Raw genomic sequence first — 55,641 nt, forward strand, 5'->3', positions numbered from 1 at the left:
ACGGCAAGGAGATCTACAACCAGAAGACCCAGCCCACGGTCAAGAACACCCACCCGTAGGCGTCACCTCAGGCATCCGGTGGCGGGGCGGGGACGGCAGCCATCCCGGCGGCAGCGCCGCTCAACGTGTCGCTCGGCTGCCTGACATCCCTTAATTCGGTTGCAGTCGGCCCGCGGGCTGCGCCGATACTTCGCCATGAGCAGAATCGCACAGGTGATCGTGCTGGCGCAGTTCGCGGAGGAGGTGATGGAGCCGCTGACCAGGCAGGACGACTCGCGCAGCTGGGACGGCCACTTCGAGCAGCTCGCCATGTTCGCTGACGGGTGGATGATCGAGTTCAACCGGGTGCGTCCTCGTTCGGGGCTGCTTCGGCACCTGGAGTCCCTGGAGTGGCCGCATCCGGAGAGCGTGCAGGTGCTGATCCATGACGAGGAGGACGACTGCTTCGGGCTGTGGATGATGCGGGACGGGGCGCTGGTCGAGGTACGGATTCCCGGCCACCGGCGTCTGCATCCTCCGGCACCGGCAACGGACGAGTTCCCTCCCGACCCGGGCCTGTTGTGGCGGACGGAAACGGCCGTGCCAACCGGATTCTCGACGGAACGTCAGGACCAGCGCCCTGCCTGGTAGCGCTCGCTCCAGCCGCTGAAGAGGCTGCGATCGAGGTCCGCCCCCGGTCGGGGGCAGCCTGACATCACGTCCCCGAGTTCGGTAGCGCTCAAGTGCGGTAACGGCGGCGTAGGCGGGCGATCGGTACGACTCGATGGCGCGGAAGTGGGACTCCGGCGCGTCCCGTTGGTGAAGTCGGCCCGGGGCGCGGTTCCGGTCTTTCGACCGGCCCGTTTCCCCTGCCTGGTCTCGCCGGAGCCTGCCCGTCAGTGGGGGGTGTCGGTCGCCCGCAGCTCCCGGACCAGGGCGCGCACGGAGGCGGAGGCGAGGAGTTCCGGGGTGGTCACGTAGCCGACGCGGCGTGTCGGGCGCTCCGGACCGAGATCGGTGATCTCGATCGAGTCTGGTGCTCCGACCAGGGAGAGCGCGGGCATGATCGCCATTCCGTGCCCCCCGCTCACGAGTGAGAGCACTGCTCCGTCGTCCTCGGCCTCGATCGTGGCGCTCGGGATCCAGTCCTGTGCGTCCCACCAGGCGCGGGTGTACGAGCCGCAGTTCTCGTCCCAGTCGATCAGCGGCAGTGAGCGCGGAGCGGGGTGTCCCGCCGGATGCACCAGGGAGTAGTTCTCTTCGAAGAGTTCGTTCGCCACCAGCCCCGCCGGGAACCGTGCTCCGTCCAGGGTGGCGATGGCGAGGTCCGACCGTCCGTCGGCCACCTCGCCCGCCGTGCCGCGCCCGAGCTCGCGGACGATCCGTACCTGCGGCTCGATCCCGGGATGCCGTGCGCGCAGCCGCTGCAGGACCGGCGGCAGCAGGTGCAGCGCGGTGCTGCGGAAGGCGGCGATCCGCAGCGGGCCCGTTGGCTCCTGTGTCGCCCCGGAGCGGGCGGCTTCTCGCGCTTCGGCGGTCAGCAGGTCCAGCAGCCGCAGGATGCGGCGGGCATGCGCCACGGCCTTGTCTCCCGCCGGAGTGGGCCTGGCACCGCTGCGGCCGCGTTCGAAGAGAACGGTGCCGACCTTGCGCTCGCTGCCGCGTACGGAGTGGGAGACCGCGGACTGTGTCAGGCCGAGCTTCTCGGCCCCGGCCGAGAAGCCACCGGCGTCCGCGACCGCCACCAGGACGCGCAGTTCGTGCGGAGCGAGATCGGAGTCGGTCGTGCGGGCCACGGGGCGTTCACCTCAGGTATGAGAACTGCTCATGGAACGGAGCATCGCATGAGCCTAACCAGCTGCCCGAGGGGCCCGTGCCGTTCTACGGTCCCGTCATGACCGAGAACGCGATCACCGTCCAGCAGACCGCCCGCCCCCGCGGTTTCCCCACCACCGGGGATTTCGCCTTCGTCGAGTCCCGGATACCGGATCCTGCGGTCGGCACCGCGCTCGTGCAGAACCTCTACTGGTCCGTCGACCCCTACCACCGCGAGATGATGGACGACGTGCCCGGCGGCTTCGTGCTCCACGCACCGCTCGAGGGCCGCACGCTCGGGCGCGTCGTCGCCTCACGGACGCCGGAGTTGACCGAAGGGGAGGTCGTGTTCCACCGGCAGGGCTGGCGCACGCACTCCGTCGTCCGGCCCGAAGAGATCCGCAAGCTCCCCCGCTTCGAAGGGGTCCCACTGTCGGCCTACCTGAGCGTTCTCGGCGGTACCGGACTGACCGCCTACGTGGGCCTCACCCGCATCGCCCGGCTCCGCGAGGGCGATGACCTCTTCGTCTCCGCCGCGGGCGGCGGCGTCGGCACGGCCACCGGCCGGTTCGCCCGGCTGCTGGGCGCAGGCCGGCTCGTGGGCAGCGCGGGCTCGGCGGCCAAGGTCGACCACCTGACCCGGGAGGTGGGCTACGACGCCGCGTTCGACTATCACGACGGCCCCACCGCCGAACTGCTCGCCCAGGCCGCACCGGACGGCATCGATGTCTTCGTCGACAACGTCGGCGGCGAGCAACTGGCCGCCGCGGTCGGCGCACTGCGCGAGTTCGGGCGCATCGTTCGGATCGGCACCATCAGCCGCTACAACAACCCGGACGCGCCGCCGCCGAACGTCAACTACTCGGACATCGTGGAGAAGAGCCTTCGCATGGAGGGCTTCCTGGTCAGCAACTACCGCGACCTGCAGGACGAGCTGTACGCCTTCGCGGTCCCCCATCTGCAGAGCGGCCGGCTCGCGCTGGACCAGACGGTGGTGGACGGATTCGAGAACATCGTGGACGCATTCCTGGGCATGCTGCACGGCAAGAACACCGGAAAGATCATCGTGCAGGGCCGCGCGTAGGCATGGTCAGGCCGTGTCGCGCGTGCCATCAGGACCGGCCGGTCGACGTTCCGTGAACCCGTCGGACTCCGTGAGACAGGACACCCGCCATGATGCATTTCGGGAGCTTCACGTCGGAGATACGGCCTGCGTGGACGACGGAGTCGTCAGGGGCGGTGATTCCCCGGGCGACCGCATGCTGGTCCTCGCGCAAGGCGGTGGCCATACCGGCGAGGGGCTACGCCACCGACGTCGCTGCCCGGCTCTCGGGGGCCAGCCGCAGGTCGAGGACGCGACGGTCGACTGGGCCTGCCTAACACCCCTGGATCGCGTCGCCGCCCGTTCGCCCGGTGGGGCGCTGCGAACGCGCCGCACCGGGCGAACTCCGGTCCTCCGCCGGCCGGTCAGGAGGCGCGTTGGGCGCGGGCCAGGCTGGTTGCCTCGGTGCGGCGGCCCGGGGACAGGACGTCGACCGGTGTGCCCGCGCCCTCGCCGGGGCGGGCGCCCCAGGCGCGTAGCCGGTCGGCGAGGCGGTTCACCCGGCGGTCGTCGGGGCCGAGGGCGATGTAGAACAGCGACTCGTCCACCTCGTCGTCGTCGCCGCCCCAGCGCACGACTCCCCGGCAGTCGGCGAGGATGTCCCGCAGTACCAGTTCCTGGTAGGCGAAGAGCCCGCCCTTCGCCGAGGCGCCGGGGCGGATGCGCACCGCGGTTCCGGAGGCGAGGTTCGACTCCGGCGACTTCGCGCGCAGGCCGTCGATCTCCTGCCAGCCGAGCAGGTCACCGCTCGGGAGTTCCTCCACCTCGTAGTGGAAGCGCCGGATCAGGTGGACGAGGATCTCCTCGACGTCGCCGATCCGGACGTCCACCGACAGCCCGGTGCCGGCCACCTGGCGGGTCCAGACGGTGGAGACGTGGTTCGCCTCCTTCTCGATCGTCCAGCCGTTGGCGCTGGTGGGGAGCTTCAGCTCGGGGAGTTCGGCCGTCTTCGGGGAGGGGTTCGGAGCCGCCGAGGCGATGCCCGGGAGCAGCGCGGCCGCGGCCACCGCCGTGCCGATGGCGGCGGCGCTCCTGACCGCGGTCCGCCGGGTGATTCCGGTCTGCACGTCTTCCATCTCTTCTTCTCCTACAGGACGATGATCAGCACGAACGTGGGCACCAGGGTCAGCAGGACGCTGGCCGGCCAGTACACAGCGCGGCGGCCGTGCGGGGCGGTGCGCCGCCGGACGGCCCGGTTGGCGAGGCACCAGAGGATCGTGGCGCCGAGCACGAGCGGGCCGGGCAGCATCAGCCACGGCACGATGCCGTCGTTCTCCGTCGGCTCGCGACTGGTCCAACCGAGCGCGGCGAGCGGCCAGTTGGTGGCGAAGTGGTAGAGCAGCCAGACGGGTACGACGCCGGGCACCCCCAGCAGGAGGTTCACGGCGGCGGCGGTGGGCGAGTAGCTCCGGGTCCGTGCGGCGCCCGCCGGCGTACGGGTGCTCACTTGGTGCGGGACAGCAGGTTGTAGCTCTCCAGCACGTTGTACAGGCCGATCAGCTCGCGGCCGTACTTCTGGGCGTCCTCGCCGAGGCCGTTGTACCGGGCCAGCAGGGCCTGGGTGTCGGCCTGGCTGGTGGTCAGGCTCGGCGGGGCGATCTTGAGCTGGTGGGAGTTGTAGACCGTCAGGTAGGCGACCGAGCGGATGTTGTAGGCCGGGTCCTGCAGCTTGTCCCAGACCTCCCGCAGGTTGGGTTCGGCCAGAGGGGAGCCGTTGATCAGGCCTTCCTTGAGGCAGTAGTTGCGGGCGGCGATGGCGACCCGGGCGAAGATCTGGCCCCAGCCGGTGCTGCAGTCCTCCGTGACGCCGTTGCGGACGGCGGCGTCGGCGAGCGGGTCGAGCGGGTTGAGCTTGCGCAGCTCCCACAGGACGGGGGCCTGGATCAGGGCCTTGCGCAGCTTCAACTCCCGCGCCAGCGCGGTGAACAGCCAGTCCGCGCTGAGCACCAGGTCGAAGGCCTTGGTGGTGGAGATCCCGCCGATGGTGACCCAGTCGTCGTCGGTCCAGCCGGAGCCGCCGGTCTCCGGGACACCGATCGAGGTGAGGTAGTTCTGCACGTCGCGGAGCATCGGGTCGCGGTAGGCGGTCTTGTCCAGGTCGACGTCGAGCCCGGCGACGCTGGGGACGCCCGGGTCGAAGTCGCCCTGGCCGGTGTCCCGGCCGGAGGCGATGTTGTTGTCGATCTCGATGGCGCCCGCGCCCGAGCCGACGGTGATGGTGGCGATCTGGTCGAACGCCCAGTTGCTCGGCATCGGGTAGCCGAGGTTGCCGGAGAAGCCGCTGGACATGTCGGAGACGAAGCTGGTCTCCGCGAAGCCGGCGTCGGCGACCCGCTGGCAGACGTTGCGCGGCCCGTAGATGCCCACCCGGTAGGGGGAGTTCTCGCTGATCGTGTGGTGGACGCCCCGGAAGTGCGGGATGACGAACTCGGTCACCTCGCCGTCCATGGCGTCGTAGTCGACGGCGAAGTAGATGGTCGTGCCGGGCTTGAAGCCGTGGAAGCGGGCCCACTCGACCGCCCGGAAGGCGTCGCTGTTGCCCTGGGGGTAGCTGAAGTAGTTCGCCGACCGGCTCCAGGTCTGGTAGATCGGGAAGCAGCGCAGGCCGTACTGCTTGATGGTGGCCAGCTCGCCCGGCTGGATCTGCTTCTCCGGCAGGCTGGTGGTCGAGGCATTGGAGAGGTAGCGCCCGATGTACTGGTAGCCGGCGTCCTTGAGCGCCTGCGCGCGGGCCGGAGTGATCTTCGTGACGCCGTCGCAGGCCGCGCCCCAACGGCTCTGGTCGCCGTAGGAGACCAGCAGCGAGGCCCAGGTCTGGAAGTCGCCCGCGCCGGTGACCGGCAGCTTCACGAAGGACTGGAACGCCTCGACGCCGCTCCTCACCGCGGCGGTGAAGTCACCGAAGGGGACGTCCCGCTTGTTGAGGACCATCGCCGCCGTGAACAGCGCCGGCCAGGTGCCGGTGGCGCCGAGCGAGACGGTGTGGGTCTTCAGCCCCGCCTGGGTGCCGGGGCCGAAGGCGCCGTTCGCGGTGCCGTCGGCCATGCCCAGCTCGTACTGGATCGCCAGCAGCATGGACCTCGCGACGTCCCGGGAGTGGTTCCCGTCGCAGGGGATGACGAAGAAGTCCTTGCGGTTGACGTACCGGCCGTTCAGCCACCGCTGGATGGCCCGGATGCCGTCCGTACCGCCGCTGACGGTGACGTACGCGTCCATGGTGAGCAGGCCCTTGACGACCTTCGGTTCGAGGGAAGTGCCCGGGAACACCGCGTCCAGGCCCATGTGGGTCTTCAGCCTGGCGACGGCTGCCTTGACCCGGTCGTTGTACTTGCCGTCGATCTCGCCGCCGTCGTAGCCCTTGCAGTAGAGGGCGGACTGGATGATCCGGCAGAAGTTCGCGGACGGGACGCTCGATTCGTCCAGCTTCGGGTACTTGGCCTGGAGGGTCGAGAGGGTGGTCGGGCCGAAGGAGTTCGAGAGCGCGGTGATGCCCATCTCGTACTGGAGCGCGCGGGTCAGCGCGTACATCGTCGGCCAGCCGGTCCGGCCGGTCTCCTCCAGCTTCGATATGCCGAGCAGGGCGCCGCTGTCGTAGGTGGTGTTGATGAACTTCTGAGCCAGACGAACCATCTCGTCAGCCATGGACTGTCTCCTGTTTCCGGTGGAACGCCTTTTGCCGGTGGGATGCCTGCCCCCGGTGGAGCGCCGTCACCTCTCCGCGGTGGAACGGGCGGACGCCGCCGCCTGACCGGGCGCGAGAAGAGCGGCACCCGCCACGGTGGCGATTCTGCGGAATGGGGCGGCGGTGGTACCCCCTGGTGACGGCCACGGTCTCCCAGCCGCGGCGCGGGCACGAACTTTACCAGTGCTTTTGGATTCTTTTATCTTTTGTGTGTGTTGAATGCGCGGGGCCGTGGGGTGTGCGCGAGCGCCGGTCCGCCCTGAAGCGGGCGAGCCCCGCCGATCGGAGGGGCGGGGTGTCCCCACCGTCTCCGCTCGGCAGGACTCGGGCCTGCGTCGCCCGCACCGACCAGCATGGAGCCGGTGGCGGCGTTGCTCTGAGCCGCTGATGCTCTGCGAAGTCAGCTCCGGCCGCAGCCCCGGGGAGGGGCCTGGAGGGGTTCGGTCTCGTCATGTGGGCGAGCGAAAGATCCGGGCGCTCACACCTCCGCGCGGCTACCCTGCCGCAGGGTGGATCGTCCGACCGCCGAGGGGATTGAACCGTGCTGACCGATGCGCACCCGCCGTAGGAGCCTCCGGAGAGCCCGGCGGGCCTTACGGAGGCTCTTGATGTCCCGAACCGTCCGCACGACCCCCTTACGACTTCACGCCCGAGACGGCGCATCGGAGTCCATGTCCCTGTACGACCTGCGCTACCCGCACGCCGAACTGGCCCGGGCCGTGCGCGAAGGCCGCCGCCCCGTCCCCAAGAAGACGCGGCGTCGGATCACCTCCTGCAGTGGATGGTGCTCCACTGCAGGAAGGGCTCGTTCTCCGTCGAGATCGCCACGGCTGAGGGCAGGGCCCGGCTCCAGGGCCGACTCGGCGCCCAGCGGATCCGTGGACCGCACCACGCCGGCCACGACGTCGACGGCGCAGTCCTCCCTCCGGTCCACCACCGGCACGGTGGGCTCTGGAACGCCTGGTAGACACGAAGCATCCAGGAGGTGAGGTGTCGTCCCCTCGTCGGCTGGTGGGGGTCCTCGGCGGTTGGCACGGCGTCAGTATGCCCGCCCGTTCGCGGCGCAGCCGCCTGTGCCGCCCGGCAGCACGGAGCGGTGTCAGTGACGGCTGGCAGCATCGGGCCCATGACGAATGCGACACCGTTCGACTGGCGGCCGTTCCTGCTCGGGTGGAGCGGGGAGTGGTCAGACGCCCTGCCGTCCGATGACGGGACGCGACGTGAGGAGGACGAGGCGGCCCGGCGGGCGCGGTGGCTGGGGTTCCCGCCGGCGTCCGAGGAGCGGATCGCGGCCATGGAGGAGCGCCTCGGTCGGCGGATGCCCCCGTCGTACCGGGAGTTCCTCAAGGTCACCGACGGGTGGCGGCACGCCGGCGAGTTCATCGGGCTGCTGGCGGGCACGGCGGACGCGCGCTGGCACGGCAACGAGTCCGGGCTCGCGGACCTGTTCGAGGAGTACCTGGACGACGACGCCGACGAGGCCGAGTGGCGGGAGGCGGGTATCTGGCGGCGCGGGCTCCAGCTCGACGTCGAGTCCGACATCACCCACGTCCTGCTGGATCCCGAGGACGTGGACGAGGACGGCGAGTGGGCCGTGTACACGTGGGCGAGCTGGCGGGCCGCGCCGCCCGAGCGGTACGCGAACTTCGTCGAGTTCATGCGGGACATGCACCGGGAGTTCCACAGCCTGCGGGCCCACCGTACCGACGGGGAGCCGGAGTTCGCCAACGACCTGACGCGGGAGCTGGACGCCCGGGTGGAGCGGGCCCGGCTGGAGGCGCTGCGCGGCGACTGGGAACGGGCCGGGCAGGCGCTCGACGAGGCGAAGGAGTACGGCAGGCCGCGTGCCGCCGGGCTGGGGGACCAGATACGCCGTCTGCTCGGACGGACGTACATGGTGTACTTCGAGGGCGTGGTGACCGACCCGCGGTACGCGCCCGAGCTGCTTCCGGCGCTTGTCGCCGAGCACGCGGCGCACTCGTACCGGGACGACGCCACGCTGATGTTCCACCTGCGGGGAGCCGGGGACGACGTGGTGTCGCTGGCCTACGCGACGCTGGAGCAGGTGCGCAACGGCACGTACCGGTACACGGCGGTCGGACCGTTCGGGGAAGCGGTCGAACGGGCGAGGCAGTCGGCACGGTGGGGCGACACCGACGGGGCGTGGCGGACGCTGATGGACGCCCTGCCGGCCTGGCAGCCGCTGGGCCCCGACCACCTGGCGCCCCTGGGGTGGGTGGCCGACCCCCTGCTCGGGCCGCTGCTGACCCCGGAACGGGGCCGCGAGCTGCTGTCCACCCCCAGGGGCGGTCAGCCGGGAGAGGCGCCGTTCCGCTCGGCCGACCTCGACCCGGACGGTCTGGCGTGGCTCGCGGACCCGGACGCCCGACACAACCTCACGTCCTACCGGTTCGTCCTGGTCGAAGGTGTGGAACCGGCGGACCTGCCCGGACGCCTCGCGGACGGGGACGAGGCGGCGCTGAACGATCCCATGACCTCCGACGAAGCGCACCGCCGATCGCTCGGCGGGGGGACGGTCTTGTCGCCCGTCGACGGCAAGGCCCTCATGGCGGTCGGCCGGGCGGGTGCCCGTTGGAGCTTCGCCTTCGAGAGCGACCCCGCGCACTTCGCCCCGCGGCGCTTCGACCCGCAGCGGTTCGTCTCCCCGGTCGCTGCCGCCGCTGCTGCTGCCGCCGGCGAGGGCGCCCGCGCGGTGGTCGTGTGGAGCGGCCTGAGGACCTCGCACGGGGAACCGTTCTTCCACCTCTCCGTGGCGCAGGACGGCGCCGAGCAGTACGCCTTCACGTACGCGGGCGGAGAGATCCGCCGAACCGGGCGGATACCACGGGCGTTGGACCCGGAACGGTTCTTCGGCTCCCAGGGTCAGGGCACCGGGGCGGAGCGCTCGCTGCTGGAGGCCGTGACCGCCGAGTTCGGTGTCCGCCTGCCACGCCACGCGCTCACGAACGGGCGGCTGCACACGTTCACCACCCGCTCCTGGACGCGACCGCCCGGGGACGGGGAGATCCGAGGAGGAGGGGATTCGTCGTGAGCTTCCTGGGGATGTGGTGCCTGGTGCCCATGGACGCCGACACCATCACGCACTACTGGGAGGACCTAGCCCCGGCGGTCGAGGCCGAGGCCGCGCTCCCGGCGTCCAGGGACCTCCTCCGGTGGTGGCAGCAGGCGGGCAGTTCCGAGGCGAGCATGCACCGGTTCCTCGACGCTGCCGGCCCGTCCGCACTGGACGAGAGGATCTGCCTCGTCTACGAGGCCTGGGAACGCGGCCACGACGAGGCCCTGCCCCACCTCGCGGTCGCCGCCCGCAAGGCCTACCCGGCAGCCGCCATGGCCTTCGCCCTCGGACCCGAGCGCCACGCCGGACTGCCCGGCTGGTTCGGAGACCTCGTCCTCACTCCCGATCAGGTCCGCCAGGCCCTCCCCGCCGTCGAACGGGCCTTCACCTGGACCACCCGTACCCGGGACCAGGCCGGGCAGCTGCTCGCCGCCGCTCTCCACCCCGAGGGCGACCAGGAGGACATCGACACCCTCCTCGACGGGGTACCGCCGGTCTGGCGCGCTGCTGCCGACGCCGGCCGAGGCCTGCTCGGGGCGCAGTTCATCCCCTGACCGGTGACACCGTCATCGCGACCGTGCCGACCCCTACCGCCTTGCCGGCACTCCGACCTGACGCACCTCGGCGGGCAGGCGTCTCTGCTCTTGAAGCCCTGAGAGCCCGGCCCGTCACGGGGAGACCGGGGCATCGTCGTCGTACGCGGCTACATCGCCACCGACAACGATCCCGTGAACGACATCATCGGCAACCACCGCCAGTCGAGCACCGACCCGGCCGCCGAACCCAAGGTGACCGTCGCGCGTCCCATCGCACCACGATCGGAACCCATCACGGTCGGGTGGGACCGCTGTAGGGCCGGTGCACATTGCCAGTCGACCTCGCGGCGTACGCGCAGCCAGACCGAGACGCTGTCAGTAGCGGTCATGGAGCTCCTCAAGCTGCCCCGGGGCCCGGGTTCGGAGGTACTCCTCGGTCTGGACGACCCAGACCAGTTCGTGCTCCTCGACCCCGGACACCGCCAGCCGTCCCGCGTAACTGCGGTCCAGGTCCTCCTGGGCTGTGCGCCTGGCGCGTACTCGCGGCCGATCACGCCCGGCAGCATCCCGCATGACCGCTTGGGTGACCAGTGGTTTTCGCGCCTGGGCCGGGGTCGTCATGCCGGGGTGACCTGCTCGACGGGTGAGGCCGGGCTTCGGGCAGGGCGAGGCTAACCCTCGGCGCCCACGAGGTCTTGGGCCGCTTGGCTGAACGCCTCCGTGGCGGGCGTCGCGCGGTCACGGTGGTGGAGCAGGCCCCACTGCACCGGGGGCGCGTCGGCCAGCGGGCGGTAGGCGACATCGGGGCGGGGGTGGTAGCGGCGGGCCTGGGCGCCGAGCGGGAAGCCGGCCCGGCCTGTGCCGACGAGGGTCAGGATCTCGTTCAGCGTGCCGCCCTCCGGGCCGGATGGGATCGGTCGGCCGGTCGGCGTCCGCATCGGGGTGCGGTCGGCACGGAAGGACTCCGGTACGGCGGAGGGAAGTTGGACGAGCGGGATCCCGGCCAGCTCCTCCAGTGTGACGGAGTCCTGCTGCGCGAGCGGGTGACCGGCGGGCAAGGCGATCATCCGGGGCTCACTCACCAGGACCGGACCCGCCACCAGATCGGGCTCGCACAACGGGTACTCCGCGAACACCACGTCCACCTCGCCCGCGCGCAGCAGGCCTATGCGGTCGACGAGTTCGGCCTCCCGGAGCACCGCCTCCCAGCCGGGCAGCCGTTCCCGGAACCGCTCCGCGACGCCGACGAGCAACTGCCCGGCCGCCGGGCCCGCGAACGCCACCCGCAGTGTTCCGGCGCGGCCGTGCCCGGCGTCGGCGACCCGTCGGACGGCGGCGCCTACCGCCTCCCACGCGGGCCGCAGCTCTTGCGCCAGCTGCGCCCCGAGCGCGGTCGGCTCCACCCGGCGGCTCGTCCGGACGAACAGCGGTGCGCCGACACGGCGTTCCAGCTTCCGTACGGTCTGGCTGATCCGTGCGGTGGAGACGTGCAGCCGCTCAGCCGTCCGCCCGAAGTGCAGTTCCTCGGCGAGCGCCAGGAATGCCTCGATTTCGTGCCGCTCCAGCATCCGTACCGCCTCTCTCCAGCTACATCGTTAATCTTCGCTTCACGATCGTTGCGCAGCCTCTCATTGATCGTCCGACCGCTCCGACGGGAGGGTGGACCCATCGCCCAACGACAACCACCCAACCGGGAGTTTCACCGTGTACGTCACCACTGACCGCGCCCTCGCCGCACCCGCCTCCGACCCGGCCGCCGTCGCCGCCGAGCTGCGCGACCGGACGGAGATCATGGACGCCCTTCTCCGCTTCGGCCTCGGCCAGGACCTCCACGACCGCGAGCTCTTCGCCTCCTCCTTCACTCCGGACGCCGAACTGGACTTCCGCCCCGCGGCCGCCGCATGGGGCGCCGAGCCACCGGTGATGGTCGGCCGGGACCACATCGTGACGACCATCCTCGGCATGTTCGCCGGGCGGGTGGCCACCACCCATCAGGTCACCAACCCCCGTATCACCGTGGCCGGCGACCGGGCCCGGCTCACCGGCCTCGTCGAGGCGCAGCACCTGCTGACCGCCGCCCCCGCGACGCGCGCGCTGCTCAAGAACCGCTACGACGTCGAGCTGCACCGTGACGGTGAGCGCTGGCTGATGCACCGGGTGCGGATCGACAATGTGTGGTTCACCGGTGAGCCGCGGGCGATCTTCGGGTGAGCGCCTCGGAGGCCCAAGGAACCCGATCACTGCGAGCTTCACTGTCCCGGGGCTGTGGCTCTCGGTCCAGGGCCCCCGTCGCCTCACGCACCGAAAGGGGGCAGCCGCGCCACGCGTGTCTGCTCCCGGCCTTGGGGAGCAATGGAACGGTGGTTGGTGTTAAGCACTGACCGACGCCATGGACGCCGTTGACGGCGGGTGTTCCCGCCGGTTGTCCGTGCTCGTCCGGTTCGGTGTCGGCGAAGGCGCGGCATCCGTCGAGATCTCGGGCTGGGCAAGGACGTCGCCGCGGTGTACGACTCGGACCGAATCCGGGCCGTCATCGGATGCTGATCTGCCGGCGTAGCGAGGTCGTGTCGGACATTCGGCAAGTCCGCCGGACTCCGGTCTCGGCCTCGCCACCGCAGGCGTCCGGCTCGCTCGACCGCTTGTGCGTCAGTCCGGCAGCCAGTGCAGCTCGTGCGCCAGGGTTTTGGCGGCGGCACGGATGCGCCGGTGCAGTGGCGACTGCTCGCGTGGGAGGACGAGGTGGATCGTCAGGCTGGGTGCGCCCCGCAGCGGTCGCCAGGTGAGACCGGCCGGTTGTGCCGTGGCCGCGGCTTCTCCGGCCGGGGCGAGGGTGACCCCGTCGCGCAGGTCGCGCTGGGACATGTCGAAAGCGACTGCGGACGTGTGGAATCGGGGCCGTGGTCGGGTGTCTCGGAACAGTGCGGACAGCTGATCGTGGATCACGGGGTTGGCCGCACGGTCCGGGAGGCGCAGCGGGTACGCGGCTGCGTCGGCGACCTCGATCTCCGAGTGTTCGGCCAGCGGATGGTGTTGCGCCAGCTGGACCCCGATGCGTGCACGCCGCAGCAGGAACCGGCGCACGCCACGGCCCGGCTGTTCACCGCGGGTGATCCCGGCATCGATGCGGCCGTCGGCGACCGCGGGGGAGATCTCCGGTGTCGCCATCGGGACCGCGCCGACCTTGAGTCCGGTGTTGTCGCGAATCAGCCTGTCCACCAGGGCGGGTGCCGTCTCGGCTCCGGCGCTGAGGCTGTATCCGATGCGCAGGGTGCCCAGTTCACCGGCCGCCGCGCTCCGGGCGGTGTCCCACGCCCGGTCCAGCGACGCCAGCGCGGGCGGCGCGGACTCCGCCAACGCCGCACCGGCCGCGGTCAATACGACGCTACGCGTGTTGCGGGCCAGCAGGGCCGTGCCGAGTTCCGCCTCCAACCGGCGTATCCGGGCGCTGAGTGCGGGCTGTGCGATACCGATCTGTGCGGCCGCGCGGGTGAAGTTCAACTCCTGTGCCAGCACCAGGAAGTACCGCAGGCTCACCGTATCCGGCGCCACGTGCCCTCCCTGCCGATTGATAACGATCCGTTCTGAGTCTATTCCGTACCGGTCTTTCCCTCGAGCGCACATCAAGCCCTAGCCTGCGCATGCCGGGATCGATCGATCTGAGTGTCAATTCGACGTCGGACCTTGTCCGGCCGAACACAGGAGGATTCCATGGCCAAGGGCTACTGGGTCAGTGTCTACCCCGCCATTTCCGACCCTGAGAGGCTGACTGCCTACGACAGGCTGGCCGGTCCGGCTGTCCGGGCCGGGGGCGGGCGCCTCCTGTCCCGTGGCGCTCGAGTCGTCGCCCGCGAGGCCGGAATCACGCAACGCGCCGTTCTGATCGAGTTCGACAGCTTTGAACAGGCCGTCGCGGCATACGAGAGCGAGGCGTACCAGAAGGCGCTGGCGGCCCTCCCCGACGGCTTCGAGCGCGACCTCCGCATCATCGAAGGCCTCGAGTGACGGGCGGGCCCGGCCATCGCCGAGCAGCCGTCACCTGAGACGCACACGGTGCTGAACGACGACTCGCGAGACGAGTTCGAAGCCGGCGTGGTCGGTGCCGTCGAGGGCGAAGTAGCGCAGGGCGGTGAACTGGGCCTCGATCCGGTTGAGCCAGGAGCTGTCGGTGGGGGGTGTAGGCGATCTCCACGTTGTTTGCCGCGGCTCGGGTTTCGACTCGCTGGCACCGCTTCGTGGTCAGGTGGGGTGAGTAGTTGTCGCAGACGACGGCGATGCGCACGTCCGCCGGGTGGAGCGAGCGTAGGTATAGGCAGCGGCAGAACTCCAGGAACTTGGACCGGCTCTTGGTTTTCTTGATGTGGCCGTAGAGCTGGTCCTCGCCCAGGTCGTAGGCGGCGAACAGGTGCCGCACCCCGTGCGGGCGGGTGTAGGTCGCCCGTCGGCGGGGTCTGGGCTCGCGGTCGGGGTCCTCGTGTCTGCCGCTGTGTTCGGCCCACTGCCGGCCGGGGCGGGGCTGGAGGTCGAGTGGGCCGAACTCGTCTATCCAGAAGACGACTTCGGGCTCGCCTTCCTCGGGTATGACCTCGCCGTCGGCGATCGCGTAGGGGTGTTCGACGCGAGCCCTCTTGGCCGCGTAGTCGGGGTCGCGGGAGGCCTTCCAGGTCTTCGGGTCGAGAACGGCAGGCCGTGCTCGGCCGACTTGGACGTACTGATCGTTTCAGAATGATCGCGAGAGCCGCCGCAGGCAGATGATTGAGCAGGCGAGTTCGAGGAGTCCCTGGTGGAGGTCGGCGCGTCGCTCGTAGCGGATGCGGAGGCGCTTGAACTGGTGGAGCCGGGCGAACGCGCGCTCTACGACCCAGCGCACTTTGCCGAGACCGGAGCCGTGGGCGATGCCGCGTCTGGCGATCAGCGGCTTGATCCCGCGCTTCCACAGCTGGCGGCGGTACCTGTCGAAGTCGTAGCCCCGGTCGGCGTACAGGCGGCGGGGCCGGTGGCGGGGCCGCCCGCGCAGGCCCCGGATCGGTGGGACCGCGTCCAGCAGTGGTAGGAGTTGGGTGACGTCGTGGCGGTTGCCTCCGGTGAGTGTGACGGCCAGCGGGGTGCCGTGGCGATCGACGATCAGGTGGTGCTTGGAGCCGGGCCGGGTACGATCGACGGGCGAGGGGCCGACGTGATCCCCCCTTTGGGGGCCCGGACGTGCCAGCCGTCCACCGCGCAGTCGTCCAGGTCCAGCAGGTCTGCTCGGCGCAATTCGCTCAACAACGCGGCCTGCAGGCGGAGCCGGAGGCCCGCCTCGGTCCAGTCTCGCAGCCGTCGCCAGGCCGTCACCCCGGAGCAACCCACGACCGAAGCCGGTGCGTCCCGCCAGGCCACGCCCTCGCGCAGGACGTAGACGATGCCAGCCAGCGCGACACGGTCCGGCACTGGAAGCCGCCCGGGGCGGCGATGCCGTCGTACGGGCCGCGCCGGCATCAGTGGGGCTATTCGATCCCAGAGCTCGCGGGGACACGGTTCGCGATCACGACGCTGAAGCGTGCCAGAGAATCCAGTTGAGCATTTCGGGCTGGCCGGAGATGCTCCCCTGTATGACCCACACCAGGACCGAAACCGCTGACCAGGGCTGGGACGGCCCCTGGTACCGCGTCCGAACGGATCACTTCGAGGCGTCGTTCCTGCCCAGCGCGGGCGAGCCTCTGGACAGCGTCTGCAACATCGACGTCGAGGTCCGGCTGACAGCGGACGGCTCACGCTGGAGCGCGACCGTGTTCACCGTTGCAGAGGTCGAACGCCTCATGGAGAGGTGGTCCCGAACTGGCGAGGCACTGGCTGGCCGCTACTTCTGGTGCTCCGACGGCCTCATCGTTCGGGATCCCGGCATCGACAACATGACGCAGGTACTGGCCGGCCTGCTCGACGACGGCGACTTCACCCAGATTCTCCAGCGGCTCCAGGACGAATGACCGCCCGACGCCCATTCTGAGACGATCAGTAAGTTCGTCGTCGACGTCCTCGACGGTCTGATCCCTGTCGGCGGCTCCCCGCACTACCCGATGTCGAGCAACGTGCCTGACTTGCCTGACACGGTGATCAAGCTCCGACCTGCCACAACGGCGATTCACCCGAGATAGCGGTCGCCACTGCAACTCGCGGACGCCCTGCTTCGGAGCGCCTTGGCCCGCGCCGTGTGACACCCCATGCTCCCGAGGAAGCGTCAGCGGTCAGCGGTCAGCGGTCAGCGGTCAGCGGTCAGCGGCCTTCGGGGAGGGCGGGGGCGACTACGGCTTCGTCGTCTCGCTCGCCCTTCTCGTAGAGGTGATCTTGATGGGATGGCGGTCGGTCGAGAGTGCTCCGCTTGGTCAGGCGTCCGGAGCCGGTCGTTCAGGTACCGCTAGCTGAGGCGGCACAGCGGCTGGGAGCGGTGAGGGTCGGATCGTGGTGGTGGAGACGAAGCCGAGGTCGGCCAGCCCTTCGGCCTGGCACAGCCGGTCGGAGGCGCCGCCGGCAGTGGTCTGCAGTAGTTGTCGGTAGTCGGCGCCGTCGGCGTGGTCCCAGTGCGGCGAACGCCGGCCTCAGCGTTCCCGAATACCCGGCCGCCGAGCGCCTCGGTGTCGCGTTCGCCGCCGCGCACCGCCAGGTTCGCTCTGGCCGTGACTGTCCGGCTCACCGATGCGGAAATGCCAACGATCATGGGGCTGCCGTTACCCCTGTCGGGTGATCGGCATGGATCCGTTGCCATCGGAAGGCGTGTCGGCAGGCCATGAGTCACCCTTCGGACGATAACTGGATCATATGCCTGGCTGGAAACTGTCTTTCTGTGCGGCTGTCGCCGGCCTGGTGCTGGTGGGGTCGATCGCCAGCCTGCCGTTGGCCGCTGCAGGCGCCGACCTTCCGTACGGTGAGCAGAGAACCGGTGAGTTGGTGCTGTCGGTGACGGTCGACGGTCGACCTGGCGCCCCGGAGGTGAAGACCGGCGACGAAGTGCAGGTGAGCTACCAGCTGCGCAACGACGGTGAAGCCCCCGTGACGGCCCTGCGGATCACCGACACCCTCGCTCCCGGGGCGGAGCCCCGCTGCTCGGGCGGCGGCGCCGGCGGCATCTCTCAACTCCGTCCGGCGACCACCACCGTCTGCACGGTGACCCTGCGCGTCCTGTCCGGTGAACACACGGGCCTGGTCACCGCCCGGGGAATGACCGCCAACGGCAACGGCACCCTCACCAGCTCGGCGCCCTCGGGTTACACCGGCGTGGACGCCGGGCCGGCCCCCACCTCGGGTACGAGAGCGGTCCGTTCAGGAGCGGCCACTCCGGCAGCCGGGGCGCCTGGAGCAAGGGAGTCTGCTCTCGCGGCACCCGGAGCGTTCACGTGCGGACCCGGGGTTCCGACTCCCGGGGCGCCGACTCCCGGTGCTCCGAATCCTGGGGTTTCCGCACCGCCCAGTGCTCCGACTCCTGGCGGACCGACTCCTGGGGTTCCCCCGGCGCCCGGTGCTCCCGCTCCTGGGGCCCCGGCACCTGGAACTCCCGCTCCTGGGGCCCCGGCACCTGGAACTCCCGCCCCTGGGGCGCCCGCGCCTGGTGTTCCGGCTCCTGGTGTTCCTGTGCCGCCCGGCGCTCCCGGGGCACGGGCGCCCGGGGCACCTGCGGCAGGGGCACCCACCCCCGGCCCTGCTGCGGGCGGTGCACCCGCAGCAGGAGTACCTGCCCCCGGAGTACCTGCGCCCGGAGCAGCTGCGGGCGGTGCGCCCGCAGCAGGAGCACCCGCCCCCGGAGTACCTGCGCCCGGAGCAGCTGCGGGCGGTGCACCCGCCCCCGGAGCCCACGTAGCGCCCGGAGCCGGAGCAGGAGGAGCTGGTGCACCCGGAGCCGGAGCAGCGGGCAACGGGCGCAAGCCCGTGAAGAGCTCGCCGAGCGGCTCGAGTACCGCCTCCCCCAGACCCTCGGGCTCCCCTTCACCGCACGCCGGGGGAGGCCACGTGTCGTCACCCCTGCTGTACCCCGGCCGCTTCGGCCACGGCAACGCCCCGCTGCCGCGCAACCTCCTGCTGCTGTTCTTCATGCTCCTGTTCGTTCCCGCGATCGCCGCCGGAGCCATCGCCTGGCGTCGCCGCAGGGCAGGGCGCCGCACCGACGAATCCTCGGAGGCACCATGGGACAGGTAATGGGAGTGATCGGCATCGTCGCCGGATTCGTCGTCGTCGCCGGGGGCGCTGCTCTCCTCAACAGCCGTAAGTCCAGGCGATCGGCCTCGACGGACGAGGCGCGCGACGACACGGCCGAGTACCTGACGATGATGGTCGGTGTGTTGTACGCCTTGGTGCTGGGCGTCGCACTGGTTTCGGTATGGGAGGCCAAGGACGACGCCAATACCAACATCAGTGCCGAGGCGGGGGCACTGCAGCAGACGTATCTGCTCGCCGACGGGCTGCCACCCGCCGACGCCCAGCGGGCCCGCTCGGCGACGATGACCTACGCCGCCTACGTGCGAGACGAGGAATGGCCCCTCATGGAGCAGCGCAAACCGCTGGGCGCGCGCGGCTGGGTGCTGCTGCACGATGTGCAGAACGCGTGGGCGTCCTTCGAGCCCACCAGCAGCGCGCAACTGCAGCTGGACCAGCTGGCGTTCGGGCAGATCTCCGCCGCTTACCAGGCCCGTCACGGTCGGGAGGCGGACGGACGCCGGGGCATGTCGGGCGTCATGTGGTTCGGCCTGATCGCCGGCGGCGCGCTCACCCTGGGCCTGATGTTCCTCTTCGGGATCGAGCGCAACCGCACCCATCTGGTCCTGGCGGCGGGCTTCACCAGCCTCATCGCCTTCATGGTCGTCCTCATCTACGCCTTGAACTCCCCCTTCGGAGGCCCGCTCGGCCTGAGTCCCGTGCCCTTCACCGACGTCGGTCTCGGCGGCTGAGACTGTGCCCGTCGGGCACGCGAGGGCGCCGGAGCCCGTGAGCCAGGGCTTGTTCGCGGGCGCGAAGCGTCAGGCAAACGTCCGGCCAACAGCGTTCCTCGACCGGCGGCGCACGGGCAGAATGCTGCGCGGACGGCCGGGCGCCCCGCGTCGGGGGGCATGGTTGTCCACCGTTTCAGCACCCCGGGCCCACGGATCACGGAGGAACCATGCGTCGTCGTATCGGAGCAATCATCGCTGCCGCCTCGCTGACGGGCATCAGCGTCGTCGGCCTGTCCGGAACCGCCCACGCCGGGACGACCGGCTCGGTGAGCATCTCGGTCCCCGGCTGCATCGGCCATCTGAACCTCTCGGCCAACTGGGCCTACGGTCACCTGGACTCGTACACCACCACCTGCTGGCTGACCATCTTCGACCGGAACGACCAAACCGGGGGAAAGACCTCCCAGACCATCTCCTACGGGCCCGGCGGAAGCGGCGACACCGGGCAGTTCTACCACGACAGCGTCGTCCACGCGGTCGCCATAGCGATCTCCAACGGTAGCCAGAGCACCGGTTCGGCCTGGTACCACTGAAGCCCCTGGTCTTCCCGTGGCCCGGAGCTCGCCGTGACGAAGGCACGACGTACCGGCGGTGACGCCCCCGAGCGGCCGCCGCGGCCCAGCGGCCGACACCGTCCTGCCGGCGCTCACCACGGTGGCGCAGTGGCTGCGCGCCCGGAGCATGGCGGGCATGGTGGGCTTTGTCGCCGGGACCATGCTGCTCGGCGTCGCAGCCACGCAGGTCGGAGGCAGTCCCCGGTTCCCGCTGGCCAAGGACGGTTGGCTGACCGGCGTGGCCGGGCGCTGGTTCCTGGCCTCGATCAGGGCCAGGCGCCCGCTGCTCTTCCGCGGCGGTTGCCCCCCGTTCTCAGTTTTGTCCGTTGTCCGCCCCGCAGCGCTTCACCGACCCCCGCAGGGTGTGTGACTTCCTGAACAACCTCGACTCGAATCCCGCTGCGGCCAGGTGGGCGTGCCGGCGTATCCGGAACGCAGCGAACTCGTGGTCGGCGATCGTTCTTCTCATCTTGTCCTACCGTTTACGCGGTACGAGTCCGGCCTCGAAGGCGGTGATCGCCAGGTGGACGCGGTCCCGGGCTTCGAGCTTGGCGAACAGACGCGCGACATGCGTCTTCGCCGTCGCCGCGCTGATCACCAAGCGCTCGGCTATCTCACCGTTCGACAGTCCCTGTCCGACCAGTGCCAGCACCTCGCGCTCCCGGTCGGTGATCCCCGCGATGAGACGTGAGTCCGCGGCGGGCCCGGTGTCCGGTTCGGGGGCCGCGGGGGTGGTGGAGGTTCCGGCGAAGTCCGCGATCAGCCGTCGGGTCACGCTCGGCGCGATCAGCGCGTCGCCCGCCGCCACCACGCGGATCGCGTCCAGGATCGCGTCCAGGGCCATGCTCTTGAGCAGGAATCCGCTGGCCCCGGCGCGCAGTGCGCCGTAGACGTACTCGTCGTCGTCGAAGGTCGTCAGCACCAGCACCTTGGGCGGGTCCGGTTCGGCGGTCGCCTGCCGGGTCGCCTCGATCCCGTCCATACCCGGCATCCGGACGTCCATCACCACGACGTCCGGCCGCAGCTCACGCACCAGGCGCACCGCCTCGTGGCCGTCGCCGGCCTGGCCGACCACCTCCAGGTCGTCGGTGTCGCCGATCAGGATCCCCAGCCCGACCAGCATCAGCGGCTGGTCGTCGACCAGCAGCACCCGCACGCTCATGCCGGGAGCCTCGCAGCCACCCGGAATCCGCCCTCCGGACGCCGGCCCGCGCTGAACTGGCCGGACAGCAGCGTCACCCGCTCGCGCATGCCGAGCAGGCCGAAGCCGCTCCCGCCGGCCGCCGCCGAGGGCCTCGGACGGCCGGGCCCACCGGGACCGTTGTCCCCGTCGTCCACCACCTCGATCGTCACTCCGGTCGGCTCGTAGCCGACCGCGACCCGGCAGCTGCGCGCACCGGAATGCCGCACCACGTTCGTCACCGACTCCTGGACGATCCGGAACGCCGACAGCTCGATCTCCGGCGGCAGCGGACGCTGCTCGCCCCGCCAGGTCAGGTGGACCCGCACCCCGGCGTCGGCCGTGCGTTCGGCGAGCTGCGGGACGTCGGCCAGGCTGCCGGCGGGCGCCAGCGGAGCGGCCTGCGGCATGGCGTCGTCGGGCTCGGCGCGGCGTAGCGCCCCGAGCATGCGCTGCAGCTCGAGCAGCGTCTGGCGGCTGGTGGTCTCGATGCCGGTCAGCGCCTGCCGCGTCTGCTCGGGCTTGGTGTCCACGACCCGAGCCGCCGCTCCTGACAGCACCGTGATGATCCCGATGCTGTGCGCGACGCTGTCGTGCAGTTCGCGGGCGATCCGCAGCCGCTCGGCCATGACGGCGCGGGCCTCGGTCTGCTCGTGCAGGGCACCGAGGTATTCACGGCGTTTGCGATACACCCCCCCGAAGATCCACGCGACCGCGAAGACGAACGCGAGTTGCCCGGCCCGCGGGGCCGCGAAGCCGACGGATTCCCGGTGGTAGCCGAGGGTGCGCTCGGCGAAATCGGTCGCGACGGCCGCGACGGAGGCGACGGCGGCAGCCGTCGGCCGCCGGGCAGCGAGGTACCCGGTCAGGACCGGGAGCAGGAGGACCACGATCCAGGGGTTCGCGCCGAAGAGGTCGCCGAGGGCTGCTTCGCCCAGGACCACCGCGAAGACCGCCGCGGGCAGCCGACGCACCAGCAGGATCGGCAGGGCGAGCACGACGCAGAGACCGATCATCTGGTCGGGCCCGAGGTCGGGGAACCGGAACGTGCCGCCGGCGCTCCGGACCCGACCGACCGGCATCGTCCAGAAGAGCATCAGCGCGTAGAAGCCAGCGGTGGCCAGCGACACGGCCCGCGACGTCAGCCAGGTCACGGGTGCCGATGTCGAGAAACGCCGGAGCAGCTCTTCCATGCGGAGATCGTATGCACCGGCGTCGGCGCTGCGCGTCACCCCGGGGATGTACACGGGGTACGCCCCCGGGCCTACGGCCTGGGGGGAGAGGTGACATCCGCCGGCCGACGCGATGGACCACGGCCCGTTCCTAGGTTCGTGGCCATGACGAACGCACCGATGATCGATCTCCAGGACGTGACGAAGAAATATGATGACGGCCCGCCCGCACTGGCCGGCGTCACCCTGTCCGTGGCGGACGGTGAGTGCCTGGCGATCCTCGGCCATTCCGGCAGCGGCAAGTCCACGCTGCTGAACCTGATCGCGGGTCTGGACAAGCCGTCCAGCGGCACCGTGACCGTCGACGGCATCCGCGTCGACCAGCTCGGCGAGGCCGATTCGGCGAGGTACCGCCGGGCCTCCATCGGCATGGTCTTCCAGTTCTTCAACCTGCTGGACGACCTGACCGTGTTGGACAACGTCATGGTTCCGGCGCAGCTGGCCGGGATGGGCAGGAACGAAGCGAAGCGGCGGGCCGTCGACCTGCTCGGCTCGCTGGGCATCGACCGGCACGCCAATGCCTATCCGCAGCGGCTGTCCGGCGGGCAACGGCAGCGGGTGGCGGTGGCCAGGGCCCTGATGAACGACCCGGCGTTGCTGCTGGCCGATGAGCCGACCGGCGCGCTGGACTCGAGCTCGGCCGAGGACGTGCGCCAGCTGCTGCTGGACCTGAACGCCGAGGGTCAGACCATCCTGCTGGTGACCCACGACATCCAGCTGGCCGCGAACACCGCGCGACGCACGATCGAGCTGGTGGACGGTGCCGTGGCCCGGGACGTGGTCAACACGGTCAGCGGCGCCACCTCCGACAGCGCGGCGGGAGCGGTCCGATGACGCGGCTCCCAGCGCTGCCGTCCCAGCGCCTGTACGAGGTTTCCTTCCGGGCCGTGGCCCGTCTGCTGCCGGCGGCGGGCCGATGAGCGCCCTGGGCAAGGTCGTACGCTCCGGCGTCGGCCGGCGTCGTGTGCAGTCCCTCGTGATGGCCCTGACGACGTTCGCGGCCGTCACCTCCTCGGTGCTCTCGCTTGGTCTGCTGGTCGTCGTGCAGGCTCCGTTCGAGAACGCCTTCAACGCCCGCAACGGCGCGCATCTGTCGGTCCAGTTCGACGGCTCGAAGGCCACTGCCGCGCAGGCCGCCGCCACCGCGCACGCCGCCGGCGTCACCGAGGCGTCCGGGCCGTACCCGGTCACCTCCGCCCTGAACACGAGCTTCGGCACGGACTGCACCGCGAACATCGCCCCGGGCATGCCGTTGGCCGGTCGCGCCAACCAGCCGGTCGTCGCCGCCACCCGGCCCGACCTGGCCGGCACCTCCGGTCTGGACCAGCTGGCCCTGGTCGATGGCAGGTGGCCGACCACCGGGAACGAGATCGTCCTGTCCTCATGGGACCATCACTGCGCAGGCGGTTCCGTGGTGTTCGACTCGCTGTCGGGCAAGCCCCCGTTCAAGGTCGTCGGCCTGGCGAACTCGCTGACCGACACCGCGACCGGCTTCCTCACCGGCGACGGCTTCGCGCGGTTGACCGCCGCCGGCGCCAGGACCGACGAGCAGATGCTCTACCGGTTCGCCGCCGCCGGGACCGAGGCCGACCTCGCCGCGGACAAGCAGGCGATCGCCGCCGCCGCGCCGGCCGGCTCGGTCGAGAGCGGACAGTCCTACCTGGCCGTGGAGAAGCAGGCCGTCGGCAGCGCGAAGTCCTTCGTGCCGTTCCTGGTCGTCTTCGGCGTCCTCGGTCTGTTCCTGTCGGTGCTGATCATCGCGATCGTGGTCAGCGGCGCGGTGGTATCCGGAATCCGGCGCATTGGGATCCTGAAGTCGCTCGGCTTCACCCCCTGGCAGGTGGCCCGCGCCTACGCCGCACAAGCCCTGATCCCGGCGACGATCGGCGTGGTGGGCGGCACGCTGTTCGGCAACCTGCTGGCCGTTCCGGTCCTGGGCAAAGCCAGCAGGGAACTCGGTGCCGCCGACACCAACCTGCCGGTGTGGGTCAGCCTCGTCGTGCCGATCGGCACCCTGGTCATCGTCGGTATCACCGCGCTCATCCCGGCACTTCGGGCCGGACGACTGCCGGCGGTGCAGACCCTGGTCGTCGGCCGTTCCCCGAAGGCCAAGCGCGGCCGAGGCGCGCAGCGCCTGGCAAGCCGGCTGCCGCTGCCCCGGCCGATGTCGCTGGGACTGGCCCAACCGTTCGCCAAACCGGGCCGGGCCGTGCTGGTCGGCGCCGCGGTGCTGTTCGGCGCGGTCAGCGTGACCTTCGCGGTGGGGCTGGAGACCGCGTTCACCAAGTACACGGACACGGATACCAGCGGCTTCAACGCCGCGTCGATGCTCGTGGTGCCCGCCGGCACGCCCGCTGGCTTCCACTCCCCAGGCGGCGGTCCTGGCAGTCCCCACTTGGACTCCACCGAGGTGGCCGCCGCGCTCGCCTCGATCCCGGGCACGAAGGCCGCGTTCGGCTGGGGCAACAGCGGCGCGACCGTGATCGGCGCGCCGACGGGCGACTATACGATGGTGGACACCACCACCGGCGACCTGTCCTGGACCAACCTGGGGCTGCTGCACGGCCGCTGGTATCAGAACCCCGGCGAAGCCGTGATCAACGACCACCTGGCCTCGACGGCCGGGTTGCACGTCGGCGACACCGCCACCGTGGCGCAGGACAACAAGCGACTGCCGCTGCGGATTGTCGGCATCGACTTCGATGCCAGCGGCAACGGGATCGTGATGGCCGATTCGGCCACGTTCACCGCCGCCGGTCTGACGCCGTACATCACCCAGTTCAACGTCCAGCTGGCCGACAACGTCAGCGGCTCGGACTGGTCCCGCTCGGCCGCGCCCGCGTTGACCCCGCTGCACGCCGAAGCCACCCCGAACATCACGCACGAGAACATCACGGTGCTCACCATGGTCGCCCTGGTGGCCACCCTCACACTGATGATGATCGCGGTCGCCGCGCTCGGCGTGCTGAACACCGTGGTGCAGGACATCCGGGAACGGATCCACGACCTGGGGATCTTCAAGGCCCTCGGGATGACGCCCAAGCAGACCATCGCGATGGTGATGACCTCGGTGAGTCTCACCGGCCTGATCGCCGGGCTGATCGGGGTCCCGATCGGGATGGCTGTGGAGAAGGTGACGCTGACCCAGATGGTGAGCGCACTCGGCAGGAACCTGCCGTCGAGCGTGACCCATGTCTACACCCCCGGGGTACTGCTCCCGCTGCTGGCAGGCGGGATCGCGATCGCCCTGCTCGGGGCGCTGCTGCCGGCCGGCTGGGCGGCGCGCTCCCGGACCGCCGCCGCGCTGCGGACCGAGTAGAACCGGTCGCTCGTCCGCTTCGACGACGCTCTGGCTTGGTCGGCGCGCCTCGGAGGTATCAGCGGTGACGCGTTCCGCGTTTCCGGCACCTTCGGGTCCAGCGGCGGTTGAGTCCCCTGACCGCGTCACTCCCGTGGAGGGCGAGGGGCCGCTCCGGGGCCGCTCCGGGGAGGTGGAGCGGCCCCGGCGGACATCAGCGGGTGCTGACGTCTGTGGGTACCGAGGTCAGCGGGTGCTGAAGTCGGCGTTCCAGGAGGCCGCTCCCGTGCGGGCCAGGCCGACCTCGTTGTAGTTGCCGATCATGATCCCCAGGTGGCCGGGGGAGTTGATCCAGCCGTCGACCGCCGCGTCGATGTTCGTGGGCCCGTAGAAGGCGATCTCGCCGAAGCCCCGCCCGGTGTAACCGAGGCCCGCCGCGATGCTGCCCGAGTCGCAGAAGTGCCCGGAGACCCGGCGCTGGTCCATCTGGTCGGCATTGCACTTCGCGGCCTGGGAGAGCGTCGAGTTGAGCCGCACCGGCGCCTTGCCGTACTGGGCGCGGACGGCGTTCAGCCGGTCCAGGAAGCGCTGCTGGTCGGAGGTGACCGGGCCGGGACCGGGGCCCGTGCCGGTGCCCGACCCGACCAGGTCGAAGCGCTGGGACATGGTGCCGTCGCAGCCCTCGACGGTGACCTCCCGGTCGAGGCCGTGGTAGGTCAGGCAGCCGTTGCCGTTGGCGTTGTGGAGGTAGGTGCCGCCCTCGGCGGCGGACTCCAGGGTCCACTGCTGGTTGTCGCCCGCCCACCAGTGGATGAACTGGGTGGTCCGGCCGTCCCGGGTGTCCATTTCCAGCACGCGCTCGGTGCCGTTGACGTTGCGGGCGAAGTCGACGCGGTCGCCGGGCTTGTTGGAGATCCAGAACGAGGTGGAGGCGTCCTGGTAGCTACGGGCGACGATCCGCGAGCCCTCGCCGTCGGCGCTGGCCAGCGAGTGGTGGTTCTGGTGGTCCTGGATCGTGACCGTCTGCTCGACCACTCCCGTGGTCGCGGCGTTCGCCGGCGCCGCGAGCAGCGTGGCGCCGCTCGCGGACATCGCGGAGACGGCGAGCGCCAGGGCCGCCAGCCGGGTGCGGCGGCGGGCGCCGGCGTCCGGACGGTGGGTGCGGGTGGACGGGTGGGACACGGGAGCCTCCTACGCTCGGCGGACCGCGTGCGGATGTGCAGGCGGATGCAGGGCATGACAACAGGGCCGGGTAGACAACCGGTCAACGGTGCGTCAACGCGATCGGAGCAGGGACGCGTGAGTGGTGGGCGGGGTGGGCGGGACGGCAGGTTCGTGGAGAGGGGCGGATACCTCCGCCGCCGCGCGCCCCTCGGAAGCGCCCACACGCCCCCTGCCGTCCGGTGCATGGCTGCGCCAGGATGGCGGGCGACTCTGTCCATCACGGCCGAAGGGGACGCGCATGGGTGACCACTCCAAGCCCGCACCGGATCCGGGGAAGGGCGATCCGCCCCCGAACAACGCTGACGGCAAGGTGGAGAAGCCGGCCGCCGGCACGGGCAAGCACAAGAAGGACTGAGCGCGGGTGAGCGACGACGACGTCCTGGCCGCCCGGCGCAGGGCCCTGGACGCGGAGATGGAGCGGCACGGGCAGTGGCCGACCGGTGCGCCGTGGCTGCGCGAGGCCTTCGCCGCACTGCCCCGCGACCGGTTCGCGCCGGAGCGACTGTGGCGCTGGGACGGCTGGGCGTACGTGCCGGTCGACCGTGCGGCCGACCCGGACGGCTGGGCCGACGAGGTGTACGGCGACGTCAGTTCGGCCGCGATCACGCAGGTCACCGGCGGCATCCCGTCGTCGTCGCTGTCCGCGCCCGGCGTGGTGGCCGACATGCTGGACAGCCTGCGACTGGAACCCGGACACCGGGTGTGGGACGTCGGCACCGGCCAGGGCTGGACGGCGGCGCTGTCCGCCTGGCGGGCCGGTCCGGGCCGGGTGGTGTCCACCGAGGTGGACGAGGGACTGGCCGCGTTCGCCCGCGCCCGCCTCGCCGCGGCCGGGCTGGACGTCGAGGTGGTGGTCGCCGACGGCTCCCGGGGCGGACTGCCCGGCGGCGGGCAGGTCGACCGGCTGCACGCCGCCTACGCTGTGGAGACGGTGCCGTGGTCCTGGGTCCAGGCGGTGCGGCCGGGCGGACGGATCGTCTACCCCTGGGGCCGGCTCGGCTACGTGGCCCTCACCGTCGCCGACGACGGCACCAGCGCGCGCGGCTGGGTGCACGGCCTCGCCCAGTTCATGGGCGACCGCCACGGCCCCGCCCAGCCGAGCAGCGGACCCGCCGCCCACTCGGCGGTGCGCGCGGACGCGGAGCCGCTGGTACGGCGGGTGCTGGACCGGGACCCGGCAGGGCTGGCGGACTGGGGCGTGCGGTTCGCCCTGCGGGTCGCCGTCCCCGACGCCGTGATCTACAGCAAGCACGGGCCGGAAGGGCTGGTCGTCCTCGTCCATGACGGTGCGCACTCCTGGGCGGAGGTCCACCCGGGAACGGCCGGCCGGCCGGTGCTGGTGCAGGGCGGGCCGCGCCGGATCGGTGACGATGTGATGACCGCCTGGGCGCAGTGGGAGGCTCTGGGACGGCCCGATCTCTACGACTACGGCATCACCGTGACCCCTGACTCCCAGTGGGCGTGGCAGGGCAGCCCGAACGGACCGCGCTGGCCGATCGCGCAGCCGGCACCGGCCTGAATCCCCGATGGTGACAGCCGTTTGAGTCGTGACAACTTGCCGACAGCCTTGGCGACTCGGCCTTTGCCGGCCCGCCCGGGTCAGCAGTCGCCCGATGCGCTGGACGGGAAGGAACGGCGAGGGTCTGCGGCCTCCGCTACTGAGATTCCCGACGGTGCCGGGTAGCCAGGCGTTCATGGAGGACGAACGGCGGCTGACCCCGCGTGGGTGGTGCTGACGGCGCCCCGCTCGCGCGCCGCCCGGGGACTGCGGCCGGGCCCCCGGGCTCCGGCGCCGACCGCTCCACCGTTCCGAACCGGGAGAGGTAGTGCCGTCGCAGGTGCGGCGGGGCCGGATCCCCGGGGGCTCAGCTACGGGTACGGAAGCGCACGGCTTGCCTGCCGGTACTGCTCACGCAACCTTCGAGCCAGCTCGTCAGGAGAGTTCCCGCACCAGCCTGGCGATGGTCGGGGTGGGGACGGAGTGGGCTTCGGCGGCCCGCAGTACCGCGCCGCCGATGGCGTCGAGTTCGGTCGGTCGGCCCGCTTCGACATCGCGCTGCATCGAGGACCTCATCGTCCCCGGGATCCGGTCGAAGGCGGCGAGCAGCGTCGGCAGGTCGGCCGGGGCGCCGACCGCTGCGGTGACGGCGGTGATCTCGGCCAGGACGGCGAGGAGTTCGTCCCGGTGCTCGGTGCGTACGACGCCGATCTCATCGGCGTGCCGGGTGGTCAGCAGGGCGAAGGGTGCGAGGAACGAGAGCTTGCTCCAGAGCACCGACGTCTCGTCCTCGCGGAGCGTGACGTCAAGCCCGGCGTGCCGCAGCAGCTCGGCGAACTCCTCTACGGGCGCGGAGAGTTCGATGGCCGCGAACGGGCTGGCGTGCTCGATCCGGCCGGGTGCGGTCCGAGTGGCCTCGACCCGGATGGTCCCGGCCACCACCCGCCCGGCCGGGTAGCGTTCGTGCAGCAGAGCCATGTGGTCCAGGCCGTTGAGCAGCGGCACCACGATGCCGGTGCCGAGGGCCTGCGGCGGCATCCGGTCGAGTGCGGCGGCCAGGGACGTCTCCTTGACGGTCACGAAGGCGGCGTCCACCGGCTCGCGCAGCTCGGTCGCGGCCTCCACCCGTGCGGTGAACTCGCCGAACTGGGTGCTGCGCACGTGCAGTCCGTCCCGGGCGAGGACGGCCGCGGTCTGCTCGCCGGCCAGGCAGATGACGCGGTGGCCGTCGCGCGCGAGCAGGCCGGCGATCAGGCCGCCGACGCCGCCCGGGCCGAGGACGGCGACGGTGAGGGGGGTGGTGGTCATGCGAACTCCTTGTGGCGTCGGGAAGGGGGGAGAGGTGTCGGAAGGGATCGGAGAGGAGTCGGACGGGGTCGGTGGGCGCGGGTCGGTGCCGCTAAGGGATCTCCCAGCAGAAGCGGCCCTCCAGGCCGTCCGGGCTGAGGAAGCCGGTGCCGACGCCGTAACCGAAGTTGAGGAAGTACGGATCGTCGTCGTCCGGGGCGTCGGAGAGGGAGAAGAGGTACTGCCAGGGCGCGGGCACCCGGGCCTGACCGTTGGGGAAGGACGGGAGGCCGCCGAGGTGGTCGTGGACGTGGCCGCCGTCGGGGAACCGGACCTCGGGGCCTTCGTGGCGCAAGTACCGCTGGAACGCGGCCCGTTCGTCCATCGAGCGGTCCAGTTCGGCGGACAGCGGCAGCAGGTCGAGGTGGAACTCGACCGGCGTCGTCGCGTCGCCCCCGGGCTCGTGGCGCCAGAGCGTGCGACCCCGGGTGCCGGGCGGGCCGATCACGGCGAAGGACGGGATCCGGCCGCCCGGCTGGACGAGCAGCACGCCGTCCCCGGCCTCCGGGTCCATGCCGCCCATGATCTGCTCGACCTCGGCCAGGAAGAGGTACGCCAGCCGCAACTCCTCGCCGGGGACGGGGAACTGGCCGATGAACACCAGAGGATCGCCGGTGCCGGGGGTGAGCGGCCAGGTGGGCTCGGCCAGCCAGCAGGGCTCGCCGCCGAGTTTGGGGACCGGCGCGGTGATCGGCCGCTGGGCCGGGCGCGCGGACAGCTCCAGGCGGGGGAGGAAGGCGGCATCGTGCGGACCGGTGGCGGTGCCGGTCGGGTACGGGGACGGGGACGGGGCCGGCGGGGTCATCGGGTGGCCTCGGGAGCGGTGCCGTGGAGGGAGACGAAGTCGAAGTGGTAGGGCGCCTCGTGGCGCGGCTTGCGGCCGGGCGCCGGCCGGGGTGGGCGACCGGCGTCCGCGCGGAGGTGGAGCGGGCCGTGGCGCAGGTTGCCGTGGTCCGGGTCGGGCACGGGCTGGCCCTGGGCGCGCAGGGCCTCGGCCAACTCCCGGCCCGGCCAACCGAACACGTCGATCCCGAGGTAGCCGACCGGGCAGGCGGGCCGCTCGTCGCGCGGGTTCCGGCTCACCCAGACGCTCGCCAGAGCGTCGTCCTCGTGCGCGGAGAGCGTGACGTTCACACCGGGGAGCCGGAAGCTCAGGGCCCACCGGGTGCCGCAGACGAACGTCGGGTGCACCCCGCCCGGCAGCAGTTCGCCGTGCGGGGCCAGCAGCGCGAGCACCGCTGCCTCGGCGAGGCCGAACCGCAGTTCGGGCAGCGGGGCCGGCAGGCGGACGCCGTGGCCGGGGAGCAGGTCGATGGTCACCTGAGCATGATTCCTCCTCGGCGGCCCGGATGGGAGCCGGTTTCCTGTGGCGGGGATCACGGGCCCGGGCGGGGCTGCTGGGGGCCTGTCGGGGCGGGGCCGTTGGGGGCTGTCGGGCAGGGGGCTGCCGGGTGAGGGCCCGGCCGTAGGTGGCGGGACCGTCTGCGCGGGGCGGTTCCGTTGGCGGTTCCGTTGGTGGCGCGGTTGACGGGGGAGCGGATGATGGCGGATCGGGTTCCCGGCGGACGCCCGGTTGGTGGCCGCCTCCCCGGGCTGCTGGACGAGGCGGAGTAGCGGACCCGGCTGGTGGGCGCGTAGGGGCTCGCCCGGCGGGACGACCCGGGGACGGCGGCGGCGGTCCAGCGGTCGGACCGCTCCCCTGGGCGGAGTACCGGTACGACTCCTGGACGTACGCGATCCGGAGCTGGGAAGCGCGGAACCGGTCCGAGGGGGCGTAAGGCCAGTGGGCGGCGGGGTCTGGCCCCACCTGCGGGGTTCGGTTTTCCGAACCCCGGATCGGGGTGCCAGCACAATCGACGGGTCGGACCCGGATGTCCAGGATTGGGGGCATGAACGGGATGACCACAGCCGCCGTCGGGGCGGCGCACGACGGAGTGACGGGTGCGGCGCTCAGCGGCGAGAGGCTGCACCGCGAGTACGGGCGCGGCACGACCGCGGTCCGGGCGCTGCGCGGGGTCTCGGTGGCCTTCGCGCCGGGCACCTTCACGGCGGTGATGGGGCCCTCGGGCTCGGGCAAGACCACCCTGCTGCACTGCCTGGCCGGGATGGACCGCCCCACCCGGGGCACCGTCCGCTGGGGCGGTACGGAGGTGTCCGGCCTGCCCGAACGGCGACTGGCCGAGCTGCGGCGCACCAGGGTGGGGTTCGTCTTCCAGGCCTTCAACCTGATGCCCGCGATGACGGTCGCGCAGAACGTCGAACTGCCGGGGCGGCTCGCGGGGCACCCGCCGGAGCGGGCCCGGGTGCGGGAGGCGCTCGCCCGCGTCGGGCTGGCCGGGCGGGAGCACGAACGGCCGGGCCGGCTCTCCGGTGGCCAGCAGCAGCGGGTGGCGATCGCCCGTGCCCTGGCCGCCCGGCCCGAGGTGCTGTTCGCCGACGAGCCCACCGGTGCCCTCGACCGGGCGACCGGGCACGACATCCTCGACCTGCTGCGCGCGGGCGTGGACGAGGACGGGCGCACGTGCGTGATGGTCACCCACGATCCGGTGGCCGCCGGCTACGCGGACCGGGTGCTGCTGCTGGCCGACGGCACGCTGGTCGACGAACTGGTCCGGCCGACAGCCGCGCAGGTCGGCGAGCGGCTGAGCCGGCTGGGCGGGTGAGGGCGATGCGCGGCTCCGTGCCGGCCCTGGCGGCCGGTCAGATCAGGCGTCGACCGGCGGCCTTCGCCGGGCTCGCGACGGCGCTGTTCCTGGCGGTGGGGACGGTGACCCTGTTCGGCTCCCTGGTCGCCGCCCAGCTCACGGCCCCGGCCGCGGTGACGAGAGCGGTGGTGGCCGGGCCGGGGCTGATGGTGATCGCGGGGGCGTTCGGTGAGATCGCCGTCCTGGTCGCGCTGTTCGTCGTGGTCAACGCGCTCGGCTTCACGCTCCAGCAGCAGCACCGCGACCTCGCCCTGCTGCGGACGGTCGCGGCAACGCCCCGTCAGATACGGCGGCTGGTGCGCCTCCAGATCACGGCGACCGTCCTGCTGGCGGCCGTCCCCGGCGGTGCGGCGGGCCTGATCGCCGCCCGGGCCTTCCTCGACGCGCTGCAACGACGCGGGATGGCAGCGCCCGGCCTGCGGATACCGGCGACGCCGGTGCCGGCGCTGACAGCGCTAGCGGTGGCGCTGTTGGTCGGCCTGGCGGCCACCGCGCTCACCGTCCGGCGGATCACCCGGCCCGCGCCGGCCGCCGCGCTGACCGACAGCGCGGCCGGTCAGGCCCGGACGGGCGTGGTGCGGCTGCTGGCCGGTGCGGCGGTGCTCGCGGGCGGCGTGCTGCTGCTGCGGCTGGCCGCCGGCCGACCGGCCGGGGAACTGGACAAGGCAGGGCAGGCGGCCCTGCTCGGTTCGCTGGTGCTGATGGTCGCGGTCGCCCTGCTGGGGCCGGTGGCGGCCCGGTTGTTGGCGACACTGCTCGGCGCCCCGGCCCGGGTGCTGCTGCCCAGGGTGGGCTGGCTGGCGGACGCCAACATGCGCGGCTACGCGGTCCGGCTCTCCTCGGCGGTGGTCCCGGTCGCCCTGCTGGTCGGTCTCGCCACCACCATGCTGGTCCTCACCGGTACGGCGGAGCAGGCGGCCAGGGTGAGCGGGGCCACGACCAGCGTCACCAAGGCGAGCGACGTCTGGCTGCGACAGGCGGAACTCGGCCTGCTGGTCTGCTTCGCGGCGGTCTCCACCGTCAACACCCTGGTCGCGCTGACCGCTGACCGGCGCCGCGAGTTCGCCCTGCTGCGGCTGGTCGGGGCGACGCGGCGGCAGCTGCTGCGGATGCTCACCGTCGAGGCCGCGCTGACCACGGCCGTGGGCGTGCTGCTCGGCTCAGCGGTGGCGGGCGCGGCGACCGGGGCGTTCAGTCGGGCCGTCACCGGCTCGGTGGTGCCGGTGGTGCCGTGGGCGGCCTGCGGCTGGGTCGTCGCGGGGGCGGCGGTGCTGACGGTGCCGGGGATCGTGGGGACGGGGCTCTGGGCGGTCGGAGGGCGTGCGGTGGAGGAGGTGGCGGGGGAGCGGGGGTGAGGCGGGCGGTGGTGCCGGGTGGTTCGGGCGTGCGGCCGTTCCGGTGGTGACTGGGAGATGCTGGGGGCCGGTTGATCGGTGGATGGTGAGGCGTGTGGTGAGTCGTCGGCGGTGGCAAGGGCTGTCGGTGCGGGGCGGCGAGGTGGCGTTCGCCGTCCTCGGGCTGCCGCTCGGAGTGCTCGGCGGGATCTACGCCGTGGCCGTGCTCTACGCGGGGGCCCTGCTCTCGCTCACCGTCCTGGGGTTGCCCTTCGTCGCCGCCGCCCTGGCCGGGGCCCGGGGGATCGGTGGACTGCACCGGAGGCTGGTCGGGCGACTGCTCGGTGAACAGGTCCCCGTACCAACGCCGTTGGCGCGCCCCTCGGGGCTGCTGGCGCGGGGCCGGGCGGTGCTGACCGACCCGGTCGCCTGGCGGGCGCTGCTCTACCTCCTCCTCCGGCTGCCGCTCGGAGCGCTCGGCTTCCTGGCCGCGGTCGGGCTGCCGCTCAGCTCGGTGTGGCTGATGGGCTTCCCGCTCTGGGTACGGCTGTTGGAGCCGGGCCCGCGGCCGGTCGACTGGCTGGACATCGCCGGGATCCCGGTCGGCCTCGCGGTGCTGGCCGCCGTACCGGCCGCGCTGCGCGCTCTGAGCCGCGCCGACCGGGCGCTGGCCCGGGCGCTGCTGGGGCCGGTGCGCTCGCAGCAGCGGGTGCGCGAGCTGGAGGCCGCCCGCGTCACGCTGCTGGCCGAGGGCACGGACCGGCTGCGGCGCCTCGAACGCGACCTGCACGACGGCACCCAGGCACAGCTGGTCGCGCTCGCCATCACCCTGTCGCTGGCGGACGACGCCCTCGGCGACCCGGCGGCCCCCGGGACGGACGCCGGCCCCGACCTCGGGCGGCTGCGGACCCTGGTCGACCGGGCGCGCGGGCAGACCGACGACACCATCACCGGGCTGCGCCGCCTGACCCGGGGCATCCACCCGGTGGCGCTGGACGCCGGGTTGGCCGAGGCGCTGCCCGGGCTGACCGCCACCTCACCGGTGCCGGTTGCGCTCCGGCTGGACCTGCGGGAGCGGCCCGCGGAGGTGATCGAGCGGGCCGTGTACTTCTGCGCGGCCGAACTCCTCACCAACGTGGCCAAGCACAGCGGCGCGCGGTCCGCCGGGCTGACCGCGAGTGCGGTCGACGGGAGGGTCCGGCTGACGGTCCATGACGACGGGCACGGCGGCGCCGCGATTGGCGCGGGTACGGGCTTGGCGGGGCTGGCCGAGCGGCTCGCGGCGGTGGACGGGGTGCTCCGGGTGGACAGTCCGCGCGGCGGGCCGACGGTCGTCACCGCGGAGCTGCCGAGCAGCTTGTGACGGGGGCCGTGGGGCGGGGACGGGGGCCGGAGCTTGGGTCGGGGCTGAGGCTGAGGAAGGTGTGCCGGGCCGGGCGGCGGCCGGGGCGCGGGGCCGTCAGGAGCCGGTCTCCGCGAGGTAGGTCAGGACGGCCTTGACCCGGCGGTTGTCGGCGTCCGTCGCGGGCAGGTCGAACTTGCCGAAGACGGCCGCCACGTGTTTCTCCACCGCCCGCTCCGAGACCACCAGCAGTCCGGCGATCGAGCGGTTGGAGTGGCCCTGGGCCATCAGCTCCAGGACCTCGCGCTCGCGGGCGGTGAGGGAGTCCACCCGGCTGCGCCGGCCGCCGTGCAGCAGGCCGTTGACGATCTCCGGGTCGAGCGCGGTGCCGCCCGCGGCGACCCGGTGCAGGGCGTCCACGAACTCGGAGGTGCGGGCCACCCGTTCCTTGAGCAGGTAGCCGATGCCGGCGGCGCCGCCGGCCAGCAGTCGGGCCGTCCAGGCGGTCTCCACGTGTTGGGAGAAGACCAGGATCCCGACCTCCGGCGTGGCGGCCCGGATCTCGACTGCGGCCCGGATGCCCTCGTCGGTGTGGGTGGGAGGCATCCGGATGTCCACCACGGCGACGTCGGGCCGGTGCTCGCGGACGGCGGTGACCAGCTCCGGGCCCGTACCGGCGGTGGCGACCACCGCGCACCCGCGGGCGGTCAGGAGTTCGACCATCCCCTCGCGGAGGATCACCGAGTCCTCGGCGAGGACGACGCGGAGCTGCTTGTCGATCATGTCGCCATTATCAGGGTGGACGGAGGCGGGCAGATATACAGCAAGGCTGGACAGTCTGGACTGATGAAATTACCGTGGAGTGGTGACCGAGAAGCGAACTGCCCCGACGATCCCGGACGGCCCGGCCGAAACCACCGGCCCGGTCGGTCCAGTCGACTCCGCCGGCTCCGCAGCGTTGGCCGCCCGGGAGCTCCGTGCCGTCTTCAGCCGGCTGCGCCGGACCCTCCGGGAGAAGGGGCAGGGGTCCAGCGACCTCACCCCCTCCCAGACCGCGGTGCTCAACCGGCTGATCGTCGACGGCGCCGCCTCCGCGAGCGCGCTGGCCGCCGCGGAGCGGGTCCGTCCGCAGTCGATGGCCGTCACGCTGGCCGCACTGGAGGGGCACGGGCTGATCGATCGCCGCCCCGATCCGGAGGACGGACGTCGACAACTGGTCGACCTGAGCGCCGCCGGGCTGGCGTGGATCGCGGACAGCCGTCGGGCCCGGGAGGAGTGGCTGGCCCGGGCGCTGCGGGAGGAGCTCACCGAGGCCGAGCGCGCCACCGTGCTGGCGGCGCTGCCCCTGATGGACCGGCTGAACCGGCGATGACCGGCCCGTCGACGCTGCTGGCACGGTTGCGCTCCCGCCGCCAGGACCCGCCCGGCCCGACCGGGGTTGGCGAGGTGGACAGCCGGACCGGGGTGGACAGCCGGACCGCGGCGGACGGCCCGACCGGGGCCGACGGGGGCGGCCCGGCCGAGGTCGGGTTCAACCGTCGGCTGCTCGCTCCGATGGTGCTGGGCTCGGTGCTGAACCCGATCAACTCCTCGATGATCGCGGTGGCCCTGGTGCCCGTCGGCACCGCCTTCGGGGCGCCGCCCGCCGAGACCGCCTGGTTGGTGAGCGCGCTCTACCTCGCCACCGCCGTCGGCCAGCCGGTGATCGGGCGGCTGGTGGACAGCCACGGTCCGCGCCGGCTCTATCTGGCCGGGACGGCCCTGGTCGGCCTGGCCGGGCTGGTCGGCGCGCTCGCGCCCACGTTCGGGCTGCTGATCCTCGCCCGAGTGCTGCTCGGGATCGGCACCTCGGCGGCGTACCCGGCGGCGATGCACCTCACCCGCAGCGAGGCCGAGCGGACCGGCCGGAGCAGTCCGACCGGGGTGCTGACCGTGCTCGCGGTGGCCAACCAGACCATCGCCGTGGTCGGGCCCACGCTCGGTGGTCTGCTGATCGGGCTCGGCGGGTGGCGGTCGATCTTCGCCGTCAACGTCCCGCTGTCACTGGCCTGTCTGGTGCTCGGGGCCGCCCGGCTGCCCGCCTCGGTGCCGCGCCGGAAGGAGGGGGAACGGCTGGACCGCGCGGGGATCGCGCTGTTCGCGGTCTTCCTGCTGGCGCTGCTGCTGTTCGTGATGAAGCCCGGCTCCGACCGCTGGTACCTGCCGGCGCTCGCCGTGCTGGCCGGTGCCGGTTTCGCGGTGCGGGAGGGCAGGGCCCGCAGTCCTTTCATCGACCTCCGGGCGCTCGCCCGCAACCGTCCGCTGGTCGCCACCTATCTGCGCCAGGTGCTCGGCTACACCGCCGCCTACGCCTTCCTCTACGGCTACACCCAGTGGCTGGAGGAGGGGCGCGGGCTGAGCGCCGCCTCCGCCGGGCTGGTGCTGCTCCCGCTGTCGCTCACCGCGCTCGCGGTCTCCGGCGTGACCGGTCGCAGTCCGGCGGTGCGCGGCAAGCTGCTGGTCGGTGCAGTGGCCCAAATGGCCGCCTGCGCCGCCCTGTTGGCGGCGGGGTCGGCGAGTCCGGTCGTGCTGCTGATCGGGGTCGGGGTGCTCGCGGGCATCCCGCAGGGGCTGATCGGGCTGGCCAACCAGACCGCGCTCTATCACCAGGCCGACCCGGCCGGCATCGCCGCCGCGGCCGGGCTGCTGCGCACCTTCATGTACTGCGGGGCGATGGCGGCCTCGGCCGCGAACGCGGCCTTCTTCCCACGCGGCGCCAGTACGGGCGGGCTGCACCACCTCGCGCTGTTCATGCTCGGTGGCGCGGCCCTGCTCTTCCTCCTGGTCCTCCCGGACCGCTCGCTCGGTCTGCTGGAAGTCACCTCCCCGGAGCGGAGATGACGATCCACCAGTTCGTTCGGCGGTCGGATCAGGGCGGCCGGTCGTCGCCGGAGGGGCGGCCGCGCCATGCGTGGACGCCGGGGCGGCCTTGACGGCCTTGACGGGGTCGGCGTCCCGGACGGGCTTGAGTCGGGTGCGCTGCTCGTCCAGCCAGCGCGCCGCGGAGCCGAGTGTGAGTCGGCGTTCGGTGGTCAGGGTGACGAACTGCCCGCGCGCCGAGTCGGTGTGACGCTGATCTCGCAGTCCAGCCAGTCCAGCCAGTCCAGCCTGTCCAGCCAGGCGTGCCCGAGCGGGGGGCTCGGTGAGTGGCGTCCGAGGATCCGTACCCGTACGTCGCGGCCGCCGTTGCGGAGCCGGGTCGGCCGGGTCGGCCGGCGGCTGGGGCAGGACAGGGCAGGGCAAGACAGGGGAACGGCAGGGGAGCCGCAGGGGCGGGTCCCTCGGTGCACGCCGGCCCGAAGGCACGCCCTACGCCTCGGCCTGCCGGTAGAGCGTGACCAGGAGGCCGTGCACCGGCGCGCCCTCCGGGTCCTCCTCCGTCTCGTCGACCAGTGCGGCCAGCGTCTCGGCGAGTCGTGCCGCCTTGGCCGGGCTGAGGCGGAGGTGGCGCAATGTCAGGAGGTGGTCGGTGGGTGAGCGGTCCAGCTCTTGGGCGACGGCGCCGAGGAGCGCGGCCGTGCCCTCGGCCCGTGGCTCGGCGACGAGGAGGCGTTCGGCGCTCCGCCGGTAGTACTTCTCGGTGCCGCCGCGCACCTGTCGTGTTCCGGCGTCCTGGACCAGTCCCGCTTCGCAGAGCACCCGGAGGTGGTGGGAGACGCTGCCCTTGTTCACTCCGAGCTGCGCGGCGAGCCGGCTGATCGTCGACGGCCGGCTGCCGAGGGCGAAGAGCAGGCGCTGGCGCAGGGGGTGGGCGAGTGCGGTGTGCTGTAGTGGCGTGCTGATCGGCTGGACGTCTTCGTCTGGTTGGTGGCTCACCCCATCAAGCGTTAAGTACGGTTGACGCTTTGGCAAGTCGCTGGTGTACTCCGTGCCATGACCTCCACCACATCGCCACCCGCGCTGGACGCTCTTGCCGTCGTCGAGTCGATCGCCGACCTGGTCCGCGAGAACTACGTCTTCCCCGACGCCGCCCGGCAACTGGCCGCACTGCTGCGGAGCCGCAGTGCCGAGGGCTCCTACCGGACCGAATCTGCGGAGGAGTTGGCCGAAGCCGTCACCACGGACCTGCGGTCCGTCAACGGTGACCTGCACCTGGCCCTCAAGTACCACGACGTGCCGGTGCCGCCCGAGCAGGGCGCGGCGGTACTCGCCGCGATGCGCCGGGAGTTCGACGCCTCCCTGGGCGGTGTCCCGCGGGTGGAACTGCTCGACGGCGGCGTCGCGGTCCTGGAGATCGCCCCCAAGATGTTCCCGTTGGACTGGGCGGCGCAGCCGCTGGCCGCCGCGCTCTCCCTGGTGGCCCCCGCCCGCGCCCTCATCCTGGACCTGCGCCGCAACACCGGCGGCGACCCGGACACGGTCGCCTTCGTCTGCGGCTACCTTCTCGACGGCCGCACCCACCTCAACACCATGCTCTGGCGGCAGGGAGAGGTGGCCAATCAGTCCTGGACGCCCCCGTTCGTGCCCGGTGCCCGTTTCGGCGCCGACAAGCCGCTCTACGTGCTGACGAGTGCGAACACCTTCTCCGCGGGCGAGGAACTCGCCTACGACCTCCAGCAGCTCGGGCGCGCCGAGGTCGTCGGGGAAGCCACCCGGGGCGGCGCGCACCCGCGCGACGGCTGGACGGTGCACCCGCACCTGGAGCTCAGCGTCCCCATCGCCCGCGCGGTCAACCCGGTCTCGGGAACCAACTGGGAGGGCACCGGCGTCCAGCCTGACGTGCCGTGCGACGCCGAGACGGCACTCGGCCGCGCGCAGGCCCTGGCCGTGGCGCGCCTGACCCGTGGGTAGTCGTTCCGACCGGCATGAGCGACGGCACCACTGCGCCGGCTGGCCTCCTCCGGTTCGGGCGGCACGGACCCGAAGTGCCGTGATCTCGAAGTCCCGTGATCTCGAAGTGGCACGGGCTCGAAGCGGCAACCGGGCCGTTGGCTGTCGGCCCGCCCTGTCGCGCTCGGCCGTCAAGTGGCCGACCACGAAGCGCTGTTGCCGTACCGAAGCGGCCCGCTCGGCGCGTTCGCTCCCGCGCTCGGCCTCCGGATAGACTCCGGAAATTCCTGGAGCTCGGAATCTCCCGCCTCGCGCCACGGCACCCCGGGCCCGTCAGGCCGTGCGCCACCCGGAGAGCAGAGAGTGAGACCTACGTGAACAATCCCCCGACCGCGTTGCCCGGTGGACTGCTGGTCATCGGGAGCGCCGCCCCGGCGGACGTTCCCGGGGCGGGGCTCTCCACGGTCGGCTACGACGACACCGGTGCCATGAGTCTCCTCGGGACAGTGCCGCTGGACCACCCCTCCTACGCCGCCGTCGACCCCGCGCGCGCGGTCGTCCACGCCGTCCTGGAACGGGAGGCCGGAGGGGTCGTCTCCCTCCGGGTGGATGCCGGGAGGGAGTTGCAGGGACCGCCCGCCGCCGCCGCGAGTGGTGGTGCGGGCCCCTGTCACCTCGCGGTCCACCCCAGCGGTTCGTACGTCTTCGCGGCCCACTACGGCGACGGCGTCCTCTCGGCCGTCCCCATCGGCGCGGACGGCACGGTCGCCACCGCCGAGCCGGCGCAGACCATCCGGCATCCGGGCCGGGAGGCCTCCGACGGCCTGCTCACGTCCCCGCACGCCCACATGGCGGCCCCCTCGCCGGACGGGCGGTTCCTGCTCTGCACCGATCTCGGCACCGACCGGGTGTACGTCTACGCCTTCGATCCGGACAACGGCCCGCTCGGCGCCCACTGGACGACCCAACTGCCGCCGGGCAGGGGCCCACGGCACCTGACGTTCCACCCGTCGGCCCGGTACGCCTACGTCCTGAACGAACTCTCCTCCACCCTGACCGTCTGCACCTGGGACGTGCTCTCCGGCCGCCTCGAACCGGTCGCCGAGGTCGAGACCCGACGGGATCCGGGCGCGCCGAACGCCAACTCCGCCGCCGCGATCGCGCTGTCCGGGGACGGCCGCTTCCTCTACACGACCAACCGCGGTGACGACGCGATCGCGGTCCACGCCGTCCACGACGGCGGCGGGTCCGTGGAACTGCTCACCGCCGTTCCCTGCGGCGGGAGTTGGCCGCGCGACATCGCCCTCACCGCGGACGGTCGGCTCCTCTTCTGCGCCAATCAGCGCTCCGACACCATCACGGCGTTCCACCGCGACCCGGTCACCGGCCACCTGAGCCCGGCCGGCGAACCCCTGGCGGTCACCGAGCCCACGTCCGTCCTGCCGATCGGAGGCTGAGCGGAGAGGCGGGAGGCGTCCGGCACGAGGGTGTCGGGCGCCGGGGTGCTCATGAGCCGTGGCCCGGCTGCCCGTCTTGCTGTCCGACAGATCGACGGGGCGATCCTGCGGGGTGCGGCGACGCGGTGTCAAACCCGGCCCGCCACCTGCTTGTTGGCGAGGGGGGCCCGGCTGCTGTGATCGCCGCAGTCTCGCCCAGTCCAGTCGTATACGGACTTGCTTGGGCGAGAAGACCCCATGTGATCGGATTTGATCGGGAAGGCCCTGGCAGGGCAGGCTCGGTGTCGCAAAGTGGCGGATCAGTCACGGTCCGGCACGGGAGGGAGCCGCATGTCCGGGACCGAGTACAGCAAGCCGACCGCGCACGTCGTGGTCGGCTACACCCCTCAGGAAGGCTTTGTCGCCGTCCAACTCAGCCCGCCCCCGGCGGAATACGTGTGGCACGACCGGGAGGCCGAGCACTACCAGGAGCGGTTCGGGCCGGGTAACGGCTATCAGCAGTGGCTGGCTGTCGACGCCGGCACCGGTGCCGTGTGGTTCGGAGACACCGACTGGCGAACGCAGGACGGGGATGCCGTCCCCCGGTTCCCGGGCCACCGCCGACCCGAACTGGGCGACGGCGCCCTGCCGTCCCCGGCGGTCTTCTCGCTCCCGCTCGCCCACCGGGCCGTCGACGAGCAGGGCGCTTGCAGCTGGCGGTTCTTCACCGCGCAGGAGCTCTACGCACTGGCTCGGCGGATCCTGCCCGTGGTCCAGCGGGTGATCGACTCGCTGCACCGCGTGGGCCCGACCGCGGACCTGGAATGGTCCGCCGAGGCTGCGACGGCCTGGACCGATCTCGAAGAGGGCTGCCGTTACGTGCTGGACGGGACGGGAGCGGTGGCCTGGGCCGGACCCCGCATGAGCCGGGTTCCCGGATGGCGGGTCGAGGTGGCGGACTTCCTCGCCCGGAACCCGGAGCTGTGCGACCCGGCTTGGGCGACGGCCACCGACGCCGAGCTGGACGCGTACGCCGCCTACGAGCCCGATTCCGGCTACGCCGGCGTGCCGGGACGGATGTGTGCTCCGGCGGATGTCGGGATCGAGGAGGGGTACACCTTCTACGGCCACCGCGCGGCCCTGTACGCCTATCGGGCGGCCGCCTGCGGGGACCGCACCCCGGTCGAGGCCCGGCTCTGGCTCGGGAGCAGCGAGGCCGGGCGGAGCAGCTGGGAAGCCGCCAAGGTCGCGGGGGCGAGTCTCGCCGACGCCACCGACTGCGTGTTGGACCACCTCGCCGACACGTTCCGCGGCGCTGCGGCGGACGAGGGCGTGGTCCTCACCGGGCTGCCGGCCTACCTGCGGCAGCGGCGGACGGAGGAGCGGGCGGCGGTGGACGAGACGCTCGCCGCCACCGGAGAGGAGCTGAAACGCCTGGAGGAGCTGCTCAAGGAGATCCGACTGGTCCGGAACACCATCCTGACCCGGGTCCTCAGCTGGACCGACGGACGGGACGACGGGGCGATCGCCCTGCTGGCGGCGATGTCCCCGGGCGCAGTGACCGAGTGGCGGGAGCGGCTCACGGCCGATCAGAGCGTCCAGTCGGGGCGGTGAGCGGACCCGCAGGGCCCGGGTCCGGTCGAAGGGGTGGGGCGTGCGGCGCGCCTCAGGACAGGGCGGCCAGCGCCTGTGCGGCGAGCATCTGCTCCAAGGCCAGCAGGGCGCGCGGGGAGTGCCGGGTGTCGATGCGGACGGCGTAGATGAAGCGCGTCAGCTCCGGGTCGGCCAGGGGGCGCGCGACGACCCGGGTGCTACCGCGGGGGAGGGCCAGCTGGGGCATGACGGCGACGCAGAGGCCGGCGGCCACGAAGCCGAGCACGGTGTTGAAGTCGTCGCCCTCGTAGTCCAGGCGGGCCTGGAAGCCCGGTGTCTTGGCCATCTGGGCGAGCAGTTCCAGGCGCAGGGCCGCCTCCGGGGCTGCTATCCACGTCTCGGAGGCGAGGGTCGCCAGGTCGATGACGTCCCGGTCGGCGAGGTGGTGGTCGGCCGGGACCACCGCCACGACCGGGTCCCGCGCGACCAGTGTCCGGCGCAGTGTCCGCGGCGCCGGCAGGGGGATGAAGTCGTAGTCGTAGCTGAGGGCCAGGTCCATGTCCCCGCGCCTGAGCCGGTTGTAGCTCGCGTCGGGTTCCAGTTGGGAGAGGCTGACCTGCACGTCGGGGTACGTCATGTGGAGCTGTGCGAGCGCCTGCGGGACGATGCCGGTGGCGGCGGAGGCGAAGGCACCGAGCCGGATCCTTCCGGCCGTGCCCGCGCGCATGGCGTCGAGTTCCACGGACGCCGCCGCCAGCGCGCTCCGGACGCGCTGTTCGGCGTCGAGGAGGACCTCGCCGGCCGGCGTGGCGCGCACGGGTCGGCGCTCCAGCACTCTGAGGCCCGTGCGGCGTTCGAGTTCGGCGACCTGTTGCGAGACGGCGGGTGCGCTGTAGCCGAGCTCGCGTGCGGCGGCGTTGAAGGAGCCGTGGCGGACGACGGCTTCGAGGGTGGCGAGCAGGCGGGGGTCGAGGCTCTGCACGGAGTTAAGGCTCACTTATCTGTCGCGAAGACGTCTTTTCTTGTACTTAAGGGTGAATGGCAGCAGGATTCTTGCTCGCGGCCCGGTACGCAAGTGCCGGATGCCTGAGTGTCCGCTCCCGGGTCCGCAGCGAACCCGTTCCCCCGTCGCCGGGCGCGTCCGTGCGCCCGTAATGCCGTGCACCCCCTTCTCCGCAGCCCGTTCGTCCGCGCGTCGGTCGGGCGCTCTGCCGAGGAGACGGCCGTCGACGATCCACTCCCAGGACCTGAAAGGAAGCGGTATGCCCAAACCGCTCGTCGGACTCACCACCTACCTCACCGACGCCCAGTGGGCGGAGTGGGAATTGCCCGCGGTGCTCCTGCCCGCGGCGTACGCCAGCGCCGTGCAGGCCGCAGGCGGCCGTGCGGTCCTGCTGGCGCCGGATGCTCCCGAGGCCGCGGCCGACGTCGTCGCGCGACTGGACGCGCTCGTCCTGGCCGGCGGAGAGGACCTCGATCCCGCGCTCTACGGAGCGGAGCCGCACCCGTGCTCGGGTGCCCCGGTCCGGGAACGCGACCGGTGGGAACTGGCCGTCCTGGCCGCCGGTCTCGCGCGGGACGTCCCGGTGCTCGGGGTCTGCAGGGGAATGCAGTTGATGAACGTGCACGCGGGCGGGACATTGGTCCAGCACCTGCCCGACCGGGTGGGGCACGACGGTCACAACGTGCACCCGGGCCATTTCGGCTCGCATGCCGTCACCACCGTCCCGCGCACCAGGGTCGGGGCGCTCCTGCCGGGTACGTGGCAGGTCGCCACACACCACCACCAGGCGGTGGGGCAGCTCGGGGCAGGTCTGGTCGTGGCCGCCCACGCCGCGGACGGCACGGTGGAGGCGGTGGAGAGCACCCGGCACCGCTTCGCCGTCGGCGTGCAGTGGCATCCGGAGATGGCCTTCGATTCGGCGGTGGTGTACGCCCTGGTGGCCGCCGCGCGGTCCGGTGCCGCCGCGCGGTCCGGTGCCGGCGCCCGTCCGGGCCGGGTGGGCGAACGGGTGGCAGACGCCGTCCGGGAGACGGCGCTCGTCGTCCCGTCGGCACTGACCCCTTGACACCGCTCGGTCGCAGCCCCCAGGATCAGCCCGTGAACCTGTCAGACAGCCAGACAGCTGGGTCGGCCCCCCGGCGCGTGAGCGCGATGGAAGCGGTGTTCGGCCACCTGCGCAGCGCCATCGAGCGCGGCGAGTACGTCGTGGGGGACAAGCTGCCCTCCGAAGCGGAGCTGTGCCGCACCCTGGAGGTCAGCCGGCCCGTGCTGCGCGAGGCTCTCCGGGCCCTCCAGGCCATGGGCCTGACCGTTTCCAAGACCGGCAAGGGCACCTTCGTCGTGGCGAACACGGTCGAGGACCCCACCTTCGGCGACTACGCCGCCAGCGACCTCCTGGAGGTGCGTCGGCACGTCGAGATCCCGGTGGCCGGGTACGCGGCGCTGCGCCGCACCCCGGAGGACCTGGACCACCTGACCCATCTGCTCGAGCGGATGGAGCGGGAGACCGACACCACCGCCTGGGTCGCGCTGGACACCGTCTTCCACCTGGCGGTGGCCGAGGCCTCCCGCAACCCGGTCTTCCGCCGGGTCATCGAGGAGATCCGTGACGCACTGGCGCGTCAGTCGACCTTCCTCAACGAACTCGGCGGTCGGCGCGAGCAGTCCAACTGCGAGCACCGGGCGATCGTCGAGGCACTGGTCGACGGTTCCGAGCCCGACGCGGTCGCGGCGATGTCGCACCACCTCCACCGCGTCGAGACGACCCTCACCGACATCGTGCGCCCCAGGCGCACGGACACCCCCACGGAAGGCAGTGCCGAGGCGTGAGCGAGCAGTTCCTCGAAGACGAGAAGCGCCCCACGACCCCTACGACCCCTACGACCCCTACGACCCCCGCGAACTCCATAACCTCGACGGCCCCCGCGAGCCCCACAGCCCCCGCGAGCCCCACCGCCCGGCACGTCGACGCCGGTGACGCCGGCTACAGCAAGTCCTTGAAGCCCCGTCACGTCAACATGATCGCCATCGGCGGTGCCATCGGCACCGGCCTGTTCCTCGGCGCGGGCGGGCGGCTCGCCGACGCCGGGCCCTCCCTGTTCATCGCGTACGCCGTCTGCGGCGTCTTCGCCTTCCTCGTCGTGCGCGCGCTCGGCGAACTCGTCCTGTACCGCCCGTCCTCCGGCGCCTTCGTCTCCTACGCCCGGGAGTTCCTGGGGGAGAGGGGCGCGTACACCGCGGGCTGGATGTACTTCCTCAACTGGGCGACCACCGGTATCGCCGACATCACCGCCGTCGCCACCTACGCGCACTACTGGCACCTGTTCTCCGACATCCCGCAGTGGGTGATCGCGCTCACCGCCCTGGCCGTGGTGCTGACCGTGAACCTCATCTCGGTGCGGATCTTCGGTGAACTGGAGTTCTGGTTCGCCATCGTCAAGGTCGGCGCGCTGCTGGTCTTCATGGGCATCGCGATCTTCCTGCTGGTCACCCGACACCCGGTCGACGGCGCCGTCCCCGGCCCGTCCCTGATCACCGACAACGGCGGGATCTTCCCCAACGGCCTGATGCCGATGCTGCTGATCATCCAGGGCGTCGTCTTCGCCTACGCCTCGGTGGAGCTCGTCGGCGTCACGGCGGGGGAGACCGAGAACCCCGAGAAGATCATGCCGAAGGCGATCAACTCGATCATGTGGCGGGTGGGCGTGTTCTACGTCGGATCGGTCCTCCTGCTGTCGATGCTGCTGCCCTGGAACAGGTACGGCTCGGGCCAGAGCCCCTTCGTGACCGTGCTCTCCCACATCGGCGTCCCGGCGGCGGGCGGCGTGATGAACCTGGTCGTCCTCACCGCGGCCATGTCCTCGCTCAACTCCGGCCTCTACTCCACCGGCCGCATCCTGCGCTCGATGGCCGTCAGCGGCTCGGCCCCCCGGTTCACCGCCCGGATGAGCCGCACCCAGGTGCCGTACGGGGGCATCCTGCTGACCAGCGGCATGTGCGTCCTCGGTGTCGGCCTCAACTTCGTCGTCCCCGCCGACGCGTTCGAGATCGTGCTGAACTTCGCGGCGATCGGCATCCTCGCCACCTGGGGCATGATCATGGTCTGCCACCTCCTCTTCTGGCGGAAGACCCGGGCCGGCGAACTGACCCGTCCCGGCTACCGGCTGCCCGGCTCGCCCTGGACCGAGCTGGTGACGCTGGCCTTCCTGGTGACCGTGCTGGTCCTCATGTACGCCGACGGCGGCGCCGGGCGCACCACCGTGCTGTGCCTGCCGCTGATCGTCGGGGCGTTGGTCGCGGGCTGGTACGCGATCCGCGGACGGATCGCGCGCGCCGCAGCCGGGGCCGACGGCTGATCCGCGGGCGGACCGGGGGAACCTCCACATCCGCCCCGGCCTCCTCACCGCGAGGTCTCCGGCACATCCACCACCGATCGAGGCAGTCATGTTCAGCAGTCCCCAGGCGGACGCACCCGCGATCCGCGAGCCCCGCCACGCGCCCGTCGCCCACGTCACCCGCGGCGGAGTGGTCGAGGGCATCCACCACGGCTCCGTCGTCGTCCTCGGCGGCGACGGCGACGTCCGGTTCCGGCTCGGCGACGTCGAGGCCGCCTGCTACCCGCGCTCGGCCCTCAAGCCGGTCCAGGCCGTCGCCATGGTCCGGGCGGGGCTTCCGCTCGACGGCGAACTGCTCTCGCTCGCGATGGGCAGCCACTCCGGTGAGGAGCGCCACCTCGCTGGAGCCCGGCGGATCCTGGAACTCGCCGGCCTCTCCGAGGACGACCTGCGCAACGTCCCGGACCTGCCGTACGACCCGGCGGTCCGCGACACCTGGGTCCGGGAGGGCCGCCCGCCCTCCCGGCTCGCCCAGAACTGCTCGGGCAAGCATGCCGCGATGCTCTACCTCTGCAGGCTCAACGGCTGGCCACTGGTGGACTACGACGACGCCACCCACCCGCTCCAGCGGGTGATCGCCGGGGTGGTCGAGGAACTGACCGGTCAACGCATCGCGCGGGTCAGCGTCGACGGCTGCGGCACCCCGTTGTTCGCCGTCTCACTGCACGGCCTCGCCCGCGCCGCCGCCCGCATCGCCACCGGCGCGCCCGGGACGCCCGAGTTCCGGGTGGCGGACGCGCTGCGCGGGCACCCGGAGATGGCCTCCGGCGCCGGCCGGGACGTGGCCGCGCTGATGCGCGCGGTACCCGGGCTGCTGGCCAAGGACGGCTTCGAGGGCGTGCAGGTCGCCGCGCTGCCGGACGGCCGCGCCGTGGCCGTGAAGATCGCCGACGGGGCGAACCGGGCGCGGGTCCCGGTGGCCGCGGCCGCGCTGGCCCTGGCTGGAGTCGATCCGCGGCTGCTCATCGGGTTCGCGGGGGAGCCGGCGACCGGCGGTGGCCGGCCGGTCGGCGGCGTCCGGCCGGTGGCGGCGCTCGACCCGTCGGCCCTGCTCGCCCCCGCCTGACCGGGCCCACCGATCCACGAAGAACACGAAGGAGCACGGAGGAGCACGGAGGAAGAGCGCCTGCCCGAACGGCGCGCCGCCGCACCGGGGTTGTGGTGCGGCGGCGCGTCCCGGGTGCTCGGATCAGGCCGGACCGGCGAGTGCCGGGATCAGCCGCACGGCCTCGGGGGCCCGGGTGTTGTGACGTTCGGTCCAGGTGGTCAGCGCGGACTGGCAGGCGTGGTCCAGGTGTCGGAGCCGGGTGAGGTCCAGCTCCACCACGCGGTCGGCCGGCAGTGCTTCGAGGGTGTCCAGGAGCTTGGGCAGCCGGAGGAAGGTGGCGTTGCCGGTCAGCCGGACCCGGACCACGCCGCCGGGCTGCTCCTCGGTGTCCACGTGCAGGCGGGACGTCTCCCAGGCCGACTTGACGACCGAGAGGCCCAGGCCGATCAGGACGCCCTCGAACATGTTGACCGTGACGATGGCCACGGCGGTGGCCGAGAGGACGAGCGCCTCCGCCCGGTGCTCGCGCCACAGCGGCCCGAACTGCTTGAACGGCAGGAGCTTGAACCCGGCGTGCACCAGCACCCCGGCGAGCGCCGCGACCGGGATGACGCCGAGGGCCGCCGGGAGCAGCGCGGCGAAGAGCAGCAGCCACACGCCGTGCAGCACGCGGGAGGCCTTGGTCCTGGCGCCGGCCTGGACGTTGGTGGCGCTGCGGACGATGACCGCGGTCATCGGCAGGGCGCCGAGGGCGCCGCAGAGCGCGTTGCCCGCGCCCTGGGCCATGAGCTCCTTGTCGTAGTCGGTGCGCGGTCCGTCGTGGAGCCGGTCGACGGCTGCCGCGCTGAACAGGCTCTCGGCCGAGGCCACCAGGGTGAAGGCCACGACCGTCACGAGCAGTGCCGGGGTGAGCTGGTCGAACGCCCCGCTGCCGGGCGGGTGGATGGTGTCCAGGAGGCCCTTGACCTCCACCTTCTTGACCGGGCGGTGCAGCAGCCAGACGGCGGCGGTGGCGAGCAGCACGGCCACCAGCGCGCCCGGGACGGCGCGCACCCTGGCGGGCAGCCGCTGCCAGAGCACGATCACCGCGATGGTGCCGGCACCGATCACGAAGGAGTAGCCGGCCGTGGGGGAGGAGAGGAGGCCGGTCAGCAGGCCGGGAAGGCCCAGCAGCTTGTCGATCCCGCCGGCGGGTGCCGACCGGCCGGCCATCGCGTAGAGCTGGCCGGCGATGATGACCAGGCCGATGCCGGCCAGCATGCCCTCGACCACGGCGACGGAGATCGCGCGGAACCACCGGCCCCAGTGCAGCGCGCCGAGCAGCAGTTGGAGCAGGCCGGTGGCGGCGACCACCAGGCCGAGGGCCGGCAGGCCGAACCGTTGGACCGTCTCGGCGACCAGGACGGTCAACCCGGCCGCCGGGCCGCTGACCTGGAGGCTGCTGCCGGGGAGCAGGCCGGTGACCAGGCCGCCGACGATGCCGGTGATCAGGCCGAGTTCGGCGGGTACGCCCGACGCGACGGCGACCCCGACGCACAGCGGGAGGGCGACGAGGAAGACCACGACCGACGCGGTCAGGTCGCGGGTGAGCGTGGGAAGACCGGGGGTGCGAAAGCGCATGGGAGCCCTCATCCGGGGGAGTTCGGGGGTGGTGGGCCGCAGGGTCACAGCGGCAGGAAGACGTCGGTGCCGGTGCGGTGGGTGAGGACGGCGCCGGTGTGCACCTCGTAGAACCAGCCGTGCAGGCCGAGCAGGCCCCCGTCGACCCGGCGCGCGACGCTCGGGTGGGTGCGCAGCTTCTCCAGTTGGTCCAGCACGTGGCGCTGGACCGGCGCGGCCAGGTCGTGGCTCGGTTCCCCGGCCGGCGTCAGCGCGGTGCCGTCGGCGAGCCAGTCGCGCACCGAGGGCACACCGGTGAGGTCGTCGCCCCGGACGACGGCGCCCACGGCGCCGCAGTGGGAGTGGCCGCAGACCACGATGTCGGCGACCCCGAGGACCTCGACCGCGTACTCGATGGTCGCGGCCTCGGCCGAAGGGGCGGAGGGGCGGTGCGGCGGGACGATGTTGCCCGCGGTCCGCATCTCGAAGAGGTCCCCGGGCCGGGCGCCGGTGATGGCGGAGGGGATGATGCGGGAGTCGGAGCAGGTGATGAACAGTGCCTGCGGGCTCTGGCCTTCGGCCAGCCGCCCGAAGGCGGCGGGCTTCTGGGCGGCGTGCCGGCGGAAGGTGCGGGCGTGGTCGATGAATCCTTGCATGTCGGTGCCTCGGGCCTTCGGAAGTCGGTTGGGAGCGGTGACTTCGGGACCGGGCCTGCTCGCTCGGTGCGGTGGCAGCGCGAAGCGCGGCGGCGGTGGCAGGCGGGAGCACTGCTGTGGGCCGTCGTGAGCTGCCGGGATGTGGGACGCGGGCGCACCCGTCCGGGGTGCCGCCGTCGTCGGTGAGCGTGCGGGCGCGGTCGGCGCCGATCAGCAGCGGAACACCTGGAGGACCGCGGCTCTGGGCTGTCTGCGTGCCCCGTGCGGCGGGGCGGGGACGCCGGCCGGCGACGGGTCGGCGTCGTCGTCGTCGATCAGGGCTGGGGGCAACTCCCGCTGGTACCGGGGTACTTCGATGCTCCGGTGCCGGGTCCAGCCGAGGCCGGGCGCGCACTTGGGGAGCGCCGCCTCCTCGGCGAGCTTCGCCTCCGCGACGATCCGCGGGCAGCGCTCCTCCCGGGTGAGGGCGGACGCGGTCTGGGACAGCACCCACAGGCCCAGCACGGCCACGAGGGCCACGGCCGTGGCGCCGATCACCCTCCTGACCAAGGACATTGCCGTTCCTTTTCCTACCTGGGGGGATTTGTTGAACCGTCGTCCATAGTGACGGCTGCAGGCAGGGGTGAGTTCCGGTGTGCCGTGAACGGTCCGTGAATCACTTCGGCCGACCGGTGATGATCCATGAACTGGCAGGGCGGAATGCGGGCGACCGGTGAATCCCTTGCGATGTGAACGTTGACTTGTTCGGTTCCGGCGCTATTCGGCGGTCCGTCGGACGCATCACCCGGACGTCGGCGGGCCGGTCGTCCGCCCGGTGCCGGAGCGTTCCCACCGGCGCCGGGCGGATCCGGCTCGGATCCCCGACACCCTCGCGGGGAGGGTGTCGCGGACCGCGGCCGCCTCGGCCGGGGGATCGGCGACCGCCCTACGTGCGGGCGGCGACGGCACGGGCGCCGTTCAGGCGACCGGGCCTGCCGCGCTGCCGGTGCGGACACCGATCCCCCGGCATCAGGTCGGTCATGCCGCTGCGTCGAGGTCGGAGGCGAGCAGTTCGGCGAGCGCCTTGAGGGCGTCCTCGGCCCCGTCGCCGGAGGCGGTGAGCTCCAGGGCCTCGCCGCAGCGGGCGGCCAGGGCGAGGACGGACAGCAGGCTGCGGGCGTCGACCGGCGTCTGACCCGGACGGCCGACGGTGACCTTGACCGACTGTCGGGCGGCAGCCTGGACGAACCGTGATGCCGGGCGGGCGTGCAGACCGCTGCTGGAGCCGACGGTGACCTGGATCGAGTGCATGGGAGTCCTTGAAGGAGACGGAAGGGACGGAGGAGATGGAGGAGACGATCGCCGACCCGGGTGGGATCCGGGTCGGCGGGAGAGCGGGGCACGGCGGCCCGCGCGGAGGGTGAGGCGCGAGCCGCCGCGGTCGGCGCCTGGTCCTCGCAGTACGGGGGCAGTCGCAGGGACCGGGCAGCCTGTGGTTTCACGCCCGTTGACGTGTTGTTTCGGTTGGTTCTACGCCGGGTTGCCAGCGGATGTCAACACATTCGGGCGTATCTCAGGGAGTGGGCCGAAGGCGGAGTGAACACTTGCTTTTCCGTCCGAAGGGCGTATGGTCTGCCTTCATCAGGCGTAAACGGACATGAAACGGACCCAATCCCACATGTACGCACCCGAGCGGCAGCAACAGATCCTCCACCTCGCCCAGGAGCGGGGCCGGGTGGACGTGCCGACCTTGGCCGAGGACTTCGGCGTCACCCAGGAGACCATCCGGCGTGACCTGAGCGCCTTGGACAAGGCAGGCCTGCTGCACCGGGTGCACGGCGGCGCGCTCCCCGTCGGCGCACTCCACCTGGAACCAGGCCTGGCCGAACGGGACTCCACGGCCGCGGCGGAGAAGGAGCGCATCGCCAGGGCCGCCCTGGCCCTGCTGCCCGACGAGGGCAGCGTGATCCTGGATGCCGGGACGACCGTCTCCCGGCTGGCCGGACTGCTGCCCCTGGACTGCGCGCTCACCGTCGTCACCAACGCCCTCCCGGTCGCGGCCCGGCTGGCCGACCACCCCGCGCTCGCCCTGCACCTGATCGGCGGACGGCTGCGCCACCGCACCCAGGCGGCCGTCGACGCCTGGGCGCTGCGCGACCTGGCCGACATCCACGCGGACGTCGCCGTGGTCGCGACCAACGGCTTCTCCCCGGAGGGCGGCCTGTCGACGCCGGACCTCGCCGAGGCCGCCGTCAAGCGGGCCATGCTCGCCGGGGCGGGCCGAGTGGTCCTGGTGGCCGACTCCTCCAAGTACGGCGCCCGCCACTTCGCCCGCTTCGGCTCGCTGGACCAGGTCGACGTCCTGGTCACGGACACTGGACTGACCGACGAGCAGGCCACCGAGATCGAGAACCACGGACCGGAAGTCATCCGCGCATGATCGTCACCATCACCCCCAACCCCAGCCTCGATCGCACCTACGAACTGGGAACGCTCACCCCGGGCGAGGTCAACCGCGCCGGGCACGACCGGCTCGACCCCGGCGGCAAGGGCGTCAACGTCTCCCGGGCGCTCACCGCCGCCGGCCACCGCACCACCGCCGTCCTGCCGCTGGGCGGCCTCTCCGGCGGGTTGCTCTCCGATCTGCTGCGCCGCCAGGGCATCGACGTCGCGGCGGTCACCATCGCGGGCGACACCCGGATCAACGTCTCGATCGCCGAGGACGGCGGCAGCCTGACGAAGATCAACGCGATGGGTCCGGAGCTCAGCGCCGCCGAGTCGGCCGCGCTGCTGGCCCTCGTCCGGGACACCCAGGAGGCCGGGCGGGGCACCGGGAACGGCGTCGACTGGCTGGCCTGTTGCGGCAGTCTGCCGCGCGGCCTGGAGCCGCAGTGGTACGCCGAGTTGGTGGCCCAGGTGCACTCCGGTGGCGCCCGGATCGCCCTGGACACCTCCGGCGCCGCACTGCTCGCCGCGCTCTCGGCCCGTCCCGACGTGGTCAAGCCCAACCGGGAGGAGCTCGCGGAGGCCGTCGGCCGCCCGGTGGCGACCGTCGGCGACGCCGTGGACGCGGCCGGGGAGCTGCGCAAGCACGGCGCCCAGCAGGTCCTCGCCAGCCTCGGTGCGGACGGGATGCTGCTGATCGCCGAGGAGGGCAGCTGGTACGGGAGCGCACCGGTCGCAGCCGTCCGCAGCGACGTGGGAGCGGGCGACGCCTCGCTCGCCGGATTCCTCGGCGCCGGTGGCACCGGCCCCGGGGCCCTGGCGGCGGCCCTGGCGCACGGCGCCGCCGCCGTACAACTGCCGGGGAGCGTCATGCCCACCCCGGCCGATCTGGACCCGGCCGCCGTGGTCGTGACGGCGGACATCCCGCTCGAACGACCGCTCGGCGGTTGAGAACCGCCTCCTGCCGGAGGCAGCACGCCGGACCGTGTGGGACGGAACGGCGAACCATCCCGGGGGCAAGGGACATTGTCAGGCACCAGTTGAAGGACCGACACGATGAGCGAAACCAGCGGGCTGATCACCCCCGCACTCGTTGATCTCCACCTCGCCCCCGCGGACAAGGGCGAAGCCCTCCGCTCCCTCGCCCAGCGGCTGGTCGCCGAGGGCCGGGTGACCGACCTCGACGGCTTCCTCGCCGACGTCGCCGCCCGGGAGGCCCAGGCCCCGACCGGGATGGGGGACGGGATCGGCATCCCGCACTGCAGATCACCCCACGTCACCGAGCCGAGCCTGGCCTTCGGCCGCAGCACCAGGGGCGTGGACTTCGGCGCCCCGGACGGTCGCCCCGCCGACCTGATCTTCATGATCGCGGCACCGGCCGGTGCGGACGACACCCACCTGCAGATCCTCGCCGGGCTGGCCCAGCGGCTGATGGACCCCGCGTTCACCGGCGCCCTTCGCGATGCCGAGAGCCCGGTCGCGGTCGCGGCCCTGGTCAACGGGGAGGAGGTGCCGGCCACCGCTCCCGAGACGGCCACCGCTCCCGAGACGGCCACCGCTGCCGAGACGGTCACCGCTCCCGGGACGGTCACCGCTCCGGACGCGGACGGCGCTGTGGAGGCGGACGGCGCCGACTGCGGGCTGCGGCTGGTCGCGGTGACCTCCTGCCCGACCGGCATCGCCCACACCTACATGGCCGCCAAGGCCCTCGAACTGGCCGCCGCCCGGGCAGGTGTGCGGATCCAGGTCGAGACCCAGGGATCGGCCGGTACGACGGTGCTGGCCCCCGAGGTGATCGCGGCCGCCGACGCGGTGATCTTCGCCCATGACGTCGAGGTCCGGGACCGCGCCCGGTTCGCGGGCAAGCCGACCGTGGACGTGGGGGTGAAGGCCGGCGTCAACCACGCCGACGAGCTGATCGCCCGCGCCGCCGGACTGGTCGCCGAAGCCGCTCCGGGAGCACGTCCCGGCACCGCCACCGTCACCGCCCCCGTGGCCGCGGCGAGCGCGCCGACGGGCGAGCACTGGGCCCAGCGGCTGCGCAAGTACCTGATGACGGGCGTCAGTTACATGATCCCGTTCGTCGCGGCGGGCGGTCTGCTGATCGCCCTGGCCTTCGCCATCGGCGGGTACCAGATCGCCTCCGCGCCGTCCGTGCTGGGCCACTTCGACTGGACCTCCTCGCACAGCTGGGCGGCGATGCTGTTCCAGACCGGCAAGACCTCCTTCGGCTTCCTGGTCCCGATCCTCTCCGGGTACATCGCCTGGGCGATCGCGGACCGGGCGGCACTGGCCGCCGGCGTCGCAGGCGGCGCCGTCTCGGTGGCGGTCGGAGCGGGCTTCCTCGGCGGCATCGTGTCCGGTCTGGCCGCGGGCTTCCTGGTGCTGTGGATGATCCGCTGGAACGTGCCGCGCGCGATCAGGGGCATCATGCCGGTGGTGGTGATCCCGCTGCTGTCGGTGGCCGTGGTCGGCTTCCTGATGTTCGTGGTGGTCGGCTCGCCGATCGCCTCGGCGATGAACGGCCTGACCGACTGGCTGAACGGCCTCTCCGGCTCCAACGCGGTCCTGCTCGGCGTGCTGCTCGGCGCGATGATGGCCTTCGACATGGGAGGGCCGCTCAACAAGGTCGCCTACACCTTCGCGGCCGGTGCGCTCACCACCGCGGGCACCACCCCGGACGCCGGCAGCCTCAAGGTGATGGCCGCCGTGATGGCCGCGGGCATGACGCCGCCGCTGGGCATGGCCCTGGCCACCCTCCTCCGGCGGAAGCTGTTCACCCCCGAGGAGCGGGAGAACGGGAAGGCGGCCTGGGTGCTC

General features: G+C 72.3%; 52 protein-coding genes and 1 pseudogene (1 of these 53 only partly in view). 30 read left to right on the top strand and 23 right to left on the bottom strand.

Annotation, left to right across the window (positions count from 1 at the left end):
• Positions 1-213 precede the first annotated feature (213 nt).
• Positions 214-630, top strand: coding sequence for a hypothetical protein (locus ACZ7BZ_RS32775; RefSeq protein ID WP_470361522.1), 417 nt, complete (start codon positions 214-216; stop codon positions 628-630).
• Between the two features lie 245 nt (positions 631-875).
• Here the strand turns inward: ACZ7BZ_RS32775 and ACZ7BZ_RS32780 are convergent, their stop codons facing one another.
• Positions 876-1,775: a LysR family transcriptional regulator gene (locus ACZ7BZ_RS32780; RefSeq protein ID WP_470361523.1), complete on the bottom strand. Its 900-nt coding sequence runs from the start codon at positions 1,773-1,775 to the stop codon at positions 876-878.
• A gap of 98 nt (positions 1,776-1,873) precedes the next feature.
• Here ACZ7BZ_RS32780 and ACZ7BZ_RS32785 point away from each other — a divergent pair, with 98 nt between their 5' ends.
• Positions 1,874-2,878 carry a zinc-binding dehydrogenase gene (locus tag ACZ7BZ_RS32785; RefSeq protein WP_470361524.1) on the top strand — a complete coding sequence of 335 codons (1,005 nt, stop codon included), beginning with the start codon at positions 1,874-1,876 and terminating at the stop codon, positions 2,876-2,878.
• Between the two features lie 383 nt (positions 2,879-3,261).
• Here ACZ7BZ_RS32785 and ACZ7BZ_RS32790 read toward each other — a convergent pair whose 3' ends face one another.
• From ACZ7BZ_RS32790 to ACZ7BZ_RS32800, 3 genes are read right to left on the bottom strand one after another with little or no spacing between them, the layout of a single operon-like run.
• Positions 3,262-3,972, bottom strand: a complete 711-nt coding sequence (locus ACZ7BZ_RS32790) for a hypothetical protein (protein WP_470361525.1) — start codon at positions 3,970-3,972, stop codon at positions 3,262-3,264.
• Between the two features lie 11 nt (positions 3,973-3,983).
• Positions 3,984-4,343 carry a hypothetical protein gene (locus tag ACZ7BZ_RS32795; RefSeq protein WP_470361526.1) on the bottom strand — a complete coding sequence of 120 codons (360 nt, stop codon included), beginning with the start codon at positions 4,341-4,343 and terminating at the stop codon, positions 3,984-3,986.
• Positions 4,340-6,538: a glycoside hydrolase domain-containing protein gene (locus ACZ7BZ_RS32800; protein WP_470361527.1), complete on the bottom strand. Its 2,199-nt coding sequence runs from the start codon at positions 6,536-6,538 to the stop codon at positions 4,340-4,342. The genes ACZ7BZ_RS32795 and ACZ7BZ_RS32800 overlap by 4 nt, the downstream gene beginning before the upstream one ends.
• A gap of 821 nt (positions 6,539-7,359) precedes the next feature.
• Here ACZ7BZ_RS32800 and ACZ7BZ_RS32805 point away from each other — a divergent pair.
• The 3 genes from ACZ7BZ_RS32805 (at position 7,360) to ACZ7BZ_RS32815 (ending at position 10,208) form a co-directional block, all read left to right on the top strand.
• Positions 7,360-7,545, top strand: a complete 186-nt coding sequence (locus ACZ7BZ_RS32805) for a hypothetical protein (protein ID WP_470361528.1) — start codon at positions 7,360-7,362, stop codon at positions 7,543-7,545.
• A 159-nt stretch (positions 7,546-7,704) separates the two neighbouring features.
• Positions 7,705-9,630: an SMI1/KNR4 family protein gene (locus ACZ7BZ_RS32810; protein ID WP_470361529.1), complete on the top strand. Its 1,926-nt coding sequence runs from the start codon at positions 7,705-7,707 to the stop codon at positions 9,628-9,630.
• Positions 9,627-10,208, top strand: coding sequence for a hypothetical protein (locus ACZ7BZ_RS32815; RefSeq protein ID WP_470361530.1), 582 nt, complete (start codon positions 9,627-9,629; stop codon positions 10,206-10,208). The genes ACZ7BZ_RS32810 and ACZ7BZ_RS32815 overlap by 4 nt, the downstream gene beginning before the upstream one ends.
• A 149-nt stretch (positions 10,209-10,357) precedes the next feature.
• Here ACZ7BZ_RS32815 and ACZ7BZ_RS32820 read toward each other — a convergent pair whose 3' ends face one another.
• From ACZ7BZ_RS32820 to ACZ7BZ_RS32830, 3 genes are all read right to left on the bottom strand, one after another.
• On the bottom strand, positions 10,358-10,579 hold the full coding sequence (locus ACZ7BZ_RS32820) for a hypothetical protein (protein WP_470361531.1): 222 nt from the start codon (positions 10,577-10,579) through the stop codon (positions 10,358-10,360).
• Complete coding sequence (locus tag ACZ7BZ_RS32825; RefSeq protein ID WP_470361532.1) at positions 10,566-10,763, bottom strand: hypothetical protein; 198 nt, start codon at positions 10,761-10,763, stop codon at positions 10,566-10,568. The genes ACZ7BZ_RS32820 and ACZ7BZ_RS32825 overlap by 14 nt, the downstream gene beginning before the upstream one ends.
• A gap of 98 nt (positions 10,764-10,861) precedes the next feature.
• Positions 10,862-11,758: a LysR family transcriptional regulator gene (locus tag ACZ7BZ_RS32830; RefSeq protein ID WP_470361533.1), complete on the bottom strand. Its 897-nt coding sequence runs from the start codon at positions 11,756-11,758 to the stop codon at positions 10,862-10,864.
• Positions 11,759-11,894: 136 nt separating this feature from the next.
• Here ACZ7BZ_RS32830 and ACZ7BZ_RS32835 point away from each other — a divergent pair, with 136 nt between their 5' ends.
• Entirely contained in the window at positions 11,895-12,401 is a 507-nt protein-coding gene (locus tag ACZ7BZ_RS32835; protein ID WP_470361534.1) for a nuclear transport factor 2 family protein, read from the top strand.
• Between the two features lie 435 nt (positions 12,402-12,836).
• On the opposite strand, the gene ACZ7BZ_RS32840 is transcribed toward ACZ7BZ_RS32835, so the two are convergent.
• Positions 12,837-13,739 (bottom strand): LysR family transcriptional regulator, encoded by a 903-nt coding sequence (locus ACZ7BZ_RS32840; RefSeq protein WP_470361535.1) that lies wholly within the window; start codon positions 13,737-13,739, stop codon positions 12,837-12,839.
• 159 nt (positions 13,740-13,898) lie between these two features.
• Between ACZ7BZ_RS32840 and ACZ7BZ_RS32845 the strand changes: the two genes are divergently transcribed.
• Positions 13,899-14,192, top strand: a complete 294-nt coding sequence (locus ACZ7BZ_RS32845) for a DUF1330 domain-containing protein (RefSeq protein WP_470361536.1) — start codon at positions 13,899-13,901, stop codon at positions 14,190-14,192.
• An 87-nt stretch (positions 14,193-14,279) separates the two neighbouring features.
• Here ACZ7BZ_RS32845 and ACZ7BZ_RS32850 read toward each other — a convergent pair.
• Both ACZ7BZ_RS32850 and ACZ7BZ_RS32855 read right to left on the bottom strand, forming a co-directional pair.
• Positions 14,280-14,856: pseudogene (locus tag ACZ7BZ_RS32850) on the bottom strand (transposase); the annotation flags it as partial.
• Positions 14,857-14,907: 51 nt separating this feature from the next.
• Positions 14,908-15,665 (bottom strand): IS5 family transposase gene (locus ACZ7BZ_RS32855; protein WP_470361537.1). Its coding sequence is split into 2 segments (ribosomal slippage): positions 14,908-15,380 and positions 15,380-15,665, totalling 759 coding nucleotides; the frame shifts between segments, so codons are not numbered across the junction.
• A 113-nt stretch (positions 15,666-15,778) separates the two neighbouring features.
• Here ACZ7BZ_RS32855 and ACZ7BZ_RS32860 point away from each other — a divergent pair.
• From ACZ7BZ_RS32860 to ACZ7BZ_RS32880, 5 genes are all read left to right on the top strand, one after another.
• Positions 15,779-16,153: a hypothetical protein gene (locus ACZ7BZ_RS32860; protein WP_470361538.1), complete on the top strand. Its 375-nt coding sequence runs from the start codon at positions 15,779-15,781 to the stop codon at positions 16,151-16,153.
• A 1,526-nt stretch (positions 16,154-17,679) separates the two neighbouring features.
• Positions 17,680-18,018: a hypothetical protein gene (locus ACZ7BZ_RS32865; RefSeq protein WP_470361539.1), complete on the top strand. Its 339-nt coding sequence runs from the start codon at positions 17,680-17,682 to the stop codon at positions 18,016-18,018.
• Positions 18,019-18,167: 149 nt separating this feature from the next.
• Positions 18,168-18,353 (top strand): DUF6338 family protein, encoded by a 186-nt coding sequence (locus ACZ7BZ_RS32870; protein WP_470361540.1) that lies wholly within the window; start codon positions 18,168-18,170, stop codon positions 18,351-18,353.
• A gap of 5 nt (positions 18,354-18,358) precedes the next feature.
• Positions 18,359-19,102 carry a bestrophin-like domain gene (locus ACZ7BZ_RS32875; RefSeq protein ID WP_470361541.1) on the top strand — a complete coding sequence of 248 codons (744 nt, stop codon included), beginning with the start codon at positions 18,359-18,361 and terminating at the stop codon, positions 19,100-19,102.
• A 209-nt stretch (positions 19,103-19,311) separates the two neighbouring features.
• Positions 19,312-19,677 carry a hypothetical protein gene (locus tag ACZ7BZ_RS32880; protein WP_470361542.1) on the top strand — a complete coding sequence of 122 codons (366 nt, stop codon included), beginning with the start codon at positions 19,312-19,314 and terminating at the stop codon, positions 19,675-19,677.
• 496 nt (positions 19,678-20,173) lie between these two features.
• Here ACZ7BZ_RS32880 and ACZ7BZ_RS32885 read toward each other — a convergent pair whose 3' ends face one another.
• Both ACZ7BZ_RS32885 and ACZ7BZ_RS32890 read right to left on the bottom strand, forming a co-directional pair.
• Positions 20,174-20,860 (bottom strand): response regulator, encoded by a 687-nt coding sequence (locus tag ACZ7BZ_RS32885; protein WP_470361543.1) that lies wholly within the window; start codon positions 20,858-20,860, stop codon positions 20,174-20,176.
• A complete protein-coding gene (locus ACZ7BZ_RS32890) occupies positions 20,857-22,071 on the bottom strand; it encodes a sensor histidine kinase (protein WP_470361544.1) in 1,215 nt (404 codons plus the stop codon). Before ACZ7BZ_RS32890 ends, ACZ7BZ_RS32885 begins: the two co-directional genes overlap by 4 nt.
• Before the next feature lie 144 nt (positions 22,072-22,215).
• Here ACZ7BZ_RS32890 and ACZ7BZ_RS32895 point away from each other — a divergent pair, with 144 nt between their 5' ends.
• Positions 22,216-22,944 (top strand): ABC transporter ATP-binding protein, encoded by a 729-nt coding sequence (locus ACZ7BZ_RS32895; RefSeq protein ID WP_470361545.1) that lies wholly within the window; start codon positions 22,216-22,218, stop codon positions 22,942-22,944.
• Between the two features lie 145 nt (positions 22,945-23,089).
• On the top strand, positions 23,090-25,429 hold the full coding sequence (locus ACZ7BZ_RS32900) for an ABC transporter permease (RefSeq protein WP_470361546.1): 2,340 nt from the start codon (positions 23,090-23,092) through the stop codon (positions 25,427-25,429).
• A 225-nt stretch (positions 25,430-25,654) separates the two neighbouring features.
• Here ACZ7BZ_RS32900 and ACZ7BZ_RS32905 read toward each other — a convergent pair whose 3' ends face one another.
• Positions 25,655-26,590, bottom strand: a complete 936-nt coding sequence (locus ACZ7BZ_RS32905; protein ID WP_470361547.1) for a CAP domain-containing protein — start codon at positions 26,588-26,590, stop codon at positions 25,655-25,657.
• 403 nt (positions 26,591-26,993) lie between these two features.
• Between ACZ7BZ_RS32905 and ACZ7BZ_RS32910 the strand changes: the two genes are divergently transcribed.
• Positions 26,994-28,151, top strand: coding sequence for a methyltransferase domain-containing protein (locus ACZ7BZ_RS32910; protein ID WP_470361548.1), 1,158 nt, complete (start codon positions 26,994-26,996; stop codon positions 28,149-28,151).
• A gap of 414 nt (positions 28,152-28,565) precedes the next feature.
• On the opposite strand, the gene ACZ7BZ_RS32915 is transcribed toward ACZ7BZ_RS32910, so the two are convergent.
• From ACZ7BZ_RS32915 to ACZ7BZ_RS32925, 3 genes are all read right to left on the bottom strand, one after another.
• Entirely contained in the window at positions 28,566-29,438 is an 873-nt protein-coding gene (locus ACZ7BZ_RS32915) for a ketopantoate reductase family protein (RefSeq protein ID WP_470361549.1), read from the bottom strand.
• Positions 29,439-29,529: 91 nt separating this feature from the next.
• Entirely contained in the window at positions 29,530-30,282 is a 753-nt protein-coding gene (locus ACZ7BZ_RS32920; RefSeq protein WP_470361550.1) for a hypothetical protein, read from the bottom strand.
• Entirely contained in the window at positions 30,279-30,797 is a 519-nt protein-coding gene (locus ACZ7BZ_RS32925; RefSeq protein WP_470361551.1) for a hypothetical protein, read from the bottom strand. Before ACZ7BZ_RS32925 ends, ACZ7BZ_RS32920 begins: the two co-directional genes overlap by 4 nt.
• A gap of 578 nt (positions 30,798-31,375) precedes the next feature.
• Between ACZ7BZ_RS32925 and ACZ7BZ_RS32930 the strand changes: the two genes are divergently transcribed.
• The 3 genes from ACZ7BZ_RS32930 (at position 31,376) to ACZ7BZ_RS32940 (ending at position 34,879) form a co-directional block, all read left to right on the top strand.
• The gene (locus ACZ7BZ_RS32930) at positions 31,376-32,140 is read left to right on the top strand and encodes an ABC transporter ATP-binding protein (protein WP_470361580.1); all 765 of its coding nucleotides are present in this window, start codon (positions 31,376-31,378) and stop codon (positions 32,138-32,140) included.
• Positions 32,141-32,145: 5 nt separating this feature from the next.
• Positions 32,146-33,537, top strand: a complete 1,392-nt coding sequence (locus ACZ7BZ_RS32935; protein ID WP_470361552.1) for an FtsX-like permease family protein — start codon at positions 32,146-32,148, stop codon at positions 33,535-33,537.
• Positions 33,538-33,619: 82 nt separating this feature from the next.
• Positions 33,620-34,879 carry a sensor histidine kinase gene (locus ACZ7BZ_RS32940; protein ID WP_470361553.1) on the top strand — a complete coding sequence of 420 codons (1,260 nt, stop codon included), beginning with the start codon at positions 33,620-33,622 and terminating at the stop codon, positions 34,877-34,879.
• 96 nt (positions 34,880-34,975) lie between these two features.
• Here the strand turns inward: ACZ7BZ_RS32940 and ACZ7BZ_RS32945 are convergent, their stop codons facing one another.
• Positions 34,976-35,641: a response regulator gene (locus ACZ7BZ_RS32945; protein WP_470361554.1), complete on the bottom strand. Its 666-nt coding sequence runs from the start codon at positions 35,639-35,641 to the stop codon at positions 34,976-34,978.
• Positions 35,642-35,750: 109 nt separating this feature from the next.
• Between ACZ7BZ_RS32945 and ACZ7BZ_RS32950 the strand changes: the two genes are divergently transcribed.
• Positions 35,751-36,230 carry a MarR family winged helix-turn-helix transcriptional regulator gene (locus ACZ7BZ_RS32950; protein ID WP_470361581.1) on the top strand — a complete coding sequence of 160 codons (480 nt, stop codon included), beginning with the start codon at positions 35,751-35,753 and terminating at the stop codon, positions 36,228-36,230.
• Complete coding sequence (locus tag ACZ7BZ_RS32955; protein ID WP_470361555.1) at positions 36,227-37,738, top strand: MFS transporter; 1,512 nt, start codon at positions 36,227-36,229, stop codon at positions 37,736-37,738. Before ACZ7BZ_RS32950 ends, ACZ7BZ_RS32955 begins: the two co-directional genes overlap by 4 nt.
• Before the next feature lie 468 nt (positions 37,739-38,206).
• Here the strand turns inward: ACZ7BZ_RS32955 and ACZ7BZ_RS32960 are convergent, their stop codons facing one another.
• Positions 38,207-38,713: an ArsR/SmtB family transcription factor gene (locus tag ACZ7BZ_RS32960; protein ID WP_470361556.1), complete on the bottom strand. Its 507-nt coding sequence runs from the start codon at positions 38,711-38,713 to the stop codon at positions 38,207-38,209.
• Positions 38,714-38,770: 57 nt separating this feature from the next.
• On the opposite strand from ACZ7BZ_RS32960, the gene ACZ7BZ_RS32965 reads away from it, so the two are divergent.
• From ACZ7BZ_RS32965 to ACZ7BZ_RS32975, 3 genes are all read left to right on the top strand, one after another.
• Positions 38,771-39,688: a S41 family peptidase gene (locus tag ACZ7BZ_RS32965; RefSeq protein ID WP_470361557.1), complete on the top strand. Its 918-nt coding sequence runs from the start codon at positions 38,771-38,773 to the stop codon at positions 39,686-39,688.
• A 353-nt stretch (positions 39,689-40,041) separates the two neighbouring features.
• Positions 40,042-41,124 carry a lactonase family protein gene (locus ACZ7BZ_RS32970; RefSeq protein WP_470361558.1) on the top strand — a complete coding sequence of 361 codons (1,083 nt, stop codon included), beginning with the start codon at positions 40,042-40,044 and terminating at the stop codon, positions 41,122-41,124.
• 330 nt (positions 41,125-41,454) lie between these two features.
• Positions 41,455-42,717 (top strand): hypothetical protein, encoded by a 1,263-nt coding sequence (locus ACZ7BZ_RS32975; RefSeq protein WP_470361559.1) that lies wholly within the window; start codon positions 41,455-41,457, stop codon positions 42,715-42,717.
• Positions 42,718-42,769: 52 nt separating this feature from the next.
• Here ACZ7BZ_RS32975 and ACZ7BZ_RS32980 read toward each other — a convergent pair whose 3' ends face one another.
• Entirely contained in the window at positions 42,770-43,678 is a 909-nt protein-coding gene (locus ACZ7BZ_RS32980) for a LysR substrate-binding domain-containing protein (protein ID WP_380460308.1), read from the bottom strand.
• A 280-nt stretch (positions 43,679-43,958) separates the two neighbouring features.
• Here ACZ7BZ_RS32980 and ACZ7BZ_RS32985 point away from each other — a divergent pair, with 280 nt between their 5' ends.
• The 4 genes from ACZ7BZ_RS32985 to ACZ7BZ_RS33000 all read left to right on the top strand — a co-directional run bounded on the left by ACZ7BZ_RS32985 (position 43,959) and on the right by ACZ7BZ_RS33000 (position 48,160).
• Positions 43,959-44,765: a gamma-glutamyl-gamma-aminobutyrate hydrolase family protein gene (locus tag ACZ7BZ_RS32985; RefSeq protein WP_470361560.1), complete on the top strand. Its 807-nt coding sequence runs from the start codon at positions 43,959-43,961 to the stop codon at positions 44,763-44,765.
• Positions 44,766-44,851: 86 nt separating this feature from the next.
• Entirely contained in the window at positions 44,852-45,529 is a 678-nt protein-coding gene (locus ACZ7BZ_RS32990) for a FadR/GntR family transcriptional regulator (protein ID WP_470361582.1), read from the top strand.
• 188 nt (positions 45,530-45,717) lie between these two features.
• Positions 45,718-47,055: an amino acid permease gene (locus tag ACZ7BZ_RS32995; protein ID WP_470361583.1), complete on the top strand. Its 1,338-nt coding sequence runs from the start codon at positions 45,718-45,720 to the stop codon at positions 47,053-47,055.
• An 88-nt stretch (positions 47,056-47,143) separates the two neighbouring features.
• Positions 47,144-48,160 carry an asparaginase gene (locus ACZ7BZ_RS33000; RefSeq protein WP_380460312.1) on the top strand — a complete coding sequence of 339 codons (1,017 nt, stop codon included), beginning with the start codon at positions 47,144-47,146 and terminating at the stop codon, positions 48,158-48,160.
• Between the two features lie 123 nt (positions 48,161-48,283).
• On the opposite strand, the gene ACZ7BZ_RS33005 is transcribed toward ACZ7BZ_RS33000, so the two are convergent.
• From ACZ7BZ_RS33005 to ACZ7BZ_RS33020, 4 genes are all read right to left on the bottom strand, one after another.
• Positions 48,284-49,762 (bottom strand): SulP family inorganic anion transporter, encoded by a 1,479-nt coding sequence (locus ACZ7BZ_RS33005; RefSeq protein WP_470361561.1) that lies wholly within the window; start codon positions 49,760-49,762, stop codon positions 48,284-48,286.
• 44 nt (positions 49,763-49,806) lie between these two features.
• Positions 49,807-50,397, bottom strand: coding sequence for a carbonic anhydrase (locus ACZ7BZ_RS33010; protein ID WP_470361562.1), 591 nt, complete (start codon positions 50,395-50,397; stop codon positions 49,807-49,809).
• 210 nt (positions 50,398-50,607) lie between these two features.
• Entirely contained in the window at positions 50,608-50,952 is a 345-nt protein-coding gene (locus ACZ7BZ_RS33015; protein ID WP_470361563.1) for a hypothetical protein, read from the bottom strand.
• A 462-nt stretch (positions 50,953-51,414) separates the two neighbouring features.
• Positions 51,415-51,687, bottom strand: a complete 273-nt coding sequence (locus tag ACZ7BZ_RS33020) for an HPr family phosphocarrier protein (RefSeq protein ID WP_380463012.1) — start codon at positions 51,685-51,687, stop codon at positions 51,415-51,417.
• A gap of 367 nt (positions 51,688-52,054) precedes the next feature.
• On the opposite strand from ACZ7BZ_RS33020, the gene ACZ7BZ_RS33025 reads away from it, so the two are divergent.
• The 3 genes from ACZ7BZ_RS33025 to ACZ7BZ_RS33035 all read left to right on the top strand — a co-directional run.
• Entirely contained in the window at positions 52,055-52,816 is a 762-nt protein-coding gene (locus tag ACZ7BZ_RS33025) for a DeoR/GlpR family DNA-binding transcription regulator (RefSeq protein ID WP_470361564.1), read from the top strand.
• A complete protein-coding gene (gene pfkB / locus ACZ7BZ_RS33030; RefSeq protein ID WP_470361565.1) occupies positions 52,813-53,772 on the top strand; it encodes a 1-phosphofructokinase in 960 nt (319 codons plus the stop codon). Before ACZ7BZ_RS33025 ends, pfkB begins: the two co-directional genes overlap by 4 nt.
• Positions 53,773-53,877: 105 nt before the next feature.
• Positions 53,878-55,641, top strand: the 5' portion of a protein-coding gene (locus ACZ7BZ_RS33035; RefSeq protein WP_470361566.1) for a PTS fructose transporter subunit IIABC. Its footprint extends 312 nt past the window's final position; the window shows 1,764 of its 2,076 coding nt (coding positions 1-1,764); the start codon lies at positions 53,878-53,880; the stop codon falls past the right edge of the window.

It is taken from the genome of Kitasatospora sp. NPDC036934 (assembly GCF_055608425.1).

Excerpts from the sequence above, each read along its gene's own strand:
- ACZ7BZ_RS33010 (WP_470361562.1), bottom strand. The coding sequence starts at position 50,397 with ATGCAAGGATTCATCGACCACGCCCGCACCTTCCGCCGGCACGCCGCC.
- ACZ7BZ_RS32805 (WP_470361528.1), top strand. The coding sequence starts at position 7,360 with ATGGTGCTCCACTGCAGGAAGGGCTCGTTCTCCGTCGAGATCGCCACG.
- ACZ7BZ_RS33015 (WP_470361563.1), bottom strand. The coding sequence starts at position 50,952 with ATGTCCTTGGTCAGGAGGGTGATCGGCGCCACGGCCGTGGCCCTCGTG.
- ACZ7BZ_RS32860 (WP_470361538.1), top strand. The coding sequence starts at position 15,779 with ATGACCCACACCAGGACCGAAACCGCTGACCAGGGCTGGGACGGCCCC.
- ACZ7BZ_RS32985 (WP_470361560.1), top strand. The coding sequence starts at position 43,959 with ATGCCCAAACCGCTCGTCGGACTCACCACCTACCTCACCGACGCCCAG.
- ACZ7BZ_RS32810 (WP_470361529.1), top strand. The coding sequence starts at position 7,705 with ATGACGAATGCGACACCGTTCGACTGGCGGCCGTTCCTGCTCGGGTGG.
- ACZ7BZ_RS32900 (WP_470361546.1), top strand. The coding sequence starts at position 23,090 with ATGGCCCTGACGACGTTCGCGGCCGTCACCTCCTCGGTGCTCTCGCTT.
- pfkB (WP_470361565.1), top strand. The coding sequence starts at position 52,813 with ATGATCGTCACCATCACCCCCAACCCCAGCCTCGATCGCACCTACGAA.
- ACZ7BZ_RS32790 (WP_470361525.1), bottom strand. The coding sequence starts at position 3,972 with ATGGAAGACGTGCAGACCGGAATCACCCGGCGGACCGCGGTCAGGAGC.
- ACZ7BZ_RS32895 (WP_470361545.1), top strand. The coding sequence starts at position 22,216 with ATGACGAACGCACCGATGATCGATCTCCAGGACGTGACGAAGAAATAT.
- ACZ7BZ_RS32920 (WP_470361550.1), bottom strand. The coding sequence starts at position 30,282 with ATGACCCCGCCGGCCCCGTCCCCGTCCCCGTACCCGACCGGCACCGCC.
- ACZ7BZ_RS32830 (WP_470361533.1), bottom strand. The coding sequence starts at position 11,758 with ATGCTGGAGCGGCACGAAATCGAGGCATTCCTGGCGCTCGCCGAGGAA.
- ACZ7BZ_RS32990 (WP_470361582.1), top strand. The coding sequence starts at position 44,852 with ATGGAAGCGGTGTTCGGCCACCTGCGCAGCGCCATCGAGCGCGGCGAG.
- ACZ7BZ_RS32975 (WP_470361559.1), top strand. The coding sequence starts at position 41,455 with ATGTCCGGGACCGAGTACAGCAAGCCGACCGCGCACGTCGTGGTCGGC.
- ACZ7BZ_RS32935 (WP_470361552.1), top strand. The coding sequence starts at position 32,146 with ATGCGCGGCTCCGTGCCGGCCCTGGCGGCCGGTCAGATCAGGCGTCGA.
- ACZ7BZ_RS33025 (WP_470361564.1), top strand. The coding sequence starts at position 52,055 with ATGTACGCACCCGAGCGGCAGCAACAGATCCTCCACCTCGCCCAGGAG.
- ACZ7BZ_RS32915 (WP_470361549.1), bottom strand. The coding sequence starts at position 29,438 with ATGACCACCACCCCCCTCACCGTCGCCGTCCTCGGCCCGGGCGGCGTC.
- ACZ7BZ_RS32945 (WP_470361554.1), bottom strand. The coding sequence starts at position 35,641 with ATGATCGACAAGCAGCTCCGCGTCGTCCTCGCCGAGGACTCGGTGATC.
- ACZ7BZ_RS33005 (WP_470361561.1), bottom strand. The coding sequence starts at position 49,762 with ATGCGCTTTCGCACCCCCGGTCTTCCCACGCTCACCCGCGACCTGACC.
- ACZ7BZ_RS32880 (WP_470361542.1), top strand. The coding sequence starts at position 19,312 with ATGCGTCGTCGTATCGGAGCAATCATCGCTGCCGCCTCGCTGACGGGC.
- ACZ7BZ_RS32940 (WP_470361553.1), top strand. The coding sequence starts at position 33,620 with ATGGTGAGGCGTGTGGTGAGTCGTCGGCGGTGGCAAGGGCTGTCGGTG.
- ACZ7BZ_RS33020 (WP_380463012.1), bottom strand. The coding sequence starts at position 51,687 with ATGCACTCGATCCAGGTCACCGTCGGCTCCAGCAGCGGTCTGCACGCC.
- ACZ7BZ_RS33000 (WP_380460312.1), top strand. The coding sequence starts at position 47,144 with ATGTTCAGCAGTCCCCAGGCGGACGCACCCGCGATCCGCGAGCCCCGC.
- ACZ7BZ_RS32955 (WP_470361555.1), top strand. The coding sequence starts at position 36,227 with ATGACCGGCCCGTCGACGCTGCTGGCACGGTTGCGCTCCCGCCGCCAG.
- ACZ7BZ_RS32800 (WP_470361527.1), bottom strand. The coding sequence starts at position 6,538 with ATGGCTGACGAGATGGTTCGTCTGGCTCAGAAGTTCATCAACACCACC.
- ACZ7BZ_RS32820 (WP_470361531.1), bottom strand. The coding sequence starts at position 10,579 with ATGACCGCTACTGACAGCGTCTCGGTCTGGCTGCGCGTACGCCGCGAG.
- ACZ7BZ_RS32965 (WP_470361557.1), top strand. The coding sequence starts at position 38,771 with ATGACCTCCACCACATCGCCACCCGCGCTGGACGCTCTTGCCGTCGTC.
- ACZ7BZ_RS32930 (WP_470361580.1), top strand. The coding sequence starts at position 31,376 with ATGACCACAGCCGCCGTCGGGGCGGCGCACGACGGAGTGACGGGTGCG.
- ACZ7BZ_RS32885 (WP_470361543.1), bottom strand. The coding sequence starts at position 20,860 with ATGAGCGTGCGGGTGCTGCTGGTCGACGACCAGCCGCTGATGCTGGTC.
- ACZ7BZ_RS32995 (WP_470361583.1), top strand. The coding sequence starts at position 45,718 with ATGATCGCCATCGGCGGTGCCATCGGCACCGGCCTGTTCCTCGGCGCG.
- ACZ7BZ_RS32825 (WP_470361532.1), bottom strand. The coding sequence starts at position 10,763 with ATGCGGGATGCTGCCGGGCGTGATCGGCCGCGAGTACGCGCCAGGCGC.
- ACZ7BZ_RS32845 (WP_470361536.1), top strand. The coding sequence starts at position 13,899 with ATGGCCAAGGGCTACTGGGTCAGTGTCTACCCCGCCATTTCCGACCCT.
- ACZ7BZ_RS32890 (WP_470361544.1), bottom strand. The coding sequence starts at position 22,071 with ATGGAAGAGCTGCTCCGGCGTTTCTCGACATCGGCACCCGTGACCTGG.
- ACZ7BZ_RS32785 (WP_470361524.1), top strand. The coding sequence starts at position 1,874 with ATGACCGAGAACGCGATCACCGTCCAGCAGACCGCCCGCCCCCGCGGT.